This window comes from Cobetia sp. MC34, from assembly GCF_018340035.1.
GTDB lineage: Bacteria > Pseudomonadota > Gammaproteobacteria > Pseudomonadales > Halomonadaceae > Cobetia > Cobetia amphilecti.
Map to the genome: position 1 here is coordinate 57672 of NZ_JADPPY010000011.1, position 56901 is coordinate 114572.

At 64.2% G+C, this 56901-nt stretch carries 53 protein-coding genes and 2 riboswitches; of the genes, 19 read left to right on the forward strand and 34 right to left on the reverse strand.

All coding sequences use genetic code 11. From position 1 onward, the window contains the following. Nucleotides 1-56: 56 nt before the first annotated feature. From IZU87_RS08095 to IZU87_RS08130, 8 genes are all read right to left on the reverse strand, one after another. On the reverse strand, nt 57-1358 hold the full coding sequence (locus IZU87_RS08095) for a TRAP transporter large permease (protein WP_043331381.1): 1302 nt from the start codon (nt 1356-1358) through the stop codon (nt 57-59). After that, nucleotides 1358-2014 (reverse strand): TRAP transporter small permease subunit, encoded by a 657-nt coding sequence (locus tag IZU87_RS08100; RefSeq protein WP_213114221.1) that lies wholly within the window; start codon nt 2012-2014, stop codon nt 1358-1360. Before IZU87_RS08100 ends, IZU87_RS08095 begins: the two co-directional genes overlap by 1 nt. A gap of 169 nt (nt 2015-2183) precedes the next feature. After that, on the reverse strand, nt 2184-3248 hold the full coding sequence (locus IZU87_RS08105; RefSeq protein ID WP_213114222.1) for a TRAP transporter substrate-binding protein: 1065 nt from the start codon (nt 3246-3248) through the stop codon (nt 2184-2186). A gap of 92 nt (nt 3249-3340) precedes the next feature. After that, on the reverse strand, nt 3341-4225 hold the full coding sequence (locus tag IZU87_RS08110; RefSeq protein WP_213114223.1) for a FadR/GntR family transcriptional regulator: 885 nt from the start codon (nt 4223-4225) through the stop codon (nt 3341-3343). Between the two features lie 222 nt (nt 4226-4447). Further along, on the reverse strand, nt 4448-4729 hold the full coding sequence (locus IZU87_RS08115) for a DUF6506 family protein (protein WP_213114224.1): 282 nt from the start codon (nt 4727-4729) through the stop codon (nt 4448-4450). Nucleotides 4730-5005: 276 nt separating this feature from the next. Then, nucleotides 5006-6268 carry a serine hydroxymethyltransferase gene (glyA, locus tag IZU87_RS08120; RefSeq protein WP_153636359.1) on the reverse strand — a complete coding sequence of 421 codons (1263 nt, stop codon included), beginning with the start codon at nt 6266-6268 and terminating at the stop codon, nt 5006-5008. A 232-nt stretch (nt 6269-6500) separates the two neighbouring features. Continuing rightward, the gene (locus IZU87_RS08125; RefSeq protein ID WP_213114225.1) at nt 6501-9224 is read right to left on the reverse strand and encodes an ABC transporter permease; all 2724 of its coding nucleotides are present in this window, start codon (nt 9222-9224) and stop codon (nt 6501-6503) included. Beyond that, nucleotides 9217-10020 (reverse strand): ABC transporter ATP-binding protein, encoded by an 804-nt coding sequence (locus IZU87_RS08130; RefSeq protein WP_213114226.1) that lies wholly within the window; start codon nt 10018-10020, stop codon nt 9217-9219. Before IZU87_RS08130 ends, IZU87_RS08125 begins: the two co-directional genes overlap by 8 nt. A 92-nt stretch (nt 10021-10112) precedes the next feature. Between IZU87_RS08130 and IZU87_RS08135 the strand changes: the two genes are divergently transcribed. Together IZU87_RS08135 and ppk2 are read left to right on the forward strand one after the other, a co-directional pair. Further along, entirely contained in the window at nt 10113-10853 is a 741-nt protein-coding gene (locus tag IZU87_RS08135) for an arylesterase (RefSeq protein WP_213114227.1), read from the forward strand. 190 nt (nt 10854-11043) lie between these two features. Further along, entirely contained in the window at nt 11044-11964 is a 921-nt protein-coding gene (gene ppk2 / locus IZU87_RS08140) for a polyphosphate kinase 2 (RefSeq protein WP_052384244.1), read from the forward strand. Nucleotides 11965-12003: 39 nt separating this feature from the next. Here ppk2 and IZU87_RS08145 read toward each other — a convergent pair whose 3' ends face one another. Then, entirely contained in the window at nt 12004-12924 is a 921-nt protein-coding gene (locus IZU87_RS08145) for a DMT family transporter (RefSeq protein WP_192837528.1), read from the reverse strand. Between the two features lie 144 nt (nt 12925-13068). Here IZU87_RS08145 and IZU87_RS08150 point away from each other — a divergent pair, with 144 nt between their 5' ends. Next, nucleotides 13069-14094 carry a zinc transporter ZntB gene (locus IZU87_RS08150; protein ID WP_213114228.1) on the forward strand — a complete coding sequence of 342 codons (1026 nt, stop codon included), beginning with the start codon at nt 13069-13071 and terminating at the stop codon, nt 14092-14094. A gap of 38 nt (nt 14095-14132) precedes the next feature. Here IZU87_RS08150 and IZU87_RS08155 read toward each other — a convergent pair whose 3' ends face one another. Further along, the gene (locus IZU87_RS08155) at nt 14133-14456 is read right to left on the reverse strand and encodes an Rdx family protein (RefSeq protein ID WP_054555551.1); all 324 of its coding nucleotides are present in this window, start codon (nt 14454-14456) and stop codon (nt 14133-14135) included. A gap of 353 nt (nt 14457-14809) precedes the next feature. Between IZU87_RS08155 and IZU87_RS08160 the strand changes: the two genes are divergently transcribed. From IZU87_RS08160 to IZU87_RS08180, 5 genes are all read left to right on the forward strand, one after another. Next, a complete protein-coding gene (locus IZU87_RS08160; protein ID WP_249330500.1) occupies nt 14810-16117 on the forward strand; it encodes an MFS transporter in 1308 nt (435 codons plus the stop codon). A 270-nt stretch (nt 16118-16387) separates the two neighbouring features. Further along, nucleotides 16388-16828: a PAS sensor domain-containing protein gene (locus tag IZU87_RS08165; RefSeq protein ID WP_043331389.1), complete on the forward strand. Its 441-nt coding sequence runs from the start codon at nt 16388-16390 to the stop codon at nt 16826-16828. A gap of 299 nt (nt 16829-17127) precedes the next feature. Then, nucleotides 17128-17373, forward strand: a complete 246-nt coding sequence (locus tag IZU87_RS08170; RefSeq protein ID WP_043331391.1) for a PA3496 family putative envelope integrity protein — start codon at nt 17128-17130, stop codon at nt 17371-17373. A 193-nt stretch (nt 17374-17566) separates the two neighbouring features. Continuing rightward, nucleotides 17567-19228, forward strand: coding sequence for an energy-dependent translational throttle protein EttA (gene ettA / locus IZU87_RS08175; RefSeq protein ID WP_043331392.1), 1662 nt, complete (start codon nt 17567-17569; stop codon nt 19226-19228). 342 nt (nt 19229-19570) lie between these two features. Next, complete coding sequence (locus IZU87_RS08180; protein ID WP_213114230.1) at nt 19571-20920, forward strand: DUF2254 domain-containing protein; 1350 nt, start codon at nt 19571-19573, stop codon at nt 20918-20920. Between the two features lie 186 nt (nt 20921-21106). Here the strand turns inward: IZU87_RS08180 and IZU87_RS08185 are convergent, their stop codons facing one another. From IZU87_RS08185 to ftsB, 14 genes are all read right to left on the reverse strand, one after another. Beyond that, complete coding sequence (locus tag IZU87_RS08185; RefSeq protein ID WP_043331394.1) at nt 21107-21268, reverse strand: DUF1328 domain-containing protein; 162 nt, start codon at nt 21266-21268, stop codon at nt 21107-21109. Nucleotides 21269-21700: 432 nt separating this feature from the next. After that, on the reverse strand, nt 21701-22084 hold the full coding sequence (locus tag IZU87_RS08190; RefSeq protein ID WP_043331395.1) for a TlpA family protein disulfide reductase: 384 nt from the start codon (nt 22082-22084) through the stop codon (nt 21701-21703). 8 nt (nt 22085-22092) lie between these two features. After that, nucleotides 22093-23010, reverse strand: a complete 918-nt coding sequence (lpxL, locus tag IZU87_RS08195; protein WP_054555555.1) for an LpxL/LpxP family Kdo(2)-lipid IV(A) lauroyl/palmitoleoyl acyltransferase — start codon at nt 23008-23010, stop codon at nt 22093-22095. Nucleotides 23011-23070: 60 nt separating this feature from the next. After that, nucleotides 23071-24222 carry an alanine racemase gene (alr, locus tag IZU87_RS08200; RefSeq protein ID WP_213114231.1) on the reverse strand — a complete coding sequence of 384 codons (1152 nt, stop codon included), beginning with the start codon at nt 24220-24222 and terminating at the stop codon, nt 23071-23073. Between the two features lie 379 nt (nt 24223-24601). Then, nucleotides 24602-25972: a TolC family outer membrane protein gene (locus tag IZU87_RS08205; protein ID WP_107336201.1), complete on the reverse strand. Its 1371-nt coding sequence runs from the start codon at nt 25970-25972 to the stop codon at nt 24602-24604. A gap of 383 nt (nt 25973-26355) precedes the next feature. Further along, nucleotides 26356-27333 (reverse strand): RNA polymerase sigma factor RpoS, encoded by a 978-nt coding sequence (gene rpoS, locus IZU87_RS08210; RefSeq protein WP_043331399.1) that lies wholly within the window; start codon nt 27331-27333, stop codon nt 26356-26358. Nucleotides 27334-27394: 61 nt separating this feature from the next. Further along, complete coding sequence (locus IZU87_RS08215) at nt 27395-28654, reverse strand: peptidoglycan DD-metalloendopeptidase family protein (protein WP_249330495.1); 1260 nt, start codon at nt 28652-28654, stop codon at nt 27395-27397. Beyond that, nucleotides 28647-29600 carry a DUF368 domain-containing protein gene (locus tag IZU87_RS08220; RefSeq protein ID WP_240548609.1) on the reverse strand — a complete coding sequence of 318 codons (954 nt, stop codon included), beginning with the start codon at nt 29598-29600 and terminating at the stop codon, nt 28647-28649. Before IZU87_RS08220 ends, IZU87_RS08215 begins: the two co-directional genes overlap by 8 nt. Beyond that, complete coding sequence (locus IZU87_RS08225; protein ID WP_234368298.1) at nt 29597-30253, reverse strand: protein-L-isoaspartate(D-aspartate) O-methyltransferase; 657 nt, start codon at nt 30251-30253, stop codon at nt 29597-29599. The genes IZU87_RS08220 and IZU87_RS08225 overlap by 4 nt, the downstream gene beginning before the upstream one ends. Nucleotides 30254-30437: 184 nt before the next feature. Then, nucleotides 30438-31184 (reverse strand): 5'/3'-nucleotidase SurE, encoded by a 747-nt coding sequence (surE, locus tag IZU87_RS08230; RefSeq protein ID WP_043331401.1) that lies wholly within the window; start codon nt 31182-31184, stop codon nt 30438-30440. Nucleotides 31185-31235: 51 nt separating this feature from the next. After that, nucleotides 31236-32411 (reverse strand): tRNA pseudouridine(13) synthase TruD, encoded by a 1176-nt coding sequence (gene truD / locus IZU87_RS08235; RefSeq protein ID WP_249330496.1) that lies wholly within the window; start codon nt 32409-32411, stop codon nt 31236-31238. Then, entirely contained in the window at nt 32404-32910 is a 507-nt protein-coding gene (ispF, locus tag IZU87_RS08240; protein ID WP_213114251.1) for a 2-C-methyl-D-erythritol 2,4-cyclodiphosphate synthase, read from the reverse strand. Before ispF ends, truD begins: the two co-directional genes overlap by 8 nt. 85 nt (nt 32911-32995) lie before the next feature. Beyond that, nucleotides 32996-33793 (reverse strand): IspD/TarI family cytidylyltransferase, encoded by a 798-nt coding sequence (locus IZU87_RS08245; RefSeq protein ID WP_240548610.1) that lies wholly within the window; start codon nt 33791-33793, stop codon nt 32996-32998. Beyond that, nucleotides 33790-34194 carry a cell division protein FtsB gene (gene ftsB, locus IZU87_RS08250; protein WP_225347115.1) on the reverse strand — a complete coding sequence of 135 codons (405 nt, stop codon included), beginning with the start codon at nt 34192-34194 and terminating at the stop codon, nt 33790-33792. The genes IZU87_RS08245 and ftsB overlap by 4 nt, the downstream gene beginning before the upstream one ends. 123 nt (nt 34195-34317) lie before the next feature. On the opposite strand from ftsB, the gene IZU87_RS08255 reads away from it, so the two are divergent. After that, the gene (locus IZU87_RS08255) at nt 34318-34629 is read left to right on the forward strand and encodes a YqfO family protein (protein ID WP_213114232.1); all 312 of its coding nucleotides are present in this window, start codon (nt 34318-34320) and stop codon (nt 34627-34629) included. A 52-nt stretch (nt 34630-34681) separates the two neighbouring features. Here the strand turns inward: IZU87_RS08255 and IZU87_RS08260 are convergent, their stop codons facing one another. Continuing rightward, entirely contained in the window at nt 34682-35266 is a 585-nt protein-coding gene (locus IZU87_RS08260; protein ID WP_213114233.1) for an NUDIX hydrolase, read from the reverse strand. Between the two features lie 142 nt (nt 35267-35408). Here IZU87_RS08260 and IZU87_RS08265 point away from each other — a divergent pair, with 142 nt between their 5' ends. Both IZU87_RS08265 and IZU87_RS08270 read left to right on the forward strand, forming a co-directional pair. Next, the gene (locus IZU87_RS08265) at nt 35409-36038 is read left to right on the forward strand and encodes a CoA pyrophosphatase (protein ID WP_213114234.1); all 630 of its coding nucleotides are present in this window, start codon (nt 35409-35411) and stop codon (nt 36036-36038) included. A 209-nt stretch (nt 36039-36247) separates the two neighbouring features. Beyond that, complete coding sequence (locus tag IZU87_RS08270; RefSeq protein ID WP_213114235.1) at nt 36248-36913, forward strand: 2OG-Fe(II) oxygenase; 666 nt, start codon at nt 36248-36250, stop codon at nt 36911-36913. Between the two features lie 56 nt (nt 36914-36969). Here the strand turns inward: IZU87_RS08270 and IZU87_RS08275 are convergent, their stop codons facing one another. Continuing rightward, nucleotides 36970-38442, reverse strand: coding sequence for an MFS transporter (locus IZU87_RS08275; RefSeq protein WP_213114236.1), 1473 nt, complete (start codon nt 38440-38442; stop codon nt 36970-36972). A 260-nt stretch (nt 38443-38702) separates the two neighbouring features. After that, nucleotides 38703-39437, reverse strand: a complete 735-nt coding sequence (locus IZU87_RS08280; RefSeq protein ID WP_213114237.1) for a class I SAM-dependent methyltransferase — start codon at nt 39435-39437, stop codon at nt 38703-38705. A gap of 331 nt (nt 39438-39768) precedes the next feature. Between IZU87_RS08280 and IZU87_RS08285 the strand changes: the two genes are divergently transcribed. From IZU87_RS08285 to thiC, 6 genes are all read left to right on the forward strand, one after another. After that, on the forward strand, nt 39769-40803 hold the full coding sequence (locus IZU87_RS08285; protein ID WP_225996307.1) for a lysophospholipid acyltransferase family protein: 1035 nt from the start codon (nt 39769-39771) through the stop codon (nt 40801-40803). Nucleotides 40804-41002: 199 nt separating this feature from the next. Continuing rightward, nucleotides 41003-42235, forward strand: coding sequence for a PQQ-dependent sugar dehydrogenase (locus IZU87_RS08290; RefSeq protein ID WP_213114238.1), 1233 nt, complete (start codon nt 41003-41005; stop codon nt 42233-42235). Between the two features lie 530 nt (nt 42236-42765). Next, nucleotides 42766-43476: a TIGR04283 family arsenosugar biosynthesis glycosyltransferase gene (locus IZU87_RS08295; RefSeq protein WP_249330497.1), complete on the forward strand. Its 711-nt coding sequence runs from the start codon at nt 42766-42768 to the stop codon at nt 43474-43476. Beyond that, nucleotides 43469-44194: a TIGR04282 family arsenosugar biosynthesis glycosyltransferase gene (locus tag IZU87_RS08300; RefSeq protein WP_213114240.1), complete on the forward strand. Its 726-nt coding sequence runs from the start codon at nt 43469-43471 to the stop codon at nt 44192-44194. The genes IZU87_RS08295 and IZU87_RS08300 overlap by 8 nt, the downstream gene beginning before the upstream one ends. Before the next feature lie 197 nt (nt 44195-44391). Continuing rightward, nucleotides 44392-44518, forward strand: a riboswitch (TPP riboswitch). Between the two features lie 146 nt (nt 44519-44664). Then, nucleotides 44665-45324 carry a thiaminase II gene (tenA, locus tag IZU87_RS08305; RefSeq protein WP_043331406.1) on the forward strand — a complete coding sequence of 220 codons (660 nt, stop codon included), beginning with the start codon at nt 44665-44667 and terminating at the stop codon, nt 45322-45324. Between the two features lie 159 nt (nt 45325-45483). Beyond that, nucleotides 45484-45624: riboswitch (TPP riboswitch) on the forward strand. 126 nt (nt 45625-45750) lie between these two features. Then, on the forward strand, nt 45751-47760 hold the full coding sequence (gene thiC, locus IZU87_RS08310; RefSeq protein WP_213114241.1) for a phosphomethylpyrimidine synthase ThiC: 2010 nt from the start codon (nt 45751-45753) through the stop codon (nt 47758-47760). A 127-nt stretch (nt 47761-47887) separates the two neighbouring features. On the opposite strand, the gene IZU87_RS08315 is transcribed toward thiC, so the two are convergent. The 5 genes from IZU87_RS08315 to IZU87_RS08335 form a co-directional block, all read right to left on the reverse strand. Then, on the reverse strand, nt 47888-48166 hold the full coding sequence (locus tag IZU87_RS08315) for a peptidylprolyl isomerase (protein ID WP_043331408.1): 279 nt from the start codon (nt 48164-48166) through the stop codon (nt 47888-47890). Nucleotides 48167-48253: 87 nt separating this feature from the next. Further along, nucleotides 48254-48760: a hypothetical protein gene (locus tag IZU87_RS08320; RefSeq protein ID WP_213114242.1), complete on the reverse strand. Its 507-nt coding sequence runs from the start codon at nt 48758-48760 to the stop codon at nt 48254-48256. A gap of 320 nt (nt 48761-49080) precedes the next feature. Next, nucleotides 49081-49449: a phasin family protein gene (locus IZU87_RS08325; RefSeq protein ID WP_043331409.1), complete on the reverse strand. Its 369-nt coding sequence runs from the start codon at nt 49447-49449 to the stop codon at nt 49081-49083. Between the two features lie 425 nt (nt 49450-49874). Beyond that, on the reverse strand, nt 49875-51170 hold the full coding sequence (locus IZU87_RS08330; RefSeq protein ID WP_213114243.1) for a nuclease-related domain-containing protein: 1296 nt from the start codon (nt 51168-51170) through the stop codon (nt 49875-49877). A gap of 128 nt (nt 51171-51298) precedes the next feature. Continuing rightward, nucleotides 51299-52618 (reverse strand): GNAT family N-acetyltransferase, encoded by a 1320-nt coding sequence (locus IZU87_RS08335; RefSeq protein WP_349305171.1) that lies wholly within the window; start codon nt 52616-52618, stop codon nt 51299-51301. A gap of 103 nt (nt 52619-52721) precedes the next feature. On the opposite strand from IZU87_RS08335, the gene IZU87_RS17665 reads away from it, so the two are divergent. Both IZU87_RS17665 and pncB read left to right on the forward strand, forming a co-directional pair. Beyond that, entirely contained in the window at nt 52722-53111 is a 390-nt protein-coding gene (locus IZU87_RS17665) for a DUF4190 domain-containing protein (protein WP_249330498.1), read from the forward strand. A 159-nt stretch (nt 53112-53270) separates the two neighbouring features. Next, nucleotides 53271-54443 (forward strand): nicotinate phosphoribosyltransferase, encoded by a 1173-nt coding sequence (gene pncB / locus IZU87_RS08345; protein ID WP_043331412.1) that lies wholly within the window; start codon nt 53271-53273, stop codon nt 54441-54443. A gap of 166 nt (nt 54444-54609) precedes the next feature. Here pncB and IZU87_RS08350 read toward each other — a convergent pair whose 3' ends face one another. Together IZU87_RS08350 and IZU87_RS18040 are read right to left on the reverse strand one after the other, a co-directional pair. Then, complete coding sequence (locus IZU87_RS08350; protein WP_234368114.1) at nt 54610-55476, reverse strand: dienelactone hydrolase family protein; 867 nt, start codon at nt 55474-55476, stop codon at nt 54610-54612. Nucleotides 55477-55571: 95 nt separating this feature from the next. Beyond that, nucleotides 55572-56786: a sensor domain-containing diguanylate cyclase gene (locus tag IZU87_RS18040; protein ID WP_349305172.1), complete on the reverse strand. Its 1215-nt coding sequence runs from the start codon at nt 56784-56786 to the stop codon at nt 55572-55574. Nucleotides 56787-56901: the final 115 nt, after the last annotated feature.

A 56901-nucleotide genomic window follows, 5' to 3' on the forward strand; every position in this document is an offset into this window, starting at 1 on the left:
GCCCTCGCATCTGCGAGGGCGTCGAGTCTTCGGCAAGCGGGCAACGCCTGTTGAGCCTAGACCAGCCACAGCGACAGTTGCGGCCACAGCAGCAACATCGCCAGCACGCACAGCTGGATGGCGATGAACGGCAGCAGCGAGACGAAGATATCCTTGAGACTGATGCCTTCCGGTGCCACGCCTTTCAGATAGAAGGCAGCAGGCCCGAAGGGTGGCGACAGGAAGGACACCTGCATGTTGACCGCGAACAGCACACCGAACCATACCGGGTCGTAGCCGAGCTGAACGATGATCGGCACGAAGATCGGCAGGGTCAGCATCGCGATGCCGATCCAGTCGAGGAACAGCCCCAGCAGCAGCAGGATCGCCATCATCACCATGATGATCGCCAGCGGCGGGATATCCAGGCCGAGAATCATGCTCGACACGAAGCGGTTGCCGCCCATCAGGTTGTAGACCCCGACCAGCGCCGCCGCGCCGATACCGATCCAGATGATCATGCCGCAGGTGTTCATGGTCTGGGACAGCGCACGCTGCATCAGGGTGATGGAGAACTCGCCGCGCAGCATCACCGCCACCAGCACGCCGAAGCTGCCCATCGCCGCGGCTTCGGTCACCGAGGCCACGCCACCGTAGATGGAGCCCAGCACCAGCCCCGCGATGACCGCCGGCACGCCGATGGCCTTGAGCAGCTCACGCTTGCTCTGGAAGCTGGCGCGGCGCTCCTCCTCGGGCATCACCGGCCCCAGTGAAGGGTTGCGCAGACAGCGGATCAGCACGTAGATGATGTAGCTTGCCATCAGCACGATGGCCGGGGTGATCGCCGCGGTGAACAGGTCCGCGATCGACTGGTTGGCGATCAGGCCATAGATGATCAGCACGATGGAGGGCGGCATCATGGTGCCCAGCGAGCCACCGGCACACACCACGCCGATGGCGATGTGCTTGTCATAGCCGAGCCTGAGCATCTGCGGCAGCGCTAGAATCCCCAGCAGCACGATCTCGCCGCCGATGATGCCGGACATCGCGGCGAGGAAGAACGCCACCACGATGGTCTGGATCGCCACGCCGCCGGGCAGTCGCCCTGCCATCACGCGCATGGCATTGAACAGGTCCTTGGCGATCCCCGAGCGATCGAGCAGCGAGGCCATCAACACGAACATCGGCACCGCCACCAGCGAATACTCGGTGACGAAGCCATAGACACGACTGGTGACCAGCGGCAGCGCCATCGGGCCGAACCAGCCGAAGGTATAGGCCAGCGCGACCAGACCGGTGACGAAGGCCAGCGGCAGGCCGGTGACCAGCAGCGCGAAGATGCCGCCGACCAGCAGCATCGTAGCCGTTGCGATATCCATCAGCGCGGCTCCTTGTGGTCAACTGCGGCGTCGGGAGCGGCATCGGAAGTGGCGTCGGATGCGCCACTTCCCTCACTGCCGCCCTCGGGCGGACGGGGCGAGAAGAAGGTCTGGTAGAGATGCCACAGTGCCTGCAAGGTCATCACCGCCAGCGCGAACAGGATCACGCCCTTGGTCAGCGCCGGAAACGGCGGATTCCATGAGGTGCCGGAACGCTCCAGCTGCCACTCGCCCAGCGGACTGTGCGAGGCACGCCAGAACATCACCCAGCCCGCATAGCTCATCGCCAGACAGAAGACGAACGTCATCACGTCATTGAAGCAGTCCAGCACGTAGCGAAAGCGCGTGCCGACCAGGTCGTAGAGCACACGCACGCGAATATGGCGATTGTTGGCCAGGGCCGCCGGGCCGCCCAGCGCGAAGCTGGTCGCGACCAGGAAGATCACCGTCTCGTGCACCCAGGAGGTCGGCGAATCGAGGCCATAGCGCATCACCACCTCGAACACGCTGATCGCCATCGCCAGCAACACCAGCCACGCCGCGGCGCGCGTGCCCTTGCCCACCAGGCGGTCCAGCGGCGTCCGCGTGCCCAGATTCGGGTCGTGGTCATCCGACGCCTCGGGTAGCCCCGGCGACGCCACATCATGTTCTGCCATATCGAATTCCTTGCTGACTCGCTGCCTCAAGGAGAATCGGCGCGCCCAGTGAGCACGCCGACCTTGATCTCCTGCGTCTTTATCGTTCTGCGATCGTGTCGCCAAAAGCGTGGTTAGCTGATGCCTCTTGCCACACGGCGACTGGCGCCCATCCCGCGCGCCAGCGGGCTCACATCAGGTTGCGGTCGGTCAGGAAGCTGACCACGGACTCGTAGACCTTGCCGGTCAGCTCATTCTTCTCGGCCCACACCTTCCACTCCTGCTGCGCGATGCGACGGAACTTGGCGCGCTCCTCCGGCGCCATGTCGATCACCTCGATATCCGGATTGGCACGCGCCGCGCTCACCGCCTTGATGTCACGCGCCTTGAGGGTGAAGACCATGTCGTAGGCCATCGCATCGGTGGCGCTCTCCATGATCGCCTTGAGATCCGCCGGCAGGCCGTCCCAGATGCCCTTGTTCATCGACACCGCCACCATCGGCAGGGAGTGGAAGCCCGGGTAGGACGGGTACTTGGCGAAGCTGTGCAGGCCCTGGTCATCATTGGTGGCGAAGACGGTGTAATCCGCCGCGTCGATCACGCCCTTCTCCAGGCCGGTGTAGACCTCGGAGCCCGGCAGGTTGACGGGCGCCGCGCCGGCCTTCTGGAAGATGTTGTAGACCATGCCTTCCGGCGCACGCACCTTGAGGCCCTTGAGGTCATCGACGGTGCGCACCGGCTTCTTGGAGACGAAGGACTCAAGCCCGGTGGCGCCCGCGCCGATCAGATGCACGCCGTAGGGCTCGACCAGCTCGTTGTAGAGCTCCTCACCGCCGCCGTGCTGCATGTACTCGAGATATTCCAGCGGGTCACCCCAGGCGCCCACCAGGTTGCCCAGCATGCCGAAGGCCGGATTCTGGCCCGAGAAGTAGGACGGATCGGTCAGGTGGCCCTGCAGGATGCCGGCGCTGACGGCATCCAGCGTCTGGTTGGCCTGCACCACGGCATTGACCGGCAGGATCTCGATGGCGATGCGGCCATCCGACATGGTCTTGATGCTGTCGGCCCAGGCCTTCTTGACCTCGAACTGCGGCTCACCGGCCGTCTCGGAGGTCTGGAAGGTCCATTCATACTCGGCGGCCCAGCTCGGTGTGGCGATCAGCGTGGCGGCCACGGCGGTGGACAGAGCCAGCGCCTTGAGCGTGACACGGGCGGGAGCGGCAGTGGTGAGCGGCGAGGTAGTGGAACGCGGCATGGTGAAACTCCTGGCTTGTTGTTATGACGTTCTAGGGTCAGTGGAAGACGTGCTGGCACTCCCCGGCGTGGCGAAACGCCGCGAGGTGCCGTTCACTCGCTTGATAGCGGTGCAGACAGGCTGGGCAGCTGGCCGAAGCGGCGCAGCAGCTCCAGCGGTTCCTGGGCGCGCCCGGCGGGATGGCTGCCTTCAGAGGCCGCAGGCATGGCAAGCCCGAGGTCCTGACCGGTGCGGTCCAGCACATGCAGGGTCGCGGCGTGGGCGGCATCGGGCTGGCGCAGACGAATCGCCTCCATCACCGCGCGATGGCGGCCGAGGCTGTCACCCAGCTCCGAGGCATTGTGATTGGAAGTCGCCACCAGCAGGCTGATCGACGGCTTGAGCACATGGCCAAGCTGCGCCCAGATGACGTTGTGGGTCGCGGCGAAGATGGCGTCGTGGAAGGCAATATCGGCGCGGTCGAACTCCTCCATGGCGCTGCCGCCATGCACCGCTGCGGCCATGCCGTCGTAGGCCTGCTCGATGGCGGACAGGTCCTGGGCGGTGGCCTCGGTGGCCGCCAGGGCGGCGACGAAGGGTTCGATGGAGATTCGGAAAGCGTAGATGTCCCGTGCCAGCTGCGGATGCGGCATCGCGTAGCGCGTCATCCAGCCGGTGACGCGCGGATCGAGCAGATGCCACTCGCTGAGCGGATTGACGCGGGTGCCCTGGCCGGTGGTGCGGGTGAGAATCCCGGCATTGACCAGGCTCTGGATCGCGGTGCGCACGGTGGCGCGGCTCTGGGCGTGCTGATCACACAGGTCCAGCTCACGAGGAATCAGGCTGCCCGGCGGGTAGCGATTCTCGAAGATGGCCTGCGCCAGCCATTCGGCGACATCGACACGCGCGGTCGAGGTGTCTCCAGCTGAGGCAGACGTTCCAGAAGAGGCATTGGTGCGCGGGCTGCCGCCAGCGGCACTCGTGGGAGGCGTGGTCATGATCGAACGTTCCTTGATGGCGTGGCGCGTCATTTGTTGCTCGCGCACATCCTTCATGGGATGCATCGCGGCGCGCTCTTGTCCGTCAAGGAATAGCCCATGTCAGACATGCCAACAAGACACCCTAGACCAAGGGTGAGACCCGACTTTGGTCACACCTTTACGCAACTCCCTGTTGCGAAAGGGCTATTCAGGTACTGGCAATTTCCCCGTGTGCTGGCGTCAGGCCGTGAATCGCACGCGCCCGATCGACACCGTACGCTCGGCACCGCTGTCCGCGACCACCCTTCTCAGCGCTTCCTCGCCTGCCGCGCCGAAGCTGGCCGACAGCTCGATCTGGCTGACGCCCTGGGCGACCAGCTCACTGACCAGCCGCTCGGCCGCTCGCAGCGTCCCCAGCGTGGCGACGGAAATGCGGACCTCGCCGCTGCCCTGACTGCTCAATGAGGTATTGCCGCTGTTCTCGACTAGGATCAGAAAGGCATGGTGCTGCATGACGGCCATGGAAGCCTCCTTGCACGAAGATGAGCAGAGTGTGTCCGGCATCGAGAATAGCGTAGCGCGTCCGCTCCCGGGCACAGGCTGATCTTTCTGAGCGCTGGTTGACCACTCTCCCACCCCGCTGCGCACCACGCCACTCGGCCTAGGCTGGCCGTGGTGCGGGCACAAAAAACGCCTGCCGCTTGCGCGACAGACGTTTCTTGTCTGATGCATGACAGCGTTACGCCGCTGTCAGCACTGCTGCGATGAGGGCCAGCCGGGCTGGCACCTCGTCACGCCTCAGGCGTAGACCGGCAGACGTGCACAGACGGCGGAGACCTTGGCCTGCACCTCGGCTTCGGCAGCGGCGGAATCGCCAGCGACCATCGCATCGAGGATATCGCAGATCCAGCCGGCCAGTTCCAGACACTCCTGCTCCTGGAAGCCACGCGTGGTGACGGCCGGAGTCCCGATACGCAGACCGGAGGTGACGAACGGCGACTGCGGGTCACCCGGTACGGCGTTCTTGTTGACGGTGATGTGGGCACGGCCCAGCGCAGCGTCAGCGTCCTTGCCGGTCAGACCCTGCTTGACCAGAGACAGCAGGAACAGGTGGTCTTCGGTGCCGCCGGAGACGACTTCGAAGCCGCGCTCCAGGAACACGGACGCCATCGCCTTGGCGTTCTTGACCACTTGCTTCTGGTAAGTGGTGAAGGCCGGGTCCATCGCTTCCTTGAAGCAGACCGCCTTGGCCGCGATGACGTGCATCAGCGGGCCGCCCTGGCCACCCGGGAAGACAGCGGAGTTCAGCTTCTTCTCGATGTCGGCATCGCCTTCGGCGGACAGGATCAGGCCGCCACGCGGACCGCGCAGGGTCTTGTGCGTGGTGGTGGTAACGACGTGGGCGTGGGGCAGCGGGCTGGGGTAGACGCCAGCGGCGACCAGACCGGCCACGTGCGCCATGTCGACCAGCAGGTAGGCACCCACTTCGTCGGCGATCTTGCGGAACTCGGCCCAGTCGATGATCTGGGAGTAGGCGGAGAAGCCGGCGATGATCATCTTCGGCTTGTGCTCACGCGCCAGACGCGCGACTTCGGCGTAGTCGATCAGGCCGTTCTCGCCCAGACCGTACTGCACGGCGTTGTAGTGCTTGCCGGAGAAGTTCGGACGTGCACCGTGAGTCAGGTGACCGCCCGCGTCCAGGCTCATGCCCAGAATGGTGTCGCCCGGCGAGACCAGCGCCTGGAAGACGGCACTGTTGGCCTGGGAACCGGCGTGCGGCTGAACGTTGGCGTAGGTAGCACCGAACAGTTCGCAGGCACGATCGATGGCCAGCTGCTCGACCTTGTCGACGAACTCGCAACCGCCGTAGTAACGCTTGCCCGGGTAACCTTCCGCGTACTTGTTGGTCAGCTGGGAGCCTTGCGCCTGGATGACGCGGGGGCTGGCGTAGTTCTCGGAGGCGATCAGCTCGATGTGAGCTTCCTGGCGAACGACTTCGTCGTCCATGGCGCTCAGGAGCGCATCATCAAAACCGGCAATCTGCATGTCACGGGTGAACATCGGGTGTCCTCGCCTGAAGGGTGATGACGACAGCGAATTCCGGCGCGGCCGGCTCGCCATCTGGGGGTAAGATCAGGACCAGCATGATACCTCAGCCAGCGGTCCGATTCACATGAATCAGCATCATTGTTAACGCAAGGCGGCCCCATGATCGAGACAACGATCACGAGGCCGCAGGTTGAGGTCGTCAGGCGTCATCATCCAGCGCTGCGATGACGAGGCCTGATGGCGCTCACTGCAGGGCGCGCAGCCCCGCCATCGGCGGCTGGCGCCTCACTTCTCTCGACAGCCAGAAGCCCAGACCGCCGATCAACACGCCCCCCGCCAGCGGCAGCAGAACCCACAGCCACGGATGCAGCACCACCGGCAGCCCCAGCCAGCCGGAATAGAGTCCGACCGCCGCGCCTTCGGCGAGCATCGCCGCCAGCAACCCACTGAGCAGGCCGAGCAGCACGAACTCAGCGGCCTGCAGGCGGGCCAGTAGCCCCTGACCGGCGCCGAACACCTTGTACAGCGCGCCTTCGTGCTCACGTGCCGGACGACTGGCCACCAGCGCCGCGTAGAGCACGCTGGCCCCCGCCAGCAGCACCAGCCCCAGAATCAGCTCCACCGCGCGCGACACCTGGGCGATCAGCTCCTGCACGCGGGTCAGGATGGCGTCGATATTGATCAACGACACGCTGGGGTAGTCGCGCACCAGCGGCGCCAGCTTGCGCTCGTCCTCGAGATGAAACGCCGTCATGTAGCTGTGGGCGAAGCTCTCGAGCGCGCCGGGCGGGAAGATGACGTAGAAGTTGGGCAGGAAGCTGTCCCAGTCGACATGGCGCAGATTGACCACCTGCGCCTTGACGGTCTCGCTGCCGATGGTGAACGACAGGCTGTCACCGATGACCAGCCCCATGCGCTCGGCTAGCTCCTCCTCCATCGACACCGGCACGCCCTGCGTGGCGGCGAGGCGACTGCGCGTCTCGCTGTCTGCATCGGCGAAGTCACTGATCGGTGCCCACTCACCCGACGACAGGCGGTTGTGGTCCGGCAGATCACGATGCCAGGTCAGGTTAAGCTCCCGCTGCGGGACGCCCTGCTGCTCGCCATCCCCCTCGTCGCTGCGTCCTTCCTGCATGCCGCCTGCCGCCGGCTGATCCGACTGGGCTGCCTGCAGGCGCTGCTGGGTGCGTCCCAGCAGGGATTCGCCCTTGAGCGCCGTGATACGTCCACGCACCATCGGGTAGAGCTCGCTCTGGCTGTCGCCGGCCTGCTCATCTACCATCGCGGTCAGCTGCTCGCCGAAGGCCTGCTGCTCTCCGGGCTGGATATTGATCGCGAAGTGATTGGGCGCATCGGTCGGAATCTGCGCCTGCCAGCGGGTGATCAGGTCACCGCGTACCAGCGCGATCAACGCCATCGCCGCGAAGGTCACGGCAAAGGCGACCAGCTGGCCGAGGCTGGCACCGCGCCGCCTGGCCAGCATGCCGCCGGCGAGGCGAATCGGCCGGCTCCAGCCGCCCTGACCGCGCATGCGTGCCACCACCTTGAGCATCAGCGACAGCAGCAGCTGCCCCACCACCATCAGCAGCCCCAGCGCGATGATGCCACCGACCAGCAGGCCGGCCGCCAGCATGAGGTCACCCGAGTAGAGCCACATCAGGGCGCCGAACACCAGGCTGGCGATCGCCACCACCACCCACGCCGAGGCAGGCAGCGGGGCCAGTTCACGCCGCAGCACCTTGAGCGCGCTGACCTGACGCAGGCGCAGCAGCATCGGGCCGGCGAAACCGACCAGCACTGCCAGCGCCGTCAGAATCCCCAATGCCAGCGGCAGCGGCCCCGGTGCGGGCAACTCCAGCGGCAGGAAGCGCTCCAGCAGCGCCACCAGCCCCATCTGCCCCAGCAGGCCCAGCACCGCCCCCCCGGTACTCGCCAGCAGGGCCAACCAGCCGAGCTGGGCCGCGAACAGCCGTGACAGTTGACGCTGAGAGGCACCGAAGCAGCGCCACAGCGCGGCGCTATCCAGATGACGCTCCACATAGCGGCGCGTCGACATCGCCACCGCGACCCCGGCCAGCAGCACCGCCACCAGCCCGGCTAGACTCAGATACTTGTCGGCACGCTCCAGTGAGCGCCCCAGACGCGGGCGGTCTTCGCGCACGTCCTTGAGGCGCACCTCGGCGTTGTCGGCACTCGCCAGCAGCGGCGCGATGGCATCACGTGCCTGCTGCACCGCCGCCGGATCGCCCGCCGCCAGCAGGCGATATTCCATCCGCGAGCCGGGCTGGATCAGACCGGTGGCGTCGAGATCTTCCATGTTGAACATCAGGCGCGGACTGAACTCGGAAAAGCCGCCCTGCTGATCAGGCTCACGCGTGATCAGGCCACTGATGGTCAGCTGCTTGCGCCCGACCGTCAGGGTATCGCCGACCTCGGCCGACAGCGCCATGGCCAGGCGCGGCACGATCCACGCCTCGCCCGGCGGCGGAATCTCCGCGCGCGAGCTGGTGCCTGGCGCCTGAGCATCCTCGCCCGAGGCATCCGACTCCAGCTCCACCCGGCCGGCGAGCGGATAGCCCGGCGACACCGCCTTGAGGCTCGACAGCACGAAGCTGTCGCCATGCGAGGCCATCGAGACCATGCCCAGCTGCGGCGACATCTCAAGCCCCGCTGCGCGGAAGGCCTCGGCGAAGCGCGGGTCCAGCGGGTTGCTGGACTCCAACACCAGGTCCCCGCCGAGCAGCTGGCTCGCCTGGCGATTGAGTCCACGGTCGAGACGATCCAGGAAGAAGCCGATCATGGTGGTCGCGGCGACCGCCAGCATCAGCGCCAGAAAGAGGGCGCGCACATCACTGGCGCGCAGGTCACGCAGCAGGCCACGCAGCGCCAGCGGCAGGCGCGCCCCACGCGGGCGCTGCGCGTTGGCGGAAGATGTCGCCGCGCGGTCAGACACCCGGGACTCAGACATCGTCGCCTCCTTGTGGCGTCGCCACGGCCGGCGCACTCGCTTCATCATTCCACTCCACCAGCTTGCCGGCCTCGAGATTCAGGCAGCGATCACAGCGCCTGGCCAGCGTCAGATCATGGGTGACCAGAATCAGCGTGGTGCCCCGCTCGCGGTTGAGGGTGAACAGCAGCTCCGCGATGCGCTCGCCGGTGGCGGTATCCAGATTGCCGGTCGGCTCATCGGCGAACACCAGCCCCGGCCCCGCGACGAAGGCGCGTGCGATGGCCACGCGCTGCTGCTCGCCGCCGGACAGATGGCGCGGCAGGTGATCGAGTCGCTCTCCCAGCCCGACCCGCGTCAGCCAGTCACGTGCCTGCGCCTCGATATCGCCCTGCGGGGCCAGCTCCAGCGGCATCAGCACGTTCTCCAGCGCCGTCAGCGTCGGCAGCAGCTGGAAGTTCTGGAACACGAAGCCGACCTGACCCGCGCGCAGCGCCGCACGGCCATCCTCGTCGAGCCCCGCAAGCGAGCTTCCGAACAGGCGGATATCGCCCTCGCTCGGGCTGTCCAGCCCCGCCAGCAGGCCCAATAACGTCGACTTGCCGGAACCACTGGCCCCGATGATGGCGACGCTCTCTCCGGCCTGCACGGCAAGCTCCAGGTCCTCAAGGATGGTCAGGCGCCCTTCGCCACTGGCCACCCGCTGCGCCAGCCCGCTCACTTCCAGCACCGGCGCAGGCGTTGCGCTGGCCTGCGCGTCTGACGAGGTTTGATCCGACGCAGGGGTCGCGTCGTTAATGGAGGCGTTATGTGACATCGTGTCTGCTCGCTTATGGTAGAGAACGGGGTGGGCACGAACTCCAGACCCCGAAACGGGTATGAATAGTGTGCAGATGATGGAGATGATGAATGCAGAATTGGCTAGTGAATCGGCGTGACACCCAGCGCCTGGCGCGCGGTGGCAAAGCCCCCGGCACGCCGGGACTCAAGCGGCTGCGCAATGCCCTCGCCAGTTCGGCACTGGCCCTCGTGGCCGTGCTGACGCCTCAGGTGGCGCTGGCCGATGCGCCGGCCCCGTGGCTGGTGGTCGGCGACTCCATCTCGGCCGGCTACGGCATCGACAGCAGCCAGGGCTGGGTCGCGCTGCTTGACGAGCGCCTCGAGGACAGCCTGGGCAGCGATGCGCCTGAGGTCATCAATGCCAGCATCAGCGGCGACACGACCGAAGGCGGCCTCAACCGTCTGCCGGCCCTGCTCGCGCGACACGACCCTTCACTGGTGATGATCGAACTGGGCGGCAACGACGGCCTGCGTGGCCTGCCCCCCGCCCGCATGCAGGCCAATCTGGCCAGCATGATCGAGGCCGTGGAGGACGCCGATGCCCAGCCCGTGCTGCTCGGCATCGAGATTCCGCCCAATTACGGCCCGGCCTACACCGATGCCTTCCGTCAGGTCTACCGGGACCTGGCCGACGAATATTCCGTGCCGCTGGTGCCCTTCATCCTCGAAGGCATCGCCACGGCCCCGGCCAGCGAGAAGCTGATGCAGCAGGACCGCATTCACCCCACCGCCAAGGCGCAACCGCAGCTGCTCGACACCATCTGGCCGACACTCGCACCACTGGCGCAACACGCGGCGTCAGCGGAGTGATCAATATCAGGCGCGGCGCATGTCACGACAGCTTGCATGCGCCTACCTTGCCGCGAGATGACAATCCGCGCCTGCCTGATCAGTGCCTGTCAGGCAGGCCATCTGGGCCATGAGGCCTTGCAGCGCTGACGTCATCAGCCCGGGTCGTCGGTCGTCGGGGCCAGGCCCCATCCTCACAGGGAGTACTGCCATGAGTAAATCCAACAACAGGAAGGCGGATGCCGGCAAGGCGCATTCGAAGGCCAAGGATGCCAAGCGCAAGGACGCCAAGGGCAAGGCCAGCAAGAAGCACGCCACTGGCGATGCCCCGCGCATGACGCTGGGGCCGGTCTCCAGTGACGCCTATCCCTACGACGAGCGCCTCAAGCGCAAGGTCTATGAGGCCGAGAAGCGCGCGCTGCAGATCGAGCTGCTCAAGGTGCAGCATTGGCTGCGCGACAGTGGCGGACGCCTGGCCATCGTGTTCGAGGGGCGTGACGCCGCCGGCAAGGGCGGCACCATCAAGCGCTTCATGGAGTATCTCAATCCGCGTTTCGCGCGCATCGTCGCCCTCGACAAGCCCAACGAGACGGAAAAGGGTCAGTGGTATTTCCAGCGCTATGTCTCGCGCTTTCCCACCAGTGGCGAAATCGTGCTGTTCGATCGCAGCTGGTACAACCGCGCGGGGGTCGAGGCGGTGATGGGCTTTGCCACGCCGGAGGAAGTCGAACGCTTTCTGGTGCAGGTGCCCCAGCAGGAGCGCCTGTGGGTCGAGGATGGCCTGCACCTGGTCAAGCTGTACTTCTCGGTGTCCCGCGAGGAGCAATCGATCCGCTTCGCCAAACGCGCCGCCGACCCGCTGACCCACTGGAAGCTGTCACCGATGGACGCCGTGGCGCAGAAGAAATGGGATGAGTACACCGATGCCGCCGAGGCGATGTTCGCACGTACGCACAGCGATCATGCGCCCTGGACGCTGATCCGCTCCGACGACAAGCGCCGGGCCCGTATCGGCGCGCTGCGCCATGTGCTCAGTCAGCTCGACTACCCCGGCAAGGACAAGAAGATGATCGGCACCCCGGACCCGCTGATCGTGGTGGATGCCGATCGCCTCATCCTGCCCGACGACTGACGATCGCGTGGCGGGCGGTGCGCTGACGGCGCGGCTCGCTCAGGTCGATTGTGACAGCTCCGCCGGCGCCTTCTGCAGCTGCTGCAGGCCGAGTCCGGCCAGAATCAGCACCAGCCCCGCCAGCGTCGAGGTCAGAATCGGCTCGCCGACGATGAAGTGCAGCAGCGTCAATGAGATGGGCGGCGACAGGAAGATCAGGTTGGAGACCTTGGCGGTGCGCGACACCTTGTGCACCGCCAGCTGCCAGAGCACGAAGGCGATACCCATCTCGCACAGGCCGACATAGATGCCCGCCGTCAGCGCCTGGGGGTTGGCGCTGGCGCCGATGAAGTTGCCAAAGCCCGGCCCGAAGGCCACCAGCAGCGTCAGCACCGGCAAGGCGATGCTGAAGTTCTGCCACTGGGCGACCAGCGGCGCACGAGGATCGCGCGCATTGAGCAACCAGTAGAGCGCCCACAGCAGGGTCGAACCCAGTGCCAGCCCGACGCCCAGCGGGTCGGCGAAGGCGACATCGAATATCTCGCCACGCGTGGCGATGGTCCACACACCGGCGTAGGCGATCAGCCCCGCCGCGACATCGATGCGCGTCAGGCGCTGCGCGAGAATCGGCACGGCGAGAAAGGCCATCGCCAGTGCCCAGGTGTAATTGAGTGCCATCGCCTCCTGGCCCGGCAGCCGCGCGTAGGCGCCGAACAGCACCAGATAGTAGCCGACCGGATTCATCAGTCCGGCCCAGAGTGCCGTACGCCAGCCGCCCCGCCAGCCGGTGGTGAGCGCTTCGCGCAGCTTGCCCTGACGCCACATCAGCACGCCGATCAAGAGCCACGACACCAGTGCCGCCAGCCAAACCAGCTCCAGCGGCGACATCTGCTCAAGCGCCAGCTTGAAGGCGGTCGCCACCGTCGACCACAGGGCCACGGCGCCCAGACCGTAGAGCATGGCTTCCCTATCCTGACTCATGGCATCCTTCCTCGCATTTCGGGTATCGCCTTCCTGGCGATGAGTGTCATGGCGATGGCAGCGACAATGCCCACGGCCTGACATTCGAGCATCGCGTGCCCTGCCCGCTGCTGCAAGCCGCGCCACCAAAAAGGAATTTCGTGAATGACTGATGCCACCGATCCGCAAGCTGCGCCGACACCTGCGCCCCCTGCGGGAGATGCCCCGACCACGGCGCTGGTCAGCGCCTATCGCCTGGATGGCAAGGGCGGCGCCAGCCTGCTCGATGACGACAGCCTGCGTGAGCAATGGCAGGACCCCGACGCGCTGATCTGGATGCACCTCGATTACACCCGCGGTGACGTCAATGACTACCTGGACGACCTTGCCCAGCTGGATGAGCCGAGCATCGAGGCCCTGACCGAGCTGGATACCCGCCCGCGCGTGGCGCGCTTCGGCGGCGGCATGGTCACCACGCTGCGCGGCATCAACCTCAATCCCGGCGCCGCGCCGGAGGACCTGCTGTCACTGCGCCTGTGGATGAGCCCGACCCGCCTGATCACCCTGCGCCGCCGGCCATTCCAGTCGATCACTCAGGTGCGTGAGCAACTGGAGGCCGGCCAGGGCGCGGAAAGCATCTCCTGGCTGCTGGCGATGCTCAGCGATGCGCTGGTCGATCGCGTGGCGGAGCTCAGCCATCGCCTCGATGAGCAGCTCGCCATCATCGAGGAAGACCAGCTCAATGATGTCGAGATCGACCCCGATGACATTACCCGCCTGCGGCGCCCCCTGATCACCCTGCGACGCTTCATGGGGCCGCAGCGCGACTGTCTGGCACAACTCTCCCAGGGGCCGTTGTGGATCGATGAACAGGCGCGTCTGGACCTGCGCGAGATCGCCAACCAGCTGTCGCGCTACGTGGAGGATTTCCAGGCCATGCAGGAGCGCGCGCTGATCATCCATGAACAGCGCATGAGCGAGCACAACGAGCAGCTCAACCAGCGCATGTATCTGCTGTCGGTCATCACCGCCGTCTTCCTGCCGCTGGGCTTTCTCACCGGGCTGCTGGGGGTCAACGTCGGCGGCATACCGGGCAGCGACAGCCAGTGGGGCTTCGCTGCCTTCGTCGGCATCACGCTGGGCGTGGTCGCGATGCAGATGTGGCTGCTCAAGCGCAAGAAATGGTGGTGAGCGCGCCCATGGCGTAGCGAGCTGCTTGCAAGCGCTGCTTACGAGCCCTGCTCACGACTGGCGCGGTCGATATGGCCCAGATCGCGCTCAGGGTCGAGGACATCACGCACGCGCTGCTTGAGATCACGACTGTCGGGGAAGCCGCCGTCGCGCTTGCGCTCCCACAGTACCAGCCACTCCGAATCTGGGGTGGCCTGGCACAGCACCTCGAAATGGCCGCCGTGACTCGGCGCCAAGGCCACCTCACCGAGGTCTTCTCCGAAGGTGGACAGCAGTTCCTGTGCATACCAGGCCGCACGCAACAGCCAGTTGCAGCCGGTGCAGTAGTGAATCCGGACTTTCAGCGTGGATGCCTGATCCATGGTGGTGCCTACTCCAATCAATGATGTAATGATCACTTCACTGCACTGTCGCGCAATGGTCAACACCAAAAACCTACACACAAACTGTACATAAACTATACTCGGCGCAGTCATTCCTTCAGTGACGTCGCACTGCGATCGATCCTTCTTCAACCGGCGGCACGGGCGTGATCTGCATCACGACTTCCCGTACATGACGCCGATAGCGGAGCCCTGGCCACATGTCACCCCTGTCTTCCTCTACCGAGGCCTCCTCACCGTCAGACGCTCAAGACCGCGAGACTGAGCGGGAGTCTGCAGACAAAGCCCACGAGAGGCCGTCGGGCAGCGGTCAGAGTCGCTTCTTCGAGCGCATGACCGGCGATGAAGATTCGCGCATGTGCAAGGACATCTCCGAGGATGCCTGCCACCAGCAACCCGGCAATTTCTGGCGTCACCTGCTGGCCTCGCTGGGCACCAAGCTGGCCGACGAGATGGCCAGTGCGCGGCTGGTGCTGCCGTGGCTATTGGGGTTGATCGGGGCGCCGGTGTGGATGGTGGGGCTGCTGGTGCCGATTCGCGAGGCGGGCGCCCTGCTGCCTCAGCTGCTGGTGGCAGGCTTCATTCGCCCACTGCCGCAACGCAAGTGGGTGTGGGTCGCCGGGGCCTCCATCCAGGCCTTGATGGCACTGGGGCTGGTGATGATCAGCCTGCTTGCCGAGGGCAACTTCGCCGCGCGTCACGGGCTTGATGGCACCCTCGCGGGCAGCCTGGTTCTGATCCTGTTGATCCTGCTGTCGCTCGGGCGCGGGGTGGCCTCCATCGCCACCAAGGACGTGCTGGGCAAGACCATCGCCAAGAAACGCCGCGGGCGCCTGATGGGCTGGAGTGGCAGTGTGGCGGGGGCGATGACCCTGCTGGCTGGCGTCGCCTTGATGCTGCTGGGCGAGCAGCCCGGGCAGCAGGTGCTGGCGATACTGATGGCCATCGCGGCGCTGGGCTGGATACTCAATGCCCTGTGCGCCGCCATGATCCGCGAGGACAGCGGCGCCACCAGCGGCGGCGCCAATGCCTGGGAGACAGTGCGCGACGGGGTCATCCAGCTCAAGCATGACGCCGCCTTCCGCAACTTCAATCTGGCACGCGCCCTGCTGCTCTCAAGCGCGCTGGCACTGCCGTATATCGCCTTGCTCGGCCAGCAGCAGAGCGGTGAGAGCCTGGGCGGACTGGGCGTGCTGGTGGTGGTGTCAGGACTGGCCGGCATGCTGGCCAGCCCCATCTGGGGCAGGCTGGCCGACACCTCCAGCCGCCGCGTGATGCGCAACGCAGGGGCCGGCGCTGCCGTCTGCTGCGCCCTGGCCGGCAGCATGGCCTGGTGGCCGCAGGCGCTGGCCGACAACATCTGGAGCTACGCGCTGGTCTACGGGCTGCTGGTGATCGCCCACGCCGGTATCCGCCTGGGACGCAAGACCTACGTGGTCGATCTCGCCACCTCTGACAACCGTGCCCTCTACGTCGCGCTCTCCAACACCCTGACCGGCGTGCTGATGCTGGTACTGGGGCTATTGATCGGCGGGCTCGCCCAGTGGCTGGGCAGTGAATGGTTGCTGATGATTCTGGCGGTCGTCGCGGCCTGTGCCGCGCTCTGCGCACAGCGCCTGCCGGAGGTGGAGGACGACTGAACATGCCGGGGCGGGCGTGACGGCTCCCCTGTTACCCATTCCCCCTCTTCTCCCCCTTATTTATCTGATCGACTCTCACGCTGACAGGGCCTGACGACGATGTCGGGCCCTGTCACATTAGCGGCTGCGATTGCATAAGCCGCGTCTCCCCGCCATAGTGAAACCGATCATGGTGCTGGAATGTCCGGGCACACGGACAGGCACCCTATACCCGTACTCTCGGGCTCTGTCTTCAGGGCCGGGTTCTTAAGCCGCAAGGATCAGAGTCAGATGAAAAGACCCCACATGATCAGCCCCGAGCTGCTCGAGAGAGTCGTGAATGCCTCGGACGATGGCATCGTGGTGGCGGAACAGGAAGGCGATGAGAACATCCTGATCTACGTGAATCAGGGATTCGAGCGCCTCACCGGTTACAGCGCCGACGAGATTCTCTACCGCGATTGCCGCTTCCTGCAGAATGATGACCGCGATCAGCCGCAGCTGGACAACATCCGTGCCGCGCTGCGCGACAAGCGCCCGTGCCGCGAGATACTGCGCAACTATCGCAAGGATGGCAGCCTGTTCTGGAATGAACTTTCCATGACACCGGTCTTCGATGAGCATGACAACCTGCAGTATTTCGTTGGCGTCCAGAAGGATGTCACCGGCCTGATGACCGCCAAGGAAGAGCTGGAACGCCTGCGCGCGGAGCACCCCAGCGAGTCCAACTGATCGCCGGACGCTCAAGGCCGCTGAGTGAAGAACGGTCACTGAAGAGCAGTCACTGAAGATCTGGTGCCGCATGGCACCATCAACGCCCACCCCACCGGTGGGCGTTGTCATTGCGGGGCTCTCGCCTTTGGCAGCTGGCGAAAGCCCTGCCGGGCTGAGCGAAAGGCTTGTCATCCTCGTCAACGGGCGGTATATAGCCAGAGAGCCTTCGGCGCATCGCCGCTGGCGGTGCCCGGTATCATAGGCCAGTCCAGGCGCTGGATATCGGGCAGGTCGTTCCAAGATCGTGAGGTCCGCCCATGGCCCGTGAACAATTCCTCGATGATATCGATGCCACGGCACTCGCCGAAGACAGCCCCACCGATGTGGACTTCGAGCTGTCGCCCTCCAGCGCACCTGCCAAGCCACAACGCAATGACTCCCGCCAACGTCTTGAAGCCCTGCTCGAGGAGCGCGCCCTGGCTCGCTCCATCCGCGAAGGATGGGACGATGAAGCCGACGACGATGATCTGATCGACGCCAGCGACTGGGGCGAAGAGGAGTAAGCTCGCCGCCAGCGGCGTGCAGGGGAAGGGATACCAGGGAACGGACAGGCCATGGAAGGGGTCGACGTCAGGACAGGGAATGTCATGCAGTGAGTCGCCGCGCTCGCCTGGCACAGGCTGCCCGGCTGGCCAAGCGTGACGCCGGGCACTATCATCTGCGCGTCATTCCATTCTCCAACCAAATTGGGATTCCATGGCGCAATACGTCTATACCATGAACCGGGTGGGCAAGGTCGTTCCCCCGAAGCGCGAGATTCTCAAGGACATCTCGCTGTCCTTCTTCCCGGGTGCCAAGATCGGTGTGCTCGGTCTCAACGGCTCGGGCAAGTCCTCGCTGCTGCGCATCATGGCCGGCGTCGATCAGGACTACAACGGCGAAGCACGTCCCATGCCGGGTCTGAATGTCGGCTACCTTCCCCAGGAGCCGGAACTGGATGATTCCAAGAACGTGCGCGAGTGCGTGGAAGAATCCCTGGCCCACATCAAGAACGCCCAGACCGAACTTGATGAAGTCTATGCCGCCTACGCCGAGCCGGACGCCGATTTCGATGCCCTCGCCGCGCGTCAGGCCAAGCTGGAAGACCTGATCCAGGCCTCCGACGCCCACAACCTCGAGCGCAAGCTGGAAGTGGCCGCCGAAGCACTGCGCCTGCCGCCGTGGGATGCCAATGTCGGCGTGCTGTCCGGTGGTGAGCGCCGCCGTGTCGCACTGTGCCGTCTGCTGCTCTCGAGCCCGGACATGCTGCTGCTGGACGAGCCGACCAACCACCTGGACGCCGAATCCGTCGCCTGGCTGGAACGCTTCCTGCACGACTACTCCGGCACCGTGGTCGCCATCACCCACGACCGCTACTTCCTCGACAACGTCGCCGGCTGGATTCTCGAGCTGGACCGTGGCCAGGGCATCCCCTTCGAAGGCAACTATTCCTCGTGGCTCGAGCAGAAGGACGCTCGCCTGCAGCAGGAAGCCAAGCAGGAAGCCTCGCGCAACAAGGCCATCCAGCAGGAGCTCGAGTGGGTTCGTCAGAACCCCAAGGGCCGTCAGGCCAAGAGCAAGGCGCGTCTCAACCGCTTCGAGGAAATGCAGTCCGGTGATTTCCAGAAGCGCAACGAGACCAACGAGATCTACATTCCGCCGGGACCGCGCCTGGGCGACAAGGTCATCGAGCTGCACAACGTCACCAAGCGTTTCGACGACAAGCTGCTGTTCGATGATCTGTCCTTCACCATCCCTCAGGGTGCCATCGTCGGTATCGTCGGCGGCAACGGTGCGGGCAAGTCCACGCTGTTCAAGCTGGTGACCGGCAAGGACACCCCGGACAGCGGCGAAGTCGTGCTGGGCGAGACCGTCAAGGTCGCCTACGTCGAGCAGCTGCGTGATGGTCTGGAAGACAATCAGACCGTCTGGGAAGCCGTCTCCGGCGGTCAAGACATGCTCAACATCAATGGCCATGAAGTCTCGTCGCGCGCCTATGTCGGCCGCTTCAACTTCAAGGGCACTGACCAGCAGAAGCGTCTGTCTGATCTGTCCGGTGGTGAGCGTGGCCGTCTGCAGCTGGCCCAGACCCTGAAGCAGGCTGCCAACGTGCTGCTGCTGGATGAGCCGTCCAACGACCTGGACATCGAGACTCTGCGTGCACTGGAAGAGGCTCTGCTGGCCTTCCCGGGCTGCGCGATGGTCATCTCGCACGATCGCTGGTTCCTGGATCGCATCGCGACCCACATCCTCGCCTACGAGGGTGACTCCAACGTGGTGTTCTTCGAAGGCAGCTATACCGAGTACGAAGCGGACTATCACGCGCGTGTCGGCAACGATGCTCCCAAGCGCATGAAGTACAAGCGTATCGACGCCTGATGAGCCGGCGGGGTCAGCCACGCTGATCGACGCAAGCCGCTAGACGCCCTCACCGGTCATCCGGTGGGGGCGTCTTGCCATCGGGCCCTGCTGTTCGTTCCAGTCTGTCCGTTCCAGTTCGTCCGCTCAGTCTGCCCTGTTCGGTTCTGGCCGCTCTGTACGCCCTGTTCCGCCCGCTTTGCTCTGCCCTATTCTGCTTCTTTCCTCCCCTCCTCGCCCCCTGAACCCTCCTGCCAGCACGTCATGCTGACTTGCAGTGCTCGGCGCGAGCCGTCATAACAGTAGCTTGCCAATCCATCCGTTCGGGAATCGTCTATGAATCGCTGGCTACAGCAACCCCTCATGTGGCTGCGAACCTGGACCACCAGCATCGCCTATCTCCCCAGCATGCTGGCCATGGTCTATACCCTGCTGGGACTGATCTCGGTGATGCCCTCCGGGCTGCCGGACCCTTCCTCGCTGCCGAATAGCGACTTTTTCGAAGCACTGACCTTCAAGCAACATGACACCCCGCGCACCCTGCTGGCGGCGCTGGTCGGCGGCCTTATCTCGCTGATGGTCTTCAGTTTCACCATGGTGATGAGCGTACTCACCCAGGCCGGCGCGCAGTTCTCCCACAAGCTGCTGCTGGGCCTGGTGACCGAGCGTCATCACCAGCTGGTACTCGGCCACTACCTGGGCAGCCTGCTGTTCCTGCTGGTCAACCTGATGGTACCCAATACGGGCGACTCCCCGACCCTGTGGCGCTCGCTGGCGGTCTATCTGGGCGTGCTGATGATGGTCAATTGCCTGGGGATGTTCGTCTACTTCATCCATCAGGTCTCGCAGTCGGTGCAGATCAACGCCGTCGCGCGGCGCCTGTCCGGCCGCACCCGCCTCTCGCTGGAGCGCCTGCGTCAGCGCAATCGTGACGATGGCTTCTGCGAGCGCGTGGTCAGCCGTGACGACGACCAGTGCCAGCTGCTGCGGGCACGCCGGCGCGGCTACATCCAGCAGGTCGACTTCTCGGCGCTGCGCCAGCTGGCCATCAAGCATGACATGGTGGTGCATCTGGATTTCGCGCTGGGCGCCTTCATCGTCAGCGGCATGCCCTTGATGCGCATCGAGTGGCCCAACGGCCTGCCAGAGGGCGCGACGGCGGGGGAAGAACTCGACGAAGAGCAGCAGGCCGAGTTGATCAAGAACCTGCGTGCCGCGCTTGGCTATCTGGATGGGGAGTCCGTCGAGGACCTGCACGAGCACGGCCTGACCCAGCTGATGGAAGTCGCCATCAAGGCGCTGTCGCCCGGCATCAATGACCCAGGCACGGCACGGCTGTGCATGCACCAGCTGACGGAGCTGCTCAGCGAGCGCATGTCGGTGCCGCTGTGCAACTGTTGCGTGGATGATCACAAGGCCGTGCGTGTCAGCTGGCAGATGGAGTCCTTCGCAAGCCTCCTCTACCGCTCCATCACGCCGATTCTGCATTATGGCCGTGATGACCTCTCGATCTGTCTGGCCCTGCTGGAGCTGTTGAAGACCCTGTCCCTGATGGGCGCGCAATACGGCCATCTGGTGCTGCTGCAACAGCATGCCGACAAGGTGGTGGAGGCGATTCTCGCCCAGGCCGAATTCGAGGTGGATCGTCGCTTCATCGAACACGGCCTGCAGGCCGGTCACCATCGTCTGAACCTGCCCAGCCCTCAGTGGTAAAAAACCAGCGCCTGAACGCAAGACGCCCGCGACGGTCGATCACCGTCGCGGGCGTTGCTGTCTGTGAGTCGTACTATTTCTGAGTCGTACTGTCTGTGAGCCGTACTGTCTCAAAGTCGACTATCCGATCACGTGACAGCTTGCGGCCTGTTGCCGTCAGCCTGACCAGCGACAGGGCTCAGAGCCTCACGGCTTGCGGCGGCTCTTGAAGAAGGACACCAGGAACAGCACCAGGAAGATCACGAACAGGACCTTGGCGATGGTCGCTGCGGTGCCGGCGATGCCGCCGAAGCCCAGTACGGCGGCAATGACAGCGACGATCAGAAAGATGATGGCGTAGTTGAGCATGTCAATTCCTTATGTCATGTGAGAATTGTCGCGGCGGAGTCAGCCCCTGACGGATGACGCCTCAGGCGCACTCCAGAGTGCTGAAAGCGGCGATCAGGAGGCGTGTCAGCCACCTGACTCGTTATTGCCAAGATGGTAATAAACTAAAGCTTTGTCAACATGATGTCGCACTTCAGTAAAAGAATTTGCCTCAACCCTTGTGATGGGTTGAAAGCCTGCTCCGTCATCCGCACGTCTTGTCATAGGCACACGATAGGCGGCACTCGGTTGACCGCACGCATGCAGCTCGGGCAGGTGATGTTGCTTGTCGGGTGCCGCCTTACACAGCAAAGGCCCCCGTTCGGCGAGATGCCGAACGGGGGCCTTTGCTGTGTGCATCACTCGTGTCATCCCCCTGACAGCGGCGGATGATCGATGCAGGGGTATCGGTCGCTACAGCGCGGCGATCAAGGCCTCGGCGTAGGCGACGAGATCGGGCTCGCTCATCACCTCGACGCGGTTCAATCCACTGTCTAGGCTCGCCGGCTGACCGTGGCGAACCAGCAAGGTGCGTGGATAGCCCGCGCCACCGATGCGCTCACTCAGCTGTGCATGAGCATCGCTGAGATAGACCCCACGGGTCTGCTGCACGCATAAGGTCACCAGTGGCAGACCGCCACGGGCAAGCGCCGCCTCGAAGGCAGGCAATGCCGGACGCTGACGCTCGGTGCAATCCGGGCACCATTCCGCGACCTGATTGAGCACGAAGGTATCGCCAGCGGCCAGCCGTGCTTCCACCTCGGCCAGGGTGACGTGAGAAGAGATGTCGTTGCTCATGGTTCACCTCAGTACAGGGACGGATCGGTTTTCTCGGGACGTGTCTTGAAGCGACGGTGCAGCCACAGATACTGCTCGGGATGCTTGCGGATCGCCCCTTCGATGAAGGCGTTGATGCGCGTGGCATCGGCGACGTCATCGCCACTCGGGAAGTTGTCCAGCGCCGGCAGATACTCCAGCGTATAGGTACGATTGTCCGGATTGCGGTGGAACATCAAGGGCATCACCGGCGCGCCCGTCATGCGGGCGATCTTGGCCGTCAGCTTGATGGAGGCGGCATCGATGCCGAAGAACGGCGCGAACACGCTGACCTCGCGGCCGAAGTCCTGATCCGGTGAATACCACACGCCATGGCCGCTCTTGATGCGACGCACCACGCCCCGCAGGTCGTGACGATCGATGGCGATCCCGAAGATGCGATTGCGCGCACGGGTCATGAAGCGCTCGAACAGCGGGTTGTCATGGGGGCGATAGACGACATCGGCCGGGAAGAACAGCGAGTGCAGTGCGCCGCCCAGATCCAGGGTCGAGAAGTGGATGCCCACGATGAGCGCCCCCTTGCCCTGGGCCATGGCGCGCTCCATGTGCTCCTGCCCCTTGAAGGTCACGCGATCACGCATGTGCTCAGGATCACGACACCAGCCGGTGGCCGTCTCGAAGATACCGATGCCGTTGGCGTGGAAGGTCTTGCGTACCTGACGCGCGCGCTCCGCCTCGCTCCACTCGGGAAAGCACAGCTTGAGATTGGTGTCGGTGATGTGACGACGACGCTTGCCGAAGCGCCATGCCAGCTCACCAAGGCCACGCCCCAGCCACAACTTGGCGCACCAGGGCAGATAGGCCGAAGCCTTCATGGCACCGATGCCCAGCCAGGTCAGCCAGTAGCGGGGGTGTGCAAAACTCTCGGGATAGCTCTTCTTGGCCATGACTCTCTCGTTCGACGGGCAACGGCGGCCATTGTAGACCGCGCGAGCCTTGCCGTCAGGTCAGGCGTGCGTATCCAGCGGCTGAGCGCTGGCCAACTGCGCGACACCCTGGTCGTCCGCCGCACTGCCAACGCCGCCATGATAGTGTCTGGGCACGCGCGGCAGCAGCCCCGTCAGCAGTGTATAGCTGATGGTGTCGCAGCTGGCGGCGACGCGATTGACCTCAAGCCCCTCGCCCCACAGCACCACACGTGAACCGACACCCGCCTCGGGCAGGTCCGTGATATCCACCGTCAGCATGTCCATCGACACCTTGCCGGCCAGCACCGTTTCCTGACCATCCACCAGCACTGGCGTACCATCCACGGCGTGGCGATCATAGCCATCACCATAACCGCAGGCGACGACACCGATACGCGTCGGACGCGTCGCCACGAAGCGCCCCGAGTACCCTACCGGCTCGCCGATGGCGATCTCACGCACGGCGATGATGGCCGAAGACAGCGTCATCACCGGCTTCAGGCGCCGACTGGCATCATTGGCGCCTTCCAGCGGGTCTGCTCCGTAGAGCATGATGCCCGGGCGGTTCCAGGCCGCATGCGTCTCTGGCCAGGCAAGCGTCGCCGGAGAGTTGGCCAGACACAGCGGCAGCTCTGCCTGGGCCGCCAGGGCCGTCACCGCCGCCATCTGCTGCTGGAAGTAGTCCGGCGTCAGGCTGTCAGCGCTGGCGAAGTGCGTCATCAGGTGCAGATCACGCGCCTTGCCACACGCCTCGAGGCGCGCCTTGGCGTCCAGCACCTGCTCGGCCGTGAAGCCGAGACGATGCATGCCTGAGTCGAACTTGATCCAGCAGGACAAGGGCTGCGCAAGCTCACTCTTTTCGAGGGCCGCCAGCTGCCATTCGCTGTGGATGGCGCACCAGAAGTCATGCTCGGCCGTTAAGGCGTACTCCGCGGCCTCGAACACCCCCTCAAGCAACACGACCGGATGAGAGATGCCGCCCGCCCGCAGCGCCAGCGCCTCTTCAATCGTGGCTACCGCAAAGGCGGGGGCGAGATCCGCCAGTGCCTGCGCGCACGCCACCGCACCATGCCCGTAGGCGTCCGCCTTGATCACGGCCAGGGCGCGCGAATGCGGCGCCAGCTCGCAGGCCAGCTGATAGTTGTGACGCAGTGCATCGAGATCAATATCAGCGCGCAGTGGGCGGGACATGAGGGGACTCCAGGGTGATCGGTGAAAATGACAGACAGCAGAGCAAGCCCCTCAATTATTTTCCATCATCGCCGTCAGGTCACGCTGAAAACCACCAAACTTTCCCCAAATCACCGACAGAAACCACTGCCTGTTAAAACACATGCAGGATTTTCGACCGAAACCACCGCAAAACCGCCTACCTCCAGGCCGCGCTGCCCTTGCGCGCTGCTTTTTGGCGCCTTGCTGTCTGACCATCACTTGCCTGATGGACACATGCCTGACGATCAGTGGCCTGACCAACTGATGCCCCCAAACGCATGCCCCCAAACGCATGCACCCCCGCAGGCAGGGCCTGTGGGGGTGCATGCAGCACGTGGCGATAGCCAGCGCAGGACGATCAGGGCGTCGCGTTTTCCAGCTCGTCGGAGCTCTCATCATTCAGCACCAGGGACACCTGACGATCTGCCTTGAGACTCTCGTTGAGGTCACGCACGCTGTTGATATCGATGATACCTGCCGCCTGACGCAGGTTGAGCAGGTCGAGCACATAGGTGTAACGCGAAGAGGCGTAGTCCGCCAGCGCCTGATACAGGGCCTGCTCGGCGTCCAGCACGTCGACGATGTTACGGGTGCCGACTTCATAACCGGAGCGAGTCGCTTCCAGTGCACTGCGGCTGGAGACGATCGCCTGCTTGCGCGCCTTGACGGTCAGGACGTCGCTGCGCACCTGGCTGTAGAGCGAACGCACACTCTGGGTGGTGGAGCGCTGCTGGTCGAGCAAGTCGTACTGGCTCTGCTCTAGCAGATGGGTGCTCTGACGTACCTGGGCGGAGGTGCGGCCACCGGTATAGATCGGCAGGGAGGCCTGGATACCGATCTGGTTGTATTCCTGATACCCCCCGGCAGTATCGATGTCGGTTTCATCGTAGGAGTAGGTCGCGAAGGCGCCGACTTCCGGCAGGTGGCCTGCGCGGGAGGTTTTCACATCGCCTCTGGCGACATCGACACCCTTCTGGGCAGCACCGATCAGCGGGTTGTTGGACAATGCCATCTCGACCCACTTGCCGCGGCTGGCCGGCACCGGCGCTTCGATCGCCAGATCTTCTTCCAGGCCATCGATGGAATCGTACTGCTGGCCCGTCAGCTGCTGCAGGGCCTCGAAGCTGACCTGGAGATCGGCTTCGGCCGCGATACGCTGGGCACGCGCATCATCGAATGATGCCTTGGCTTCCTGCACATCCGTGATCGCGATCAGGCCTACCTCGAACTGCTGATTGGCCTGGTCCAGCTGGCGAGAGAAGGCCTTTTCCTGAGCGATACGCGCATCAAGCACATCACGATTGTTCAGGATGGTGAAATAGGCAGACGCCACGTCATAGAGCAGCTGCTGCTGATCGGAATCCAGCAGCAGTTTCTGCTGACGGGTGGTGTCCTTGCTGGTCGCGAGCTCATACCAGTCGGCGGCATCGAACAGCTGCTGGTTGACGTTGACCACGATATTGCTGTCGGTGTAATCGCCTTCGGTGCCGCTCTGGGAATTGCCGGTGACATCGGTACGCGACACGGTTCCCGTGGCAGTGATCTGGGGCAGCAGGTCAGCAAGCTCGATACGCTCATTGTCCTCGACGCTCTGATAGAGCGAGCGAGAAGAGGACAGGCTGGCGTTATGGGTCAATGCATCACGCGTGATGTCGAGCAGATTGGCAGCCTGAGCCTGGGTCGCAAAACCCATCGCCAGCACCAGTGGCAGTATGCGAATGTTGGCCATGTATGCGTTGTTCCTGATCAGTGACAGTCGTGACCTGCATGGCGCCTCGAAAGCACCAGGACAAGGTAAAAGGTAGCTCACACATCGGCTGGACTACTGCCTCAGCCCTGCTCAAGCGGGTCGTGGAAAAAGTGGCCTTAGTCTAATCGTCGCTCTTTTGGGCGTCCAGTTAGTTGGCTAACTTTGTTGCACGATACAGCGTTTCCAAATTGACAACAGTGTCATGGGGCATCCTGTACTCGAGCGCAGTGCGTCAGAATGCCCCCACTCTGCCAGAATAATGATGACACAATATGAAAACGGCCCACTCGGATCACGAGCGGGCCGTTTTCACTGGCAACCTGCATCAGGGTATCGACAGCCATGACGACTGTGCCCGCGCATCATTCAAAGATGGATTCGAGCGTCAGCCCCTGCTTCTCGAGCATGCGCCGCAGCTTCTTGAGCGCCTCGACCTGAATCTGACGCACCCGCTCACGCGTCAGACCGATCTCCTCGCCCACTTCCTCCAGCGTCGCGGCTTCATGACCGCGCAGCCCGAAGCGGCGCACCACCACTTCCATCTGCTTCTCGGTCAGTTCCGCCAGCCACTCATCGACATGCGCCTTGACGTCGACATCCACCAGACTGGACTCCGGGCTGGTGTCATTCTCGTCGGCGATGGTCTCGATCAGCGGCTTGTCGCTCTCGCCGCCCATCGGGTAGTCGACGGATGACACGCGCTCATTGAGCCCCAGCATCTTCTTGACGGTATCGACCGGCTTGTCAAGGAAGTCGGCAATCTCCTCCGCGGTGGCCTCGTGATCCAGTTTCTGGGTCAGCTGGCGCGCGGCACGCAGGTAGATGTTGAGTTCCTTGACGACATGAATCGGCAGACGAATGGTGCGCGTCTGATTCATCAGCGCCCGCTCGATGGTCTGGCGAATCCACCAGGTGGCGTAGGTCGAGAAACGGAACCCCCGCTCGGGGTCGAACTTCTCCACCGCGCGGATAAGCCCCAGATTGCCCTCCTCGATCAGATCGAGCAGCGACAGACCACGATTCAGATAGCGCCGCGCGATCTTGACCACCAGACGCAGGTTCGACTCGATCATGCGCTGACGACCGGCGGGGTCGCCCGCCTGTGCCAGGCGCCCGAAGTAGACCTCCTCCTCGGGCTTGAGCAACGGGGAAAAACCAATCTCGTTGAGGTAGATCTGGGTCGCATCTAGGCTTTGGTAGTGCTTGCGCTCTTCACGATTCAAGGCGCGTTCGAATGCCGCCTCTTCCGCTTCTGCCTCAAGCGTATCGTCGTCCTCCTCGACATCCTCAAGGGACAACTCAACCTCAGCCTGATCGATATCCTTTTCCAGCATGCTCATGTCGATACCCCGTTGTCTCTGGTCTGGTGCCAGGAACTTGTTGTTGTGGCAGCGGTGGGAATCAGCGTTTAGGCAGGAATTTCAGTGGGTCCTTGGGCTGCCCATCCTCGCGAATCTCGAAGTGCAGCTGCGCACGTTCAGCGTCAGTGGCTCCCAGAGTGGCGATGACCTGTCCGGCGTCGATCACATCGTTCTCTGATACACGCAGAGTGTCGTTGTGGGCGTAGGCGCTCAGATAGCGGTCGTTGTGCTTGAGAATGATGAGGTTACCGTAACCACGTACTCCGCTTCCGGCGTAGACCACGATTCCCGGCCCTGCTGCCTTGACAGGTTGCCCCTTTTGACCAGCGATATCAATGCCGCCGGTGACACTCTCGGACTCGCCGAACTTGCCGATGATCTCGCCTTGCGTAGGCCACTGCCAGTCAACGTTTTTTACCGGAACATAGGTCTTCTTGGCCGGTGCAGCCTTGGCGGTTTCGCCAGCGACGTTGGTGCCCTTTTCAACCTTGGCAGCCTCATTTTTCACGCTAGCGGCCGCTTTCTCACGCTCTGCTGCGGCAGCAGCGGCAGCAGCGGCTTGCTCGGCCTTTTCCTTGGCAGCCTTGCGCGCCTCGGCCTGGGCGGCGGCCGCACTGGCAGCTGCCTCGCTGGCCGTCTGGCTGGCTGTCTGTGTAGCAGAGCTACTGGCCTGCGCAGCACTGCTGCTGGCCTGCTCTGCGCTGTCAGTGGCTGAGTTGCGTGCCGTCTCGGCGAGTGCCTCTTCACTGCCTTCCTGGTAGACAGGCCCCAGCCCGGCAGCCGCCGCGGCGCCGGTGGCGGCCGATGACACGCCACCCGAACCGGTCGTCAGCGACTGGGCCTGGCTGGTGCGCTGTTGCTGCTGAGCCATGGCGGATTCATCCGGTGCCAGCCAGTCAGGCAGTTCGCTGCCGCCGGCGATCGAGCTGTCGCTGCCCCCGCCCATCGGCGTGGCAACGACGCCACCGCTCGAGGCGACGCTCGTGCCGGAAGCGCCCGCCGCACTCGCCGGCAGCTGGGTGTTGGGGTCCAGTCGCAGCGTCTGCCCCGGCTGCAGGGTATAGGGCGGATTCAAGCCGTTCATGCGCGCCACATCCCGGAAATCCTGGCCACTCTGCCAGGAGATGCCATACAGGGTGTCACCGCGCTGAACGGTATAGGTGTCGGAGGTGATACGCGCATTGCCGGCGTTGAGGTCCTGAACCTGCGGGCGAGTGGTCGCCGTGCTGCAGGCTGTCAGCGCACCCAGCGCCAGACCTGCCAACGTCAGTTTGATTCCCTTGTCCATCCTGTCACGCATGTTCCTGCTCCTTGCGGGAATTGCTGGAGTCGTCATCCGGGCCGGAGCGCTCTCCGGCAAACCAGACAAGCAATACGCCGGCCAGCATCAGGGCGAGTGCCGCCCACAGCTGGGCAGGCTCACCGGTCACACTGGTGTAGGTATCCGGCATCATGAAGTGGTAATCCAGCGGAACCTGTTCACCCTTGGGTCCCAGACGATAATCGGTGATGGTGCGCCACGGCCACAATACCGGCAGCGAGCCGAGAATGAAGCCCGTCAGCAGCATCAGTGTCGCGGTGTGATGATGACGAAACAACCACGACAACAAACGCGAGAAGGTGAATAGCCCGATGGCGCAGCCGCTGCCGAACAGCATGATCAGCTGCAGATCGAAGCTCTTGATGCCAGTCATCACCGTGCCGTAGAGGCCCATGGTCAGCAACAGGAAGCTGCCGGAAACGCCCGGCAGCAGCATGGCACTGATGGCGATGGCACCGCCGACCACTAGCACCCAGGAGGCATCGGTGGCGGCAGGCAACAGGCTGGGCAACTTGCTGGCCAGCACCAGCCCCAGCGCCAACCACACCAGATAGCCCATCCGGAAGGTGGTGATACGCCGCGCGACCACCACCCCGGAGCACACCACCAGCCCGAAGAAGAAGGCGTTGAGCAGCAGCGGCTGCGCCTCCATCAACCAGGTCACCAGATGCGCCACGCTGATCAGGCTGGCGAAGATGCCAGCGACCAGCGGCAGCAGAAAGGCCAGATTCAAATGCTGCCACAGCGCCTTGAAGCCCTGCTCACGCCATACGCCGATGGCGGAGGGGCCGAAGCGCTTGATGGACTCGATCAATTCTTCATAGATGCCTGTCACGAAGGCAATCGTGCCGCCTGATACCCCGGGCACGGCATCCGCCGCCCCCATGCCAGCGCCCTTGAAGAACACGCTCAAAGCTCGTTTCACCTGATCACTCCCTCGAGCAACGGCACGAAGCGCACGGCCTCGAACCGCTGAATATCCTGAGTGTCGCCGACGTGGCGCACTCGTGTCAGCCACTGACGATCACTGTCGTCCTCGGCCAATGGCACGATCATCACCCCCTGCGGGGCCAACTGTTTCAACAACGCCTGCGGCAGATGCGGTGCGCAGGCGGTCACCACGATCAGATCAAATGCCGAGTCATCGTCCTGCCAGCCATGCCCACCATCGGCATGGCGCAACTCGACATTGTCGAGCCCGAACCAGCCAAGGCGTTGAACGGCCCTGGCATGGAGCACGGCGATGCGCTCGAGCGAAGACACCCGAGCGAACAGACGCGCCAGCAGCAATGTCTGATAGCCCGAACCGGTGCCGACCTCCAGCACCCGACACTCCTCGCGCGGGCGCGGCGCTTGCGCCAGGGCAAGCTCCGTCATGCGGGCGTGCATGTAAGGCTGGGACAGGGTCTGCCCCTGCCCCAGCGGCAGCGCGGTATCTTCATAGGCACGGTGCGCCAGCGCCTCATCGAGAAACAGATGGCGCGGCTCACTGGCCATCAGCTCCAGCACCCGCTCATCGCGAATGCCGGCATCCTCCAGGCGCGCCACCATGCGGTCTCGCGTGCGCTGGGACGTCATGCCGATACCGCTCAGCTGCGCCGTGTCCGGTCGCCTGAGGTGCAAGGGCCCGGCGATTCCCGCTGCGCTGTCTGACTGCGCAAGCGGGAAAGCGTTCTGATACACGTCCTTCATGGTCTTGATTCATATCCTTCGAACGAGGACTTCACAGCGAAATCTTGAGCCTTGGCTGGCGCTGTATCGCTCAGGTCAGCGCCTCGAGCCACTGCGCCACATCGTGACGCGCCCCGTGGGAGGTGAGATCCGTCATCAACGGCGTGATGGACACATAGCCTGCCGCGATGGCGGCGAAGTCGGTGTCATCGCCATCATCGATGCCATCGCCGGCCAGCGCGATCCAGTAGCGGGTACGGCCACGCGGGTCCTTGACCTCGATCGGGGCGCCCGCCGGGCCACGGTGGCCCTGACGCGTGACGCGAAAACCACGAATCTCGCTCCACGGCACATCCGGCACATTGACGTTGAGCAATGAGCGCGGCGGCAATGCCAGGGTCTCGGCCGCGCCGACGAGGCTCGCCGCCACGCGCCCGGCGGTCTCGAAGTGGGTCTTGCCGCACAGTGACATCGCGATCGCCGACATGCCCAGCGAGCGCCCTTCCATCGCCGCGGCCACGGTGCCGGAATACAGCACGTCATCGCCCAGGTTGGCACCATGGTTGATGCCGGAAATCACGATGTCAGGCTTCTCGTCCCAGACCCCATTGACGCCCAGGTAGACACAATCCGCGGGCGTGCCGTCGACGCTGTAGAAGCCGTTCTCCATCGCGGACAGCAACAACGGCCGACTCAGCGTCAGCGAGTTGCTGGCCCCTGAGCGGTCACGGTCCGGCGCGACCACACGAATGCGTGCCTGCCCGGCCAGCGCGTCATGCAGCGCCTTGAGCCCCGGAGCGTGCACGCCATCATCATTGGAAAGCAGAATCCTGCGCATCATCTCACTCCTTTGCGAATCATCGGATAGTCGTCATGTCGCCTGGCGGCACTACAGCAGCGGGTGGGCGATCAGCTCACGCAACAGGCCCGTCGCGAAGCTGCCGCGCGGCAGATCGAAGTACAGCCAGACACTGGCCTCGCTGCCTTCGGTTTTTGCCTGCTCTGGCGTGATATCCCACTCCAGGCGCGGTTTGCCGGGCATCAGGCGCAGCGGACGACGCTCCGCCTTGACGCCTGCCTTCTCGAGCCCCCCGCACAACTGCGGCCAACGCGTGGCCAGGACTTGCTCGAGCTGGGCGGCCTGCGCATGAGCCTCAGCACGCCCGGTGCCCCACAGCGGGCCAGTGGGATGAATATCGCCACTCGCCAGGCGCTGCGCCAGCGTCTCGGCCGACTCGCTGCCGTCGGTGACGAAGCGCGAGCCCGTCCCGTTGAGCGCAAACACCTCACCGCTCAACGCCGTCGCCCAGCAATTCGCCTTGAGGCGCGCGGCCAGCACCTCGTTGAACAGGAAGCTGCGCGCGGTCGACAGCAGCATGCCGCTGCGGTCATCACGCTTGCGCCAGCCACGCACCAGCACGGCACGCGCCCGGCCGAGATTATGTCCTTGATAGCCGAAGCGCTGCGGCCCGAAGTAGTTGGGCACACCATCACGCATCAGCGTCTGCCAGCGCGCCTCGAACTCGGGATGCGCGACGGCCTCACCGCTGACACGCAGCGCGAAGCGGTTGCCGCGATGCACGCCACGCTTGAGCTTGCGCGGATGACGCACGCTGGCCAGCACGCGGACGCCCTTCTCGGCCAGCGCATCGCTGAGATCCTGCGGCGCTTCACGCCCCGGCAACCACACGGAGACCCACTGCTGGGTGATCGCCTGCTTGTCCTTGAGACCGGCCACGCCGATATCGCGCGGCGCGACCTCACACAGGCTGGCCAGTTCACGGCACAGCTCATCGGTGGTCAGGCCGCGTTTCTCGACCCACAGCCACTGATGCTCGCCGTGGCCTTCAGGCACGAAGTCCATCAGCTCGGTGACCCGGAAGTCCTCGGGCGTGTGGCGGAAGTCGCCTGCTCCCAGCGGGCCGCCATGTGCATGCGGCCAGCGCTGCATCAATTCGGCTTCCTTGACCCACGCCTCGCTGCCCGCGGCGTCCAGTGCCGCCAGCGCCTCGGCAAACAGCGCATCCGCCTCGGGCGACTCAGACATGTCATTCACTTCAGACATGCTCGACTCCGCCCGCGGCCGGCAGCGCGCCCAGCAGCACCACCGCCTCGGCGGCGATGCCTTCCTTGCGACCGGTGAAGCCGAGCCGCTCGGTGGTGGTGGCCTTGACGTTGACGACCGCCAGCGGCACGCGCAGGTCTTCGGCGATCACTTCCCGCATCGCCTGGATGTGCGGCGCCATCTTCGGCGCCTGCGCCATCACGGTGAGATCGACATTGCCGACCCCGAAACCGGCGGCATTGACCAACCCGATCACGTGGCGCAGCAGGCCACGGCTATCGGCGCCGGACCACTCGCTGTCGGTGTCCGGGAAATGCTTGCCGATATCGCCCATGCCACAGGCGCCGAGCAGCGCATCGCACAGCGCATGCAGCAGCACGTCACCGTCGGAGTGCGCCACGAAGCCATGCTCGTAGGCGATCTTCACGCCACCGATCATCAGGTGATCGCCATCGCCGAAGCGATGCACATCGAAGCCGTGGCCGATGCGCAGGGCCATCGGCACATGGCCAGCCGGCTGGGAAGAGGTCGCGGATTGCGCAGAGGTAGTGGCAGCAGCGGGTGTTGCAGATTGCTCAGTCATGTCAGGCAGACGTCCGGGGGCTATCGGGAAGCGCCTCGCGCGCGGCCAGCAGCAGGCGCGCCATGGCGAGGTCTTCCGGATGGGTGATCTTGAGATTGTCGCGGGCGGCGGCGACCAGCACGGGGGCACGGCCACAGGCCTCCAGTGCCGAGGCCTCGTCCGTGATGAGCGCGGGGTTCTCCCCTAGCGCTTCACGCAGCGCCCGTCGCAACAGGCCCAGCGGGAAGGCCTGCGGCGTGAAGGCATGCCACAGGCCGACGCGGGATTCGGTGTGCGCGATGCTCGGCGCACGCTCTTCATCGCCATCGCCACCGCCATGCGGGCGGGAGTCGCCGGCCGGCGCGGCGCGTTTCATGGTGTCACTGGCGGGGGCCGCGAGGATGGCGCCATCGGCACTGCGGCGAGCGGTCGCCACCAGCGCATGGATATCGGCTTCGCGAACGCAGGGACGCGCGACATCGTGCACCAGCACGAGGTCATCGTCATGGGCGTGGCGGCTCAGGCAATCCAGGCCTGCCAGCACGCTGTCGGCACGTTCGCTGCCGCCATCGGCGCGCAGCCAGTCCTGCCACGGCACCATCGACGGCGAGAAATAGCCATCGTCGGCGCCCAGCACCAGACAGAGTCCTGCCTCGGGCAGCGCGCGCTTGAGCGTCGCCAGCGTCGCCTCCAGCACGCAGCCGCCGGGCGACAGCTCCAGATACTGCTTGGGGCGGTCGGCCTGCATGCGACTGCCTACGCCGGCGGCCGGCACCAGATACCACAGACGGGGCTCGCGCGAGGCGTCTGTCGGCATCATGGCGTGATCACCTTGGGCAGCCCGCCTTCCAGGCCCTTGCCCTCCAGCGCACCGTCCGCCACTTCATCGGGTGATGGCGCCTTGCGTTCCGGCACCGCGACGTTGGGAACCCACAGGAACTGCTCGTCCTTGCGCACCATGCCGAGGTCATTGCGTGCACGCTCCTCGATGGCCGCCAGACCATTCTTGAGGTCGACCACTTCCGCGCCGAGCCGCTGATTGCGGTTGTCCAGCACCGCATCTTCCTTGGAAAGCTGCTGCACGCGTGCGCGAATATCGAATAATTCGGTGATGCCATTTTCGCCCCACCACAGCCGATACTGGAGCAGTGCCAGCAGCAGCAGCAGTGAGATATTGATCCATTTGAGCATGGCGATGTCCTTGGCCGTTGCAGCGCGCATTATGCCATCATCCGGGAGCGTGACGCAGGCACTGCCAGCATCCGTTGCCACGCTTGACGCACCCCTGTCGATCAGGGCCACCTGATGACAGCGCCCCCTCACCCTTCTGCCAGGAGTCATCCGATGTACAAGCTTGCGTTCTTCGTCCCGGAGAATGACGCCGAACCCGTCAAGGAAGCCGTCTTCGCCACCGGTGCAGGGCGCATCGGCGACTACGAGGCCTGCTGCTTCGAGACACGCGGCACCGGCCAGTTTCGGCCACTGGCCAGCGCCAATCCGCATATCGGGACTTGCGGCACGCTGGAGCGCGTCGCCGAACTGAAGATAGAGCTGGTATGTGACGATTCGCTCATCGCCGCTGCCGTGGCGGCGCTGCGCGAGGCCCATCCCTATGAAGAAGTCGCCTTCGATTGCTGGCGACTGGAAACGTTCTGACCCCGCGCGCCCCGAAGAACGAGGCACGCGAGGTCAGCAATGGCCAGACGATCTAGCTCGCGGGCAGGAAGGTGGTGTTGAAGAAGTGCTCGCGGGTTTCCAGGTCGATCTGCTCGAGATGCAGCGGGAAATGCTCGTCACCCTCGCCGTGGCGGCGGTCCTCGAAGTAGCGGCGCAGCGTCACTTCCATGGTCGGGAAGGCCAGCGACTGCCAGGGGACCTCCTCCTCGGCGAACAGCGCCACCTCGAGGCTCTCGACGCCCGCTGAGTAATCGCTGATCAGCTCGGCCCGAAACAGCATGTAGACCTGATTGATGTGCGGCAGGTCGATCAACGTATAAAGCCCCTGCAGCTTGACCTCGGCGCCGGCTTCTTCTCGCGTCTCGCGGGCAGCGGCGTCGCTGGTAGTCTCGGCGTTCTCCATGAAGCCGGCCGGCAGGGTCCAATAGCCCAGGCGTGGCTCGATGGCACGCCGACAGAGCAACACCTTGCCATCCCGCACCGGCAGGGTGCCCGCGATGATGCGCGGATTCTGATAATGGATGATGCCGCAGCTATCACACAGGTAGCGCAGACGATCATCGCCCTGCGGCACTGCCAGACGCACCGTTTCACCACAGTGACTGCAATAATTCATTCGCTCTCCCATGAAATCTCAAGGCGCCCTTCAGTGACATCCCGTCTCCGCTTCCTCGTTGCGCGGTGGGCCCAGCGGCATGGCAGTCGCCTTGACCGCCAGGACCCTCGCGCCACATGATGAAAGCCTACGAGGAAACGACATGCTAGAAGCCCTGCGCCAACGCCTGCAAGCACATCAACCCCTTGCGACCGACCACCAGCTGCCACGCGCCGCCGTCCTGATCGCGCTGATCGATCGTCCCGAACCGACGCTGCTGCTGACGCGTCGTGCCAGCCATCTCAGCCAGCACCCCGGCCAGGTGGCCTTCCCCGGCGGCAAGGCCGAACCCGATGATAGCAATCTGTTGGCCACCGCGCTGCGCGAAGCCGAGGAAGAAGTCGCGCTGCCGCCCAGCGCCGTGGAGGTCTTCGGCCAGCTGAGCGACGTGATTTCCCTGCACGGCATGCGCGTCACGCCCTTTGTCGGGCGCATTCCCGCCGACCTGCCGCTGCACGCAGACCCCGGCGAGATCGAGCAGATCTTCGAGATGCCGCTGAGCATGTTGCTCAAGGACGAGCGCGAGCATACCGACGTGATCACCGTCGGTGACGAGACCTGGTACGTGCCCAGCTATCGCGTGGCCGACCAGGTGCTGTGGGGGCTGTCCTCGATGATGCTGGTCGAACTGATGGCCATCGGCTTCGGCCATGCCGTGAGCCTCAAGGCAGCGCCACCGCCTGGTGCCCCGCTGCGCCATCTGCCGCCGCGCCCGGTGCCGCCTCGGCCCTGAAGCTCAAGATCCTGAACTCCTGAGTTACTGAGCTCCTGAGCAGCTGAACCAGACAAGGTGTGTTCCCGCCGAGCGGCTCGCCATTGCCCTGATGTCATTGCCCATGGCATTGCAGCACTGCCATTGCCCCGACGATATTGCACCGACAATGGCACTGGACTATAACTCCTCGCCCACGATGCCACGCCACTTCCCGTTCGGAGCGCCTGATGCCCGCTGCACCTGCACCCGCCCCACTGCTGGACCCTGTCGCGCTGAACCTGCTGATCGATGAACTGGTCGAGCATGGCTACAGCGTGCGCCCCGACTTCCTGCCGCGCCAGGTCATCGCTCAGCTCAATGACGAACTGACCGAGCTTGAGACGCGGCAGCAATTGACGGCGGCGGGTATCGGGCGCGGACGCGAGCATGATCTGCGCCCGGACATCCGCGGCGACGCGATTCGCTGGCTGGACCGCAATTCGCGTGCCCAGCGCGCCTATCTGGAAGCGATGAACATGCTCAAGGATGAGCTCAACCGTGCCCTCTATCTGGGGCTGTTCGAGTATGAGGCCCATTTCGCCCACTATCCGGTCGGCAGCTTCTACAAGAAGCATCTCGACAGCTTTCGCGGCCGCGGCAATCGCCTGATCTCCAGCGTGCTCTATCTCAATGAGGACTGGCCGCGCGATGGCGGCGGCGAGATCGTGCTCTACAACCCCGAGGATGACAGCCGCGAAATGGCACGCGTCACCCCCGAGGCCGGCACCTTCGTGTGCTTCCTCTCCGAGCAGATCCCCCATGAGGTATTGCCGACGCATCAGGCGCGCGCCAGTGTCACCGGCTGGTTCCGGCGCAACAGCTCACAGGGCAATCTGGTCGATCCCGCACGCTGACTCCGGGGCGGGGAGGCCCGGCCAGACAGGTCTGGACAGCGCCGCGCCAGCGGCCCTCAGTCGCGCGCCAGCGCCGCGTCATCGCGTGGCAGCACCTGCTGCTGCGCGTCCTGCAATGATTGCTCGTCATTCAAGGCCTGCTCGTCATGCAGCGCCTGCTCCTCCTTGACCTCGATCTCCTCGAGGCTGTCCAGCGAGGCATCCGTGATCAGCTCCGGCATGTCAGCGACCAGCTCACGCGTGACCTCGACCAGCGGGTCATCGGCCTCGGCGTCTCGCAGGTGCTCCTCGGCGGCCTCGACCAATTCAGGCCCGACCGCAAGCTCGGTGCCCAGCGGTGTCTGCGGGGCATGGGTCTCGAAGGGTGCCAACGGCTGCGGCGCCGGACGCATCACTCGTCGCCAGACGAAGAAGAGCAGCATGCCGCCACCCATCACCGCCAGACTCAGCGCCATGCCGGGCATCGCGCCCATTTCGGCCATCGGCAGCGATACCGCCGGCGGTGACAGAGTCGACCCCACCGCGTTGATCAACAGCAGGCCCTGACTCATGCGCACCAGGGCACCGGCGGGCGCACGATCGGCGGCGTGGCTGACCGCCACCGGATAGAGGGTGAAGGCAGCGCCGCCAAGCAGGAACAGTACCGTCAGCTGGGCGATACCCTCGCGCGCCGGCCCCATCAGCAAGGCGGCGAAGCCGACGATGGCGATCGACAGAATGATCAGCACCTGCTGGCGATCGTGGCTGTCAGACCAGCGGCCGATGGGGTACTGCAGCAGCATGCCGCCGAGAATCACCAGCGCCATGCGCTGACCGATCTCCGCGGTGCTCAGGGTGCCGCCATCGCCCAGTGCCAGAGGCAGCAGGCTGTAGATGACCGCCACCACCAGTCCCGAGGCCAGACAGCCGAACACGCCCGTCGGCGTGATGCGAATCAGGCGCCACGGGCTCAGGGGCTCGGACTGTTCGATCAGCGGCGAGACACGCGGCAGCAGCACCAGCGGCAATACCGAGGCCGCCGCCAGCATCGCCACCAGCATGAAGGCCGCCTCGAGGCTCAGCATGGCGGTCACGCCCAGCAGCAGCTGACCGAGCACACCCGCGCCGTAGAGCACGATCATGTAAAGCGCCAGCAGACGCCCGCGCACGGCGGGATCGGCGGCGCTCAGCAGCCAGCTCTCGATGACCAGATACACCCCGACCAGCGACCAGCCGATCATCATGCGCAGCAGGAACCACACCACCGGGTGATCGCCCAGCCCCATGGCCAGTGCCGCGACCGCCACCAGCGAGGCGAAGCCGGCATAGGCGCGGATATGGCCGATGCGCAGCAGCAGGCGGTCGTTGACCAGCGCGCCGAGCCCGAGGCCCAGATAGTAGGCCGAGCTGATCAGGCCGATCGCCTCGCTCGAGACGCCGGCGGCAGACAGCCGCAACGGGACCAGCGAGGTCAGCATGGCGTTACCGATCCCCAGCAAGGCAAGGCCGAGCAGGGGCGCAAGGGACATCAACAGCAGATGACGGGGCATGACCAGATCCTCGGCCGGCCGCCAGTCAGCGATCAGCCAATGCCGCAAGGTGCGGATATCGTCGGGAGGGGGAATTTGCCCTGCGAGAATACGTCAAGGCGCGGGCAATATAGTGACAGTCCGCGCCAAATCCAAGCCTTTTTGCGTCATTTGGCGACAATATCGTCTTGGGTGTCGCTGCGCGCTTTCCTGCGCCCTATCCATGCCCTGTACTCGCGCCCTGTCCCGCGGCCTGTCCCACGCCCTGCTCCGCGCTCTTGTTAGACCGGTTGTGGCACGCGGAAGATGACGATGTCGTTGGCGACCTGCTCAAGCTCGAGTCCGTGCGTGCGCGCAAGCCAGGCAAAGGTCGCTGGGCTGAACAGGCACACATGCGTCGGATCACGCAGGTAGTGCCAGCGCCTGAGCGCCTCCGGGTCATCCGAGGCGGGCTGCGTCATCACCCCCAACAGGCCGCCGGGCTTGAGACAGCGTAACCACTGGCGGAAGACCTCGCCCGGCGCGTAGAGATGCTCGATCACCTCGGTGCTGACGATGAAGTCATGCTGGCGGGTGAGCGCTGCCGGGTTCGGATGATAGTAGAGGTCGTGCAGCGCCATCGGATGGCCCGCCTCCTCGAACATCTGCGCCAGGGCAGGCCCCGGCCCACAGCCGAAATCGAGCCCGCTGGCACCAGCCGCGAGCCGCTCGCACATCGGCGTGAAGAGCTTGGCCAGGAAGCTTCGATAACGCGGGTCTGCCGGGTCATTCTCGTGCTGGTCGTAGATATCCTGCTCCGCCCTGGCATCCAGGCGCTGGGACGGCGCCAGATACAGCAGATGACATTCCGGGCAGCGCAGGTAATCGCGCTCGTCGGCGGGCGGTCGCTGACCGGTGTCGGGGCACGGCCTGCGTCGCTGTACCAGGTGCAGTACATGCTGGCTCTGGGACGCCTCACACAGCGGGCAGACAGTATCCGCAGGCGGATAGAGAACGAGGGAATCAGGGGCTGACATCAGGGCTCCGCGGCAAGGGACACTGGCGATGAGGGTCGACGTCACCACACGGCTGGCGGTGACGACTCGGCGCCACGCGCGACACCGCGGCAGCACGGGCAATTCCGCAGCAGGTGAACGTATCGAAGGTGGCGACTGTCTGAGTGCTGAATGATACCCCGCGCCAGTGTCTTGCGCCTGCCACGATGGAGCCTGCAGGCACCGCCCCCCTCTGGCACAATGAGCATCATTCGAGTGCGGCACCGCGACACCTGACGATGTCACGGCGCCTGCCTTCGCGTCAGACAGGCGCGATCTTTCACGCCAGACCACCGGAACTTCACGTGTGACGATGGACAAGACTCTCAAGCGGTTCGAACAGGCCATGGAACAGCGCCTGACTCCTCTCAAGGCCAATTCCGTGGCCTGTCTGTGGCAACGACTGTCCGGGCTCAGCACCCGCCAGCTCTGGTGGCTGGCGCGCCCGTTGGCGCGTGTGGTGCAGCTGTGCAACCCCCGCGAGCGCCGGGTCACGCGCCAGAATCTGGGCCAGGCCTTCCCGCAGCTCGACAGGCAGGCGCGCGCGCGTCTGGCAAGCGACAGCCTCGCGCATTCCACCGCCACCATGCTGGAACTGGGCAAGGTGTGGCTGGGCGATGAAGACGCCGTGCGCGATTCGATTCTCGAGGTCCACGGCCGCAACCTGCTCGACGAGGCCCGCGCCGAGGGGCGCGGCGTCATCGTGCTGGCGCCGCACTTCGGCAACTGGGAAGTGCTCAATTTCTGGCTCTCCAGCCACTTCCCGTTCACCGCCATGTACGAGCCACCCAAGTTCGAGCGCCTCGACCCGATCATCCGCAATGGCCGTGAGCGCATGGGCGCGAGCCTGGTGCCCACCAACTCGCGTGGCGTCGCTGCCTTGCTCAAGGCACTCAAGCGCGCCGAAGCGATCGGCATACTGCCGGATCAGGAGCCGGGCCGTGGCAGCGGCGTCTTCGCCGACTTCTATGGCCGCCCCGCCTATACCGCTACCCTGCTGCCCAAGCTGGTGGCGAGAACCGATGCGCGCGTCGTCACCGGTGTCGCCCAGCGTCTGGAAGATGGCCATGGCTTCGCCATCCACTTCCTCGCCGCGGATGAGGGTGTCTATTGCGAAGAGGAAGTCGCCTCGGCACGCGGGGTGAATGCCTCGGTGGAAGCGGCGATCGCCTTGGCGCCGGCCCAGTATCAGTGGGAATACAAGCGCTGGCGCAAGAGCCCGCAGGAAATGGAGCAACAACCGGGCTGGCAGGAATCCCGCTTCTATGCGCGCACCTACTCCTTCTTCTCGCTCAAGGGCTGGCGCCGCTATTTCAAGCATCGCCGCAAGGCCAGCAAGCGCGGCTGAGGGCAACACTGGCGGATCAAGCCATCAGCTCCCAGACTGAATGCGCATGGCTCAATGACAGGAGGCAAGGATGCCGATCGAGACTCACGCCGCTCACCTCACAAGCGCATCGCCCCGGCGCCCCTCCCTGTCCCGGGCAGTATCGACATGCCTGCCGGCAAGTCTGGTGACAGGCTTGGCGACAAGGTTGGCAACAAGTGTGGCGACACGCCTGGTCGCAAGTGCCGCGGCGGCCTGTCTCGCATTGTCTCTGCCAGCCCAGGCAGAGACAAATGCCGCTTCCTCACTGTCGCTGGTGAGCGCTCAGCAAGTGCCCAGCGATGCCCCTGCGCTCAAGCTGCCTGAGGGCGCCACGCTCGAGCGGCTGGCCTCGCTCGACAGTCCACGCATGCTGCACCTCACTGATGCTGGCGAACTGCTGATCGGCTCGCGGGCCGAGCGTGTCTATCGCGCTCAGCTGACGCCGGACGGCAACCTCTCTGCCGTGAAGACGCTGGTCGAACTGTCGGGCTATCCTCACTCGTTGGTGGTGCGCGTCGACAAGCTCTATGTCGCGACCACCGCCGCCTTGCTGGTCGCCGACTATTCACCCGGCGAGTCTCTCACCCGCGATGACTTTCGTGAGCTGATCGCCCTGCCCGGCGGCGGTGGCCACAACTCGCGCACCTTGAGTCTCGGGCCTGATGGTGGCCTCTATCTAGCGCTGGGCATCCAGGGCAATTGCTCGAATCAATACCTTGCAGGCAGCGAGCAGGGCTACTCCTTCAGTGAACGCCGCGGTGGCGTGCTGCGCCTTGAGGAATCCGGCGATGCGCCGCACTGGCAGCCCTGGGCCAGCGGGCTGCGCAACCCGGTAGGCCTCGCCTGGCAGCCAGGTAGGGAAGGTGAGCCGCGCCTGCTGGCCACCAACAACGGGCCCGACCACTGGGGCTATGAGCAACCTCGCGAGCTGGTGGTTGCTGCCCGCGAAGGCAGCTTCCATGGCATGCCCTGGTATCAGTGGATCGATGGCAACTGGCAGGCGGATGACTGCATCACGAGCGATTCACCGCGCGAGCGTGACGAGATTGCAGCGCCACTGGCCGAGATCCCCGCTCGCAGTGCACCGATGGGAATCGCGGTGGTACCGCCAGAGCACCCATTGGCTGCAGACATGGATGTCGTGGTGGCAGTCCACGGCAGCTGGGGCACGGCGTCCTCCGGCAACGCCGCGGGCGACCCGGCCAGTCGCCGTGAGCCTCGCCTGCTGGGCCTCAAGCTGGCGACGCCAGACACTGAAGCACGCCTGGTGCCGGTACTGACCGGTCTGCAGGACAGCAGCAGCGGTCAGCGCTGGATTCGCCCGCTCGATGTCCTGTTCGGCCCTGATGGCAGCCTGTACTTCACCTCGGATAGTGGCGCGGCTGGCCTCTATCGCCTCACCTTCGATTGATGGCCTGACCTTCAGCAGAACGGGCTTTTGAGAAACGAGGCCCTGGCCCTTAGTCACGCGCTCTCTCCAAGCCCTCTTGTCCAAGCACTCTCTTCAGGCTCTCTTTCCAGGAGCTGCTTGGCAGAGGGCCTATGGTTAGGGCCTATGGACAGGGCCTATAAATAGGGCCGATGAATGCAGCGCTTGCCTGCTAAAGATTCTGAAAACCTGCCTTGCATGCCCCGCCTTCAAATTACAGAAATGTAGTCCTGTGCCCTCGCGTGCACCCAATGGCCAGCTAGGCATTGTGTGGCCATGGAGCGACACTGGGTCGACGCCAAGCGTTTATTGAACGATGACGCGCTGAGAGAGCGTATCTCGCTCGTGCATCCAGCCTACGAACTCCTGCGTATGATCCAACGAATACGCCATCGTCGGAGCCTGCCGCCATGAACCAGCAGCCACCCCCAGCATCACGGACGCCCGCCAACCGGGACTCCCTGTCGAGCACATGCACGCACCTGACGCGCGCTCCCTGGCTGAGCATCGTGATGCCGGTGCATGACGAGGCAGCCGGCATCGTGCAAACCCTGATTGCCCTGAGTCGCCTGCGCGCGGGCGGGGACTGTGAAGTGATCGTGGTGGATGGCGGCTCGACGGATGGCACCCCCACACTGGCCCGACCGCTGTGTGATGACGTGCTGAGCAGTGAGCCGGGCCGGGCACGCCAGATGAATGCCGGCGCCGCGCGTGCACGCGGAGAATGGCTGCTGTTTCTGCATGCCGATACCGACTTGCCCGACAATGCGCTGGCATTGCTCAAGGAGGCCATCACGACGCATCGCCGCAGCGACTGGGGCCGCTTCGATGTCAGCATCAAGGGCGAGTCGCCGTGGTTACCGATGATCGCCGCCATGATGAATCTGCGCTCGCGGCTGACCAGCATCAGCACGGGCGACCAGACCCAGTTCGTGCAGCGCTCGACCTTCGAGGCCATCGGCGGCTTTGCCGACATGCCGCTGATGGAAGATATCTGGCTGAGTGCCCAGCTCAAGCATCTGACCCCGCCAATGAACCTGACGGCGCGCGTCACGACCAGCGGTCGACGCTGGGAGACCCACGGCGTCTGGCGCACCATCGCCAAGATGTGGGGGCTGCGGCTGGCGGCCTGGTGTGGCGTCTCCCCTGCACGTCTGGCACGCCTCTACGGCTATCGCGCCGCGGCGCAGGCCTGTGAGCAGCGCGGTATGCCCCATGCGTGATACGGCGTTGCCTACCTTGCCCACCGCTGATGTCGCGTCAGAGGTGCACCCGACTCTCATCATCTTCGGTCGCCTGCCCATCGCCGGCCACTGCAAGACACGCCTGATCCCCGCACTCGGCCCCGAGGGCGCAGCTCGACTCTATGCGCGGATGCTGAGCCATATCGTTGACCACGCCTGCGCCGCGCGCCTCGGCAAGGTCGTGGTGATGCTGACGCCCGCTGCCGAGCCGTCGAGTCAGGCACCTGAACAGGCGGCTCTGCGGGCAGCGCTGGAAGCCCGGCTGCGAAGCGTTGTCGATGCCTCTGCCGACCTCACCTTCGAGGTACAGCCGCAGGGGGAGCTCGGTGAGCGAATGTCCCGGGCCATGGCCCGACATCTGCCCGAGGGGCCGGTATTGCTGATGGGCTCCGACCTGCCGGCACTGGACAGCCAGCGCCTGCGCGAGGCAGCCCACAGACTGCGCACTCACGACGCGGTGCTGCAGCCCACCGACGATGGCGGCTATGGCTTGATCGGCCTCAAGGCGCCCTGCCCGCAAGCCTTTCTGCTGCCCCGCTGGAGTCATGCCCATGTCTGCCGGGACACCCTGGCGTTGCTGGCACGGGCCGGGAGAACGGCCGCTTGCCTGCCGACCAGCTGGGATGTCGATGAGCCGCGTGACCTTGCGCGCCTGTCGCGCCACCTGCCGGCGCTCATGGCCGACCTTGCCGCTTGAGACTTTCCATGAACCCGCTCACGGCTTTCTACAAACCCGCTTGAGGCTCATCACAAGCCCGTCTGAGGCTCTTTATAAGCCCGCTTGAGGCTCTTCACACGTTCGGCATGCCTCCCAAAGTCGTATGCATTTTTGCTCACACTGCCCTTCTTCTGCGCCGCAGGGCTGTTACACTCGATGCATCGTGACTCATATGTCACAGCTTGACGGGGTGCCGGTAAGACCGGCTGAGATGTCATGCGCAGGCGATGTCCTTGCGTGAATGACGATCCCGCCGAACCTGATCCGGCTAGTACCGGCGTAGGGATCAAGCGCGAAGCGATGCCACTCGATATCGTCACCACTTTCTCACGGTGACTGTCGGCACCTCCCCCGCTTTTCCCCTGCTCCTGTTCCGGTACTGGCCACGCTTGCGCCAGAGACCTGCCGCCACATCACGGGTCGTCAGCACGCTCACCGAGGGATGCGTCATGCCTAGTTTCAACGACCTGACCAGTGCCTGCGCCGAGGAATGGCGTGACTATCTCGAGCACGACTTCGTTCGCCAGCTGGGCGAAGGTCGTCTGCCGGAGGAGTCCTTCCGCCATTACCTGCAGCAGGACTACCTGTTCCTGATCCACTTCGCGCGTGCCTGGGCGCTGGCCGCCTACAAGAGCCGCACCCTCGCGGAGCTGCGTCAGGCCACGGCCAGTCTCGACACCATCCTCAATACCGAGCTCGATCTGCATATCGGCTACTGCAGCGAGTGGGGCATCAGCGAGGATGACCTGAGCGAGCTGCCGGAATCCCGCGCCACCCTGGCCTATACCCGTTACGTGCTCGATTGCGGCCAGCGCGGCGACCTGCTCGATCTGCACGTGGCGCTCGCGCCCTGCCTGATCGGCTACGGCGAGATCGCCGAGTGGCTGCTCGATCAGGACACCACCGAGATCGAGAACAACCCATACGCGGACTGGATCGCGATGTACTCAAGCGATGACTTCAAGGAAGCCGTCGAAGCCGAGCGCGAATGGCTGGATGCACGACTCTCGGAGGTCTCGGAGCGTCGATTGGGTGAACTGGTCGATGTCTTCCGGGACGCCACGCGACTCGAGATCGACTTCTGGCAGATGGGCCTCGATCGCGCTTGAGTCATGACAGACTGACGTCCCGGCGCTCGCCATGAGCCGCTCGGGATGGCGCCATCCCCATGGATGGCACGACTGACAGGCCAACAGAGCCTGGATGCGAGAATGCTCCCCGTGGCAAGCCTGACGCTTCGGGCAACACCCTCTCGCATTGAAATCTGCACACGCTTGACGGGGTGCCGGTGGAACCGGCTGAGATCCTGCATGCATGCTTCGCCGCCCTGACGCGCGAGCTTGCCAGCAAGGGGTCCCGTGGAACCTGAACCGGTTAGGACCGGCGTAGGAATCAAGCTGATGGCCAGCCGCTGCGCGCGGCCGCCTCGCTCCCGGGCCACCTGCTGGCAAGGAGTCGGCGACGACCATCCTCTCCCTGCGCACGGTCTTCCCATGATGACGTCAGCCGTGACGTCGCCCTTTGAGGAGACCTGCATGAGCTCTGCCCCGACGACACAAGACCCGCAAGCCACCAACGCCGCCGAGTCACCTCTCGCCTCGCAGCCTGAGTCTGCCCCCAAGGTACGCGCGCGTGCCGGTCGCAAGGATGGCAGCCGCCACCTCGCCAGCGAAGCACAGGTCGACGCCGCCGCCATCGCGCCGCTGAGCGGCTCGCGCAAGATCTATATCGAAGGCTCCCGCTCGGACATCCGCGTGCCCATGCGCGAGATCGGCTGCTCGCCGACCCAGACCTCCAGCGGCCTGGAAGAGAACCCGCCTATCGTCGTCTACGATACCTCCGGCCCCTATACCGATCCGGCGGTCGAGATCGATATCCGCCGGGGTCTGGCGCCGCTGCGCGAGCAGTGGATCGAGGAGCGCGGTGATACCGAACAGCTCAATCAGCTGAGCAGTGAATATGGCCGCGTGCGCCAGGCCGACCTGCGCCTGTCGTCACTGCGCTTCGAGCTGGACCATCGCCCGCGTCGTGCCCTGCCGGGCAAGAATGTCACCCAGCTGCACTATGCGCGCCAGGGCATCATCACCCCGGAGATGGAATACATCGCGATTCGCGAGAATCAGCGACGTATCGCGCTGCGTGAGGAATATCAGGGCAGCGAATCCGTCGAGAGCATTCTGGGCCATCAGCACCCAGGCCACAGCTTCGGCGCCAACCTGCCCGACGAGATCACCGCCGAATTCGTGCGTGAGGAAGTCGCACGCGGCCGCGCCATCATTCCCGCCAACATCAATCACCCGGAAAGCGAGCCGATGATCATCGGCCGCAACTTCCTGGTGAAGGTCAACGGCAACCTGGGCAACTCGGCGGTCACCTCCTCCATCGAGGAAGAGGTCGACAAGATGACCTGGGCGATCCGCTGGGGTTCCGACACCGTGATGGACCTCTCGACCGGCGCCAACATCCACGAGACCCGTGAATGGATTCTGCGCAATTCTCCCGTGCCCATCGGCACGGTGCCGATCTATCAGGCGCTGGAGAAGGTCGATGGCGTGGCCGAGAACCTCGACTGGGAGATCTTCCGCGACACGCTGATCGAGCAGGCCGAGCAAGGCGTCGACTACTTCACCATCCACGCCGGCGTCCTGCTGCGCTATGTGCCGCTGACCGCCAGCCGCGTGACCGGCATCGTCTCGCGCGGCGGCTCGATCATGGCCAAGTGGTGTCTGGCGCATCACGAGGAAAGCTTCCTCTATCGCCACTTCGAGGACATCTGCGAGATCTGCAAGGCCTACGACATCAGCCTGTCACTGGGCGATGGCCTGCGCCCGGGCTCCGTGGCCGATGCCAATGACGCCGCCCAGTTCGGTGAGCTCGAGACGCTCGGCGAGCTGACGAAGATCGCCTGGCAGCACGATGTCCAGGTCATGATCGAAGGCCCGGGTCACGTGCCGATGCACCTGATCAAGGAAAACATGGACAAGCAGCTCAGCGAGTGTGACGAGGCGCCCTTCTACACCCTCGGCCCGCTGACCACCGACATCGCCCCGGGCTACGACCACATCACCTCCGGCATCGGCGCCGCGATGATCGGCTGGTTCGGCTGCGCCATGCTCTGCTACGTGACCCCCAAGGAGCACCTGGGCCTGCCCAACAAGGACGACGTCAAGACCGGCATCATCACCTACAAGATCGCCGCGCATGCCGCCGATCTGGCCAAGGGCCACCCGGGCGCGCAACGCCGTGACAATGCGCTCTCCAAGGCGCGCTTCGAGTTCCGCTGGGAAGACCAGTTCAATCTGGGCCTGGACCCGGACACCGCGCGCAGCTTCCACGACGAGACGCTGCCCAAGGACTCGGCCAAGGTCGCCCACTTCTGCTCCATGTGCGGGCCGAAGTTCTGCTCGATGAAGATCACCCAGGAAGTGCGTGATTACGCCAATGAGCATGGCCTGACCGGCGATGCCGACAGCGTGATGGCCGGCATGCAGGAGCAGGCCGACAAGTTCAAGCGTGAAGGCAGCCAGCTCTATCAGGAGGTCTAGGCAAGCGCCTGACGCACAGGAAAGCTGACTTTCTAAGCCACAAAAAACGCCCCGACCAGTGATGGTCGGGGCGTTTTCGTCACATCCTGCCAGGGGCTCATGACATCTCATGAGCGTGACAGAAGGCTCACGTGCGGCTGGTGACTTCCAGCAGGTGATAACCGAACTGGGTCTTCACCGGGCCCTGCACGGTGTTGATCGGGGCGCTGAACACGACTTCGTCGAATTCTTTGACCATCATGCCCGGGCCGAAGGCGCCCAGGTCGCCGCCACTGCGGCCGGACGGGCAGGAGGAGTGCTCGCGAGCGGCATCAGCGAAATCGCGGCCGTTCTCGATTTCGGTCTTGAGAGCTGCACACTGTTCTTCGCTGGAAACGAGAATATGACGCGCTGTGGCCTGTGCCATGTCTATCACCTGTCACTGATCGAATAAATGCCGTCGGCAATCACCGGCGGCGTGGCAGGTCATTGTGGCCCAAGGCAGCGCTCGCCGCTAGCGTCCTGCACAGACCCGCCGCTGATACTGGATAGCATCGAGATCATTGCTGCCGAGCAGTGCCGCCGTGGCAGCGTTGCATTCCGCCTCGGCCAAGTCATCGGCAGCGGAGGTTTCCGCCCACTGGATGTTGCCGACACTGGGCCGGTAACTGACCGCGGCATTGCATGCCATGCGCCGCGTACTGTTGTAACGTTGCGAAGGCATAGTCGGAGGGTTGCTGGTCATTTCCCGGCACGTCGAGGCAAACATCTCGCTGGCTGCCTGACTGCAACGGGTATGGGCCATGGCATTCTGGCGCTTTCTGGCACACACCGAGTCATTGAGAACACGCCAATGCAGGGTATCGAAATCGATCACCTGCCCTTGATAGCGGGTCTCGACATGCTCGCGCTGAAGCCCTGCTGTCGTCGTCAGATGCGAGGCGACACCCTCACCGAATTGCCCACTCAAGCCCGAGACCGCATCCATTAACGCTGCCAATGCCGCACTGACAGAATTCATCACACACTCCTTGTGTTGATACCTCCCGGCATATGCCGCCGGGGAGCCTTGCTCGATCATCCATGACCGTCACTTGCGGTGACATGCCCTGATAGCACTGCCTCATGACGAGACTGATAACGCCGACTGACAGCGACAGCGCGCTCCCTGCGACCTTACCCGCACACCGTCATCATTGCCTTAACGCTCAAGGGGATGGTGCCAACGCTTCCCCCTCCAGCAACGAGTAATCAGATTCAGTACTCCAGACACGCGAACGCCCACCCGGAAGACCGGATGGGCGTTGGGGACGCTCGCCTGAGAGCGTCGGCAGCAGTCGCTTACTTGGCGACTTTCTGCATGGCCTCGGAGGCGGACTTGGCGTTGCTTTCTGCCAGTTCCTGACCTTTCTTGGCGTATTCCTGGTTCAGCTCGACCACTTTCTGGGTGTCGTTCTGCAGCTTCTCGCCCAGAGTCTTCACGGTTTCCTGCTGCTCCTTGACGAAGTTCTTCAGACCTTCGCTGTCCTTGATCTCGAGCATGGAACGCGCCTGGGTCAGGGAAGCATCAGCATAGGACTTGGTCAGTTCCATCTGTGCGCCGATCAGCTTCTCGCTGTAATCGATGCTCAGAGCGCTGAACGCACGCAGCGGAGACAGGAACATATCGTCGAACTGCTGAGCGGACTTCTCGAAGTTGGCATTGAACATGTAGGCACCCTCCAGGGTATTGGCATCACGCTGAAATGAACCGGAGCGTTGCTCCGTTCGGTTATCAGGACTGAACCGGGCTGGTGCACCGTAGTGACCGAGCCATCATTATCAAGCCGTCACTATCAAGCCGTCGCGGTCAGATAGTGCTATCGACCAGGTTCCATCCTCGCTGCAACGCAGCATAAGACAGTCTTTGTTGCACTGCAACATCAAAAACATCGCAACGACTGATCTGTACGCCATGGTTGATGCAGTTGCCTGATTACACTGGAGAAAAACAATCAGAAGTCGAAAAGAAAATTGACGCCCTGGGCTCCCGACACGCCCTTCACCACGCCCTGGAACGCCAGACTGGGCCAAAGTGCTGGAACAGAAGCCTGAAGCTGAAAGGCTGAACTTGAGGAGAGCGCCGTGCTGCTGCCTCACTGGCATGAGGCGTCGCGACAGCGTTTGCAGAGCAGACGCCCGCCCAGCGCGCGTGCCTGATCTGCCTGGCGACAGAAGTCGACACTCTGGGTGGAAAGCCACCGCCGACAGCCCTGGCAGCGCGGCAAGCCTTCCTCATCCTGCGACGGGGCGGAAGACGCGCCCTGCTGATTGTCGGCCGCAGCCCCCGGCTGCTCGCCTGCCGCCTGCGGGCTCGCGGGGCCTTCTCGGCTATCCTGATCCAGAGTCTGGTGCCCGGGCTGCCAGTGCGCGGCCTGCAGCCCTCGGCCCCCAAAACCGCACTGCCGTTTCAGGGCAGCCGTAGATGTCACGCCACGCTGGACCGCCAGCGTCGTGTCATCCGACGCCCCTTCCATGTCATCAGACTCTGCCGCCACGGCAGCGCTTTCGCCTGAGGCCCGCGCCAGCTCTTCAGGCGATAGCGGCGGTTGCCATAGATAGGCCAGCGGGGATACCTGAGTGGCAGCGTCGCCCTCCGTCGCGCGCGTGCCGGCGGCCAGGCCCAGCTCCGCCACCCAATCCGTATTGGGGGCCACATGCTGGGTCGCGATGGCGCGCCCCAGCTGGCGCAGGCGGCGCTGATCGAGGCGGTGGGTAAAACTGCGCAGCCGTGTCACGTAAGCGGTCTTGCCGCTCACCTGCAGGCACTGACGCTTGAGGCGCGCGAAGGACAGCAGCGCACGACTGTCCACGATATCTTCCGGCGGCCGACTGACCTGAGCCGCATCAGCCACCACGATGCGATAGCGTAATTGCGGCTGCAGCGTCATCCCCAGGCGCACAGGCAACAACGAGGAGGCCTCCAGCCATTGCACGATGGCGCGGCTACGCTCAGTGATCGTCTGCAAGGGACACGGCGTCACGGCATATGCCATGACGCCATCTTCGCCTGAGGGTGTCTCGCCGCCCTGCGCGACTCGTCCGCCATGGGCCAACAACTCACCGAAGGGAGTGATCGAGAGCGTCAGATCAAAACAGGAAGCATCCAGCACCCAGACCTGCATGAGGCTGTTGATCAGCAGGTGATCGATCTCGATCACGCCCTCTGCCTGCGCCAGGCGCACATCATGCAGCACGACCCAATCATCCCGCGTCCCCAACAAGGCATCCAGCTGGCTTGCCAGTGCACGGCGACGCGCCTGACGGGCACGTATCGCACGCAGGGCCTCCAGCACCTTGTGGCGCTCGGGTGCGGCAAGCGCAGCATCCTGCGCCAGCACCTCGAGCACCAGCAGGTCGTATTCCCGTGAATCGCAGTCCTTGATCAGCATGGGCGCCTCTGGATTAGAGCATTCATATATATAACTCAGTGTAGTGCTCTATTCGCAATCTTTCTTGCCTCTGACTCCGCGGGAGAATCCGCCAGCGGATAGCGGATAGTAGTAACAGAGACTGAGGGTCATCGCTCCTGCGCTGTCTTGGGCGCGGGCTCCCGGTAGGGCAGCATTGCCGTCACCTGCTGACGCGCCTTGCTGATCCAACGTGCCTCCTTCTCGACCGCCTCTGCCACCGCCTCCTGAAGCCCGGGATGCATCAGCCAATGCAGCGACCCGGTGGCATACGCCGCGAAACCGCGACTGATCTTGTGCTCTCCCTGGGTGCCGGGATCGAAGCGCTTGAGCCCTCGCTGCAGGCAGAATTCGAGCCCCTGGTAATAGCAGACCTCGAAGTGCAGACAGTCGGCATGCACTTCGCTGCCCCACCAACGACCATACAGGCAATCACTGCCGATCAGACACAAGGCTGCCGCCACCGGCGCGCCCTGCTCATCTCGCGCCTGCACCAGCAGCAATCGCTCGGGCATGCTGCGCCTGAGCTGCTGGAAGAAATCGAGTGGCAGATAAGGGCGCTGGCCGCGCTCGAGATAGGTCATGCAGTAGCAGCGGTAGAAGGCCTCGATATCGTCAGAGCCAATCCGTGCTCCCTCGAGCCTGGCCAGCGTGAAGCCTTGCTCGGCGACCTTGCGCCGCTCGCGACGGATCTCCTTGCGCCGTTTGGAGCGCAGACTCTCAAGCCAGGTGGCAAAGTCCGGCTCACCGCGTGACTGCCAGTGATATTGCATCCCGGGACGCGAAATCAGCTCCGGAATCGCCGCCTGCCAGTCTTGCCGCTCGTCTGCCGAGACAAACAGCAGATGAAACCCGCTGTGCTCATAACGACGCAGCGCGCTACCCGGCTCAGCCGCGGGTGCGATGCCGGCCTTGAGATGCGGCCACAACCACTCAAGCAAGGCACGCCGGGCTGCGGGCGATGCCAACTGCGACGAGGTGACAAGGCGTGGGCCATCGCTGGGAGTGAACGGCACGGCAGTCAACTGCTTGGGATAATAGCGCCCACCGGCCTGCTCCAGGGCCTCCGCCCACTGCTGGTCGAACACATATTCGCCACGCGAGTGCAGCTTGAGATAGCGCAGCAGCCCCGCCAGCAAGCGGCCGTCGGCGTCTCGCACTACCAGATGGGCAGGATGCCAACCACTGGCGGCGCTGGCCGCACCGCAGCTTTCCAGCGCGCTCAGATAGGCATGCTGCAGAAAGGGATAGTCATCGCCTGCCAGCGCATTCCATTCACTGGCGGTGAGGGCGTCGAGGGAATCCAGCACCTCCAGACGCCAGCCCTGCTTCTGTGCGGCATCTGCGGCGCTCGCAGCCTGCTGCTGGTCTGTCGCCGCCTCTGTCACCGCCTGAGCCGCCTCATCCTCTGCCTGCCATTGCCCTGTCACCGTACTCTCCTCATAGTCTTGCCATGCCCACCGCTGGTGCAGACATGCCGCACATCCCAGGACATGCTAGTGTGTCGTCATGATGCAGGACAACGAGACCCACATGACAGAGACTCCCACGCCGCCGGACGACACGTCCACGAGCGGCTCACAGCCCCAGGGGCACGCTCAAGAGTCCTCGCAAGGGCCCTCTCAAGGCCCCTATGCGCCGACCCCGCCCGCGCAGGACACCCATGCCAGCACGAATCTCATGGCAGTGGCCGCCTTTGCCCTGAGCGTGCTCGGCTGCCTGCTCGCGCCTGCGGCACTCGGCGGCGTCGTGTGTGGTCACATTGCGCGCAGCCAGATCCGCCGCAGTGGCGAAGCCGGTGACAGCTGGGCCCTGGCCGGACTGATTCTTGGCTATCTGCTGATCGCCCTGTCGCTTGCCGGCCTGCTGATGTTCGGCGGCATGATGTTGACCATGTTCGGCATCATGGCCTTCAGCACCTGACCAGCGCCTGGACACTCCGGCTTGAACGTGCAGCGCGCCTGCACGGATAATGCGTCGACATTGCTTCCCCGTGCCAGCGGGGCATGCCTGCCTCTCGCAGCGTCTGCCCTGCCAGCGATTCCGGTTCCCCCGAGCCGCCTTGATACTGAGCGAGCCTCGATGTTGTACTCGATTCTCGATAATGATTTCTACAAGTTCACCATGCAGAACGCCGTGGTGAAACTGTTTCCGTATGCGCGCGCTCGCTACGCCTTCATCAACCGTGGCGAGCATTCGTTCCCGCCGGGGTTCGGCGAGGCCTTGCGCATCGCGGTAGACAACATGGCCGAACTGGCATTGAGCGTGGAAGAGAAATCCTTCCTCGAGCTTCACTGCCCCTTCCTGGACCCGACCTACCGCGACTTCCTGGCGGGCTTCCGCTTCGATCCCTCCGAAATCACCATCACCCAGACCGGTGATGAGCTGGAGGTGCATATCGAAGGCTACTGGTATCGCACCATCCTGTGGGAAGTCCCGCTGATGGCGATGATCAGCGAGCTCTGGTATCAGCTGGGCGGAGATCAACGTGACAGCGATCAGGCCCTGCGCGACAGCACCCTGGCCAAGATCGAGCACTACAAGCGTCTCGGCATCCGCGTGGCGGAATTCGGCACTCGTCGTCGTCACTCCTACGATGTGCACGACAAGGTGGTCGCGGGCCTCAAGGACCACGGCCGCGGCTGCTTCATCGGCACCAGCAACGTGCACATGGCGCAGCGCCACGGCATCAAGCCGATCGGCACGCACGCCCATGAGTGGTTCATGTTTCATGCCGCGCGCTTCGGCTTCAAGATGGCCAACATCCTGGCGCTGGAGAACTGGGTCAAGGTCTATCGCGGTGACCTGGGGATCGCCCTGTCTGACACCTTCACCAGCCAGGCCTTCTTCAAGAGCTTCGACAAGAAGTTCGCCAAGCTGTTTGACGGCGTGCGCCACGACAGTGGTGACCCCATCGACTTCGCCGAGACCACCATCCGTCACTATGAGTCACTGGGCATCGACCCCAAGACCAAGACCATCGTGTTCTCCGATGGTCTGGACACCGACAAGGTCGATCGCATCGTGCGCTACTGCGCCGGGCGTATCGGCATGTCGTTCGGCATCGGCACCAACTTCACCAATGATGTCGGCCCGCAGCCGATGAACATGGTGATCAAGATGACCGAAGCCCGCCCCGAAGGTCAGGAATGGGTGCCGGTGATCAAGCTGTCGGATGTCTCGAGCAAACACACCGGCGACCCCGACATGATTCGTCTGGCGCACCAGGTGCTGTCGCTCAAGGAGCTGGATTGAAGCGCGCGCTCAGCGAACGCTGAACGCCTTGCCATGGCCTCCTGCCAGAGACCTTGAAACAGGCTCATGAAATAGCTTCTAGAAAAAGCCCCACGAAAAAGCCCGCCCGGAAACTTCCCGGGCGGGCTTTTTCATGTCGATCACCTTCAGCACCGGTGACGACGGCTCAGGTCTTGACGGACTTCTTCGGTGTCTTGAAGACCTCATTGAACAGGTTGAGCATGACCTGCCAGGAAGCCGAATCCGCGGCCGCGTCATAGCCCAGCGGCAGATCGTACTTGGCCGCCTTGGCATCCGATTCCGGATTGGTGAAGGCGTGCTTGGCGCCCGGATACTGGATCAACGTGGTGCGCGTCTCGAGTGACTGGAAGGTCGCGACCAGCTTGTCGAGATCCTCCTGCGCCACCAGCGTATCGGCCGCGCCATTCTGGATCACGACCCGGCCGGCAAACGGCTCGGGTTCCTTCACGGCAATCGACGGGCTGCCATGGAAGCTGACGACCGCCTTGAGCGGTGCTCCGGTCAGCGCCATGTTGAGTACCACGGCACCGCCGAAGCAGTAGCCGATCGCCGCCATGCGCTCGCCATCGACTTCCGGGCGTGAGCGCAGCACCGCCAGCGCCGAATTGAAGCTGGATTCGGCCTTGGGCCAGTCACTCATCACTGCAGAGGAGAAGGCGCCGGCCTCCTTGGGGTGCTCGGCCGTGCGCCCACCGCCATACATGTCGACGGCCATGACCACGTAGCCAAGTCCCGCCAATTGTTCGGCGCGCTTGCGGGCGTAGCTGTTCAAGCCCCACCACTCATGTACCAGCAGGATACCGGGACGGCGCCCCTGCGCCTTGGCATCGCGTGCGATCAGGCCTACGTGCTCCTCACCATTGGCCCGATAGGTCACCGTCTCCGTCACCACCTGCGGCCCCTCGAGACGATTGACCAGCGGTGCATCCTCGGCGGCCATGGCCTGTCCGGCGGAAAATACCGACTGTGCAAACAACAGGGTGCCAGCGCACCAGCCACGTAACATTCGCATCGCCTACTCCTTGTATGACGTGATCCACTTGCATGACGCGATCCACAACCCGAGACACCGGCTGCAGGTGTGCCCGATTGATCACCGGTATTGGCTCAATTGTCCTCGCTCAAGGACTGCGATGCCAGCACCACCCGATCGCGACCGCTGCGCTTGGCACTGTAGAGCGCCATATCGGCACGGTGCAGGTAGCCATCCCGGGTCTCCCCCGGCAGCGGTGTCGCCACTCCCATGCTGATGGTGCAGCGCAGTGTCAGCGACTTGAAGCGCACCTCCAGCGCTGCGATCTGTTGTCGCAGGCGCTCGGCCATGCCGACACCGGTGGCGGTACCGGCATCGGTGAGCAGGACGGCAAACTCCTCGCCGCCCAGACGCGCAAAGCAGTCATCGCGCCGCAGCTGGGCACGACACGCCTCGCCAAGACTGATCAGCACCTGATCGCCCGCCGCATGGCCGTGAGTGTCATTGACGCGCTTGAAGTGGTCGATATCAAACAGGATCAACGCCATCTGCTCCCGCGATGACGAGCTCAGCAGGGTGTCGAGCGTGTCGAGGAAGCTGGCCCGGGTCATGGCGCCGGTCATGGCGTCCGTCATTGCTTCATGCTCGCGACGCTGTTCGACCAGCTTGCGCTCATGAATGTTGCGCGACACCGACAGCACGCGCTGATAACGCCCGGTGACGGGATCCATCGAGGGCGTCGAGATCGACTCGAACCACAGCGTATGCCCGGCCTTGTGTTGAATCCTGAAGTCGATTCGAAACACCTCGCCGAGACAGGCGGCACGATGGACCTCCTGCGCGATGCGCAGCATGTCATCGGGATGGATCAGCTGCTTGATCTCCTGGCCGATGATCTCCTGCGGGCGATAGCCGCAGAGCTTTACCACCGAAGGGCTGATGTACTGACAGATGCCGTGGGAGTCCTCGATGCTGACCAGATCGCTGACGGAGTTGAGGATGAAGCGATAGCGCTCCTCGCTCTGGCGCAGCTCATCCTCGATACGGTATCGAGCGGTGGCATCATCACAATAGCCATTCCAGATCACACCGCCCTCGGGGGAGTCGATCACCTGCGGCAGCCCGACACACGCCAGCCTGCGCTCCTGACCATCCGGATGCTGATAGCGTATCTCCGCTTCCCAGGGCGATTGCTGCTGGGCACTGGTCTGCAGTGACATTAGCAGCTGCTCACGCTCGCGACCCGCGATGCGCGCCAGCAGCAGCATGGGGTCGTCGATGACGGCCTGCGGGTCGAGCCCCAACACTTGCGAGGCGACCGGCGAAAGGTAGGTATAACCCCGGCTTATTCATGAGGCCGACCTGAAAACGAAGATGGCGAGTGGTTTTCTCTTGTAGAATCAGGATATTCCTGCCAGAACACGATTCAAGAGGACCACTCGCCATGGGTGAAACCCTAACGAC

Bases quoted from the DNA above. Each gene is read 5' to 3' on its own strand.
- IZU87_RS08095 (WP_043331381.1), bottom strand. From the start codon at position 1,358: ATGGATATCGCAACGGCTACGATGCTGCTGGTCGGCGGCATCTTCGCG.
- IZU87_RS08100 (WP_213114221.1), bottom strand. From the start codon at position 2,014: ATGGCAGAACATGATGTGGCGTCGCCGGGGCTACCCGAGGCGTCGGAT.
- IZU87_RS08105 (WP_213114222.1), bottom strand. From the start codon at position 3,248: ATGCCGCGTTCCACTACCTCGCCGCTCACCACTGCCGCTCCCGCCCGT.
- IZU87_RS08110 (WP_213114223.1), bottom strand. From the start codon at position 4,225: ATGACCACGCCTCCCACGAGTGCCGCTGGCGGCAGCCCGCGCACCAAT.
- IZU87_RS08115 (WP_213114224.1), bottom strand. From the start codon at position 4,729: ATGGCCGTCATGCAGCACCATGCCTTTCTGATCCTAGTCGAGAACAGC.
- glyA (WP_153636359.1), bottom strand. From the start codon at position 6,268: ATGTTCACCCGTGACATGCAGATTGCCGGTTTTGATGATGCGCTCCTG.
- IZU87_RS08125 (WP_213114225.1), bottom strand. From the start codon at position 9,224: ATGTCTGAGTCCCGGGTGTCTGACCGCGCGGCGACATCTTCCGCCAAC.
- IZU87_RS08130 (WP_213114226.1), bottom strand. From the start codon at position 10,020: ATGTCACATAACGCCTCCATTAACGACGCGACCCCTGCGTCGGATCAA.
- IZU87_RS08135 (WP_213114227.1), top strand. From the start codon at position 10,113: ATGCAGAATTGGCTAGTGAATCGGCGTGACACCCAGCGCCTGGCGCGC.
- ppk2 (WP_052384244.1), top strand. From the start codon at position 11,044: ATGAGTAAATCCAACAACAGGAAGGCGGATGCCGGCAAGGCGCATTCG.
- IZU87_RS08145 (WP_192837528.1), bottom strand. From the start codon at position 12,924: ATGAGTCAGGATAGGGAAGCCATGCTCTACGGTCTGGGCGCCGTGGCC.
- IZU87_RS08150 (WP_213114228.1), top strand. From the start codon at position 13,069: ATGACTGATGCCACCGATCCGCAAGCTGCGCCGACACCTGCGCCCCCT.
- IZU87_RS08155 (WP_054555551.1), bottom strand. From the start codon at position 14,456: ATGGATCAGGCATCCACGCTGAAAGTCCGGATTCACTACTGCACCGGC.
- IZU87_RS08160 (WP_249330500.1), top strand. From the start codon at position 14,810: ATGACCGGCGATGAAGATTCGCGCATGTGCAAGGACATCTCCGAGGAT.
- IZU87_RS08165 (WP_043331389.1), top strand. From the start codon at position 16,388: ATGAAAAGACCCCACATGATCAGCCCCGAGCTGCTCGAGAGAGTCGTG.
- IZU87_RS08170 (WP_043331391.1), top strand. From the start codon at position 17,128: ATGGCCCGTGAACAATTCCTCGATGATATCGATGCCACGGCACTCGCC.
- ettA (WP_043331392.1), top strand. From the start codon at position 17,567: ATGGCGCAATACGTCTATACCATGAACCGGGTGGGCAAGGTCGTTCCC.
- IZU87_RS08180 (WP_213114230.1), top strand. From the start codon at position 19,571: ATGTGGCTGCGAACCTGGACCACCAGCATCGCCTATCTCCCCAGCATG.
- IZU87_RS08185 (WP_043331394.1), bottom strand. From the start codon at position 21,268: ATGCTCAACTACGCCATCATCTTTCTGATCGTCGCTGTCATTGCCGCC.
- IZU87_RS08190 (WP_043331395.1), bottom strand. From the start codon at position 22,084: ATGAGCAACGACATCTCTTCTCACGTCACCCTGGCCGAGGTGGAAGCA.
- lpxL (WP_054555555.1), bottom strand. From the start codon at position 23,010: ATGGCCAAGAAGAGCTATCCCGAGAGTTTTGCACACCCCCGCTACTGG.
- alr (WP_213114231.1), bottom strand. From the start codon at position 24,222: ATGTCCCGCCCACTGCGCGCTGATATTGATCTCGATGCACTGCGTCAC.
- IZU87_RS08205 (WP_107336201.1), bottom strand. From the start codon at position 25,972: ATGGCCAACATTCGCATACTGCCACTGGTGCTGGCGATGGGTTTTGCG.
- rpoS (WP_043331399.1), bottom strand. From the start codon at position 27,333: ATGAGCATGCTGGAAAAGGATATCGATCAGGCTGAGGTTGAGTTGTCC.
- IZU87_RS08215 (WP_249330495.1), bottom strand. From the start codon at position 28,654: ATGCGTGACAGGATGGACAAGGGAATCAAACTGACGTTGGCAGGTCTG.
- IZU87_RS08225 (WP_234368298.1), bottom strand. From the start codon at position 30,253: ATGACGTCCCAGCGCACGCGAGACCGCATGGTGGCGCGCCTGGAGGAT.
- surE (WP_043331401.1), bottom strand. From the start codon at position 31,184: ATGCGCAGGATTCTGCTTTCCAATGATGATGGCGTGCACGCTCCGGGG.
- truD (WP_249330496.1), bottom strand. From the start codon at position 32,411: ATGTCTGAAGTGAATGACATGTCTGAGTCGCCCGAGGCGGATGCGCTG.
- ispF (WP_213114251.1), bottom strand. From the start codon at position 32,910: ATGGCCCTGCGCATCGGCCACGGCTTCGATGTGCATCGCTTCGGCGAT.
- IZU87_RS08245 (WP_240548610.1), bottom strand. From the start codon at position 33,793: ATGATGCCGACAGACGCCTCGCGCGAGCCCCGTCTGTGGTATCTGGTG.
- ftsB (WP_225347115.1), bottom strand. From the start codon at position 34,194: ATGCGCGCTGCAACGGCCAAGGACATCGCCATGCTCAAATGGATCAAT.
- IZU87_RS08255 (WP_213114232.1), top strand. From the start codon at position 34,318: ATGTACAAGCTTGCGTTCTTCGTCCCGGAGAATGACGCCGAACCCGTC.
- IZU87_RS08260 (WP_213114233.1), bottom strand. From the start codon at position 35,266: ATGAATTATTGCAGTCACTGTGGTGAAACGGTGCGTCTGGCAGTGCCG.
- IZU87_RS08265 (WP_213114234.1), top strand. From the start codon at position 35,409: ATGCTAGAAGCCCTGCGCCAACGCCTGCAAGCACATCAACCCCTTGCG.
- IZU87_RS08270 (WP_213114235.1), top strand. From the start codon at position 36,248: ATGCCCGCTGCACCTGCACCCGCCCCACTGCTGGACCCTGTCGCGCTG.
- IZU87_RS08275 (WP_213114236.1), bottom strand. From the start codon at position 38,442: ATGCCCCGTCATCTGCTGTTGATGTCCCTTGCGCCCCTGCTCGGCCTT.
- IZU87_RS08280 (WP_213114237.1), bottom strand. From the start codon at position 39,437: ATGTCAGCCCCTGATTCCCTCGTTCTCTATCCGCCTGCGGATACTGTC.
- IZU87_RS08285 (WP_225996307.1), top strand. From the start codon at position 39,769: ATGGACAAGACTCTCAAGCGGTTCGAACAGGCCATGGAACAGCGCCTG.
- IZU87_RS08295 (WP_249330497.1), top strand. From the start codon at position 42,766: ATGCCGGTGCATGACGAGGCAGCCGGCATCGTGCAAACCCTGATTGCC.
- IZU87_RS08300 (WP_213114240.1), top strand. From the start codon at position 43,469: ATGCGTGATACGGCGTTGCCTACCTTGCCCACCGCTGATGTCGCGTCA.
- tenA (WP_043331406.1), top strand. From the start codon at position 44,665: ATGCCTAGTTTCAACGACCTGACCAGTGCCTGCGCCGAGGAATGGCGT.
- thiC (WP_213114241.1), top strand. From the start codon at position 45,751: ATGAGCTCTGCCCCGACGACACAAGACCCGCAAGCCACCAACGCCGCC.
- IZU87_RS08315 (WP_043331408.1), bottom strand. From the start codon at position 48,166: ATGGCACAGGCCACAGCGCGTCATATTCTCGTTTCCAGCGAAGAACAG.
- IZU87_RS08320 (WP_213114242.1), bottom strand. From the start codon at position 48,760: ATGAATTCTGTCAGTGCGGCATTGGCAGCGTTAATGGATGCGGTCTCG.
- IZU87_RS08325 (WP_043331409.1), bottom strand. From the start codon at position 49,449: ATGTTCAATGCCAACTTCGAGAAGTCCGCTCAGCAGTTCGACGATATG.
- IZU87_RS08330 (WP_213114243.1), bottom strand. From the start codon at position 51,170: ATGCTGATCAAGGACTGCGATTCACGGGAATACGACCTGCTGGTGCTC.
- IZU87_RS17665 (WP_249330498.1), top strand. From the start codon at position 52,722: ATGACAGAGACTCCCACGCCGCCGGACGACACGTCCACGAGCGGCTCA.
- pncB (WP_043331412.1), top strand. From the start codon at position 53,271: ATGTTGTACTCGATTCTCGATAATGATTTCTACAAGTTCACCATGCAG.
- IZU87_RS08350 (WP_234368114.1), bottom strand. From the start codon at position 55,476: ATGCGAATGTTACGTGGCTGGTGCGCTGGCACCCTGTTGTTTGCACAG.